The sequence below is a fragment of the Gordonia sesuvii genome, from assembly GCF_036350415.1.
GTDB classification, from domain to species: Bacteria; Actinomycetota; Actinomycetes; order Mycobacteriales; family Mycobacteriaceae; genus Gordonia; species Gordonia sesuvii.
This window is the reverse complement of record NZ_JAZDUF010000006.1, coordinates 1-57,671: the sequence shown is the minus strand read 5'-3', so window position 1 is coordinate 57,671 and position 57,671 is coordinate 1. Positions and strand designations below refer to the sequence as shown.

The window sequence follows — 57,671 nt, the reverse complement described above, 5'->3', positions numbered from 1 at the left end:
CCGGCGTTCAACACCGGGGGCCCGTGGGGGTACACGCCCAAGGGCGGCACCGGCGTCCCGGTGCGGACCATCGCACGGGTGCTCGAGGACATCGTTGCGAACGGCTGATGACCGTGCGGCGAAGTCAAGCCACACCACGTCTGTGTGACGCGATCCGGGTAGGGTGATCCGGGGACGGACGGCTCACCCGCCTCAGCCGTCTCGGTGCACCGTCGGCGCACACACCGCGGCGCGCAGACACACGACAACACCTCGAGTTCAGGAGTCAACAAAGATGGCCTTCTCCGTCGAAATGCCCGCCCTCGGTGAGAGCGTCACCGAAGGAACCGTGACCCGGTGGCTGAAGGAGGAGGGTGACACCGTCGAGGCCGACGAGCCTCTGCTCGAGGTGTCGACGGACAAGGTCGACACCGAGATCCCTGCGCCCACTTCGGGTGTGCTGACGAAGATCATCGCGCAGGAAGACGATGTGGTCGAGGTCGGCGGGGAACTCGCGCTCATCGGTGAGGAAGGCGAGCAGGCAGGCGGGGACGACTCCGATGGCGACGAGTCCGCGTCTTCCGGCGGCGACGAGCCCGCAGAGGCCGAAGGCGAGTCGGAGCCCGCGGAGTCGCCGTCGACCGACACCGACGCGCCGGCCGAGAAGCCATCGGCCGAGTCGTCCAAGGGTGGCGGGTCCGCCGAGGGCACCGACGTGGTGATGCCCGAACTGGGCGAGTCGGTCACCGAGGGCACCGTGACGAACTGGCTGAAAGAGGTGGGCGACTCCGTCGAGGCCGACGAGCCGCTGCTGGAGGTGTCCACCGACAAGGTCGACACCGAGATCCCGTCGCCGGTCGCCGGCACCCTGCTCGAGATCGTCGCGCAGGAGGACGACGTGATCGAGGTCGGCGGCAAGCTGGCCGTCATCGGTGATGCGTCGGCCGCGCCCGCGAAGAAGTCCGAGCCCGAACCCGAGCCGGAGCCCGAACCCGAGCCCGAGAAGACCGAGTCGAAGCCGGAACCCGAGCCGGAACCCGAGCCCGAGCCGAAGAAGGAGCCCGCGTCGGCTCCCGCCGCCGAGTCCGACTCAGTCACGGTGTCGAAGGGCGAACCGGACACGATGTCGTCGACGCCATATGTCACCCCGCTGGTCCGGAAGTTGGCCGCGGAGAACGACATCGACCTGAACTCCGTGAAGGGCACCGGTGTCGGTGGCCGCATCCGCAAGCAGGATGTGTTGGCCGCAGCCGACGCCGCCAAGGCACCGGCACAGCCTCCCGCCGAGCCCGCAGCCGCCACGCCGTCGACACCGGCCGCGTCGGCCGGATCGTCGCCCGAGATCAAGCCTGAGCTCGCCGAGCTGCGTGGCACCACGCAGAAGATCAACCGGATCCGGCAGATCACCGCCAAGAAGACCCGCGAGTCGCTGCAGACCAGTGCACAGCTCACGCAGGTCTTCGAGGTGGACATGACCAAGATCGTGTCGCTGCGCAAGCAGGCCAAGGAGTCCTTCAAGGCGTCCGAGGGGGTGAATCTCACCTTCCTGCCGTTCATCGCGAAGGCTGTCGTCGAGGCGCTCAAGGCGCACCCGAACGTCAACGCGTCGATCGACGAGGACAAGAAGGAGATCACCTACTACGACAAGGTGCATCTCGGCATCGCCGTCGACACCGAGCAGGGATTGCTGTCGCCGGTCATCCACAACGCCGACGACCTGTCGATCGCCGGGTTGGCACGCGCCATCGCCGACATCGCGGCCCGGGCCCGCAAGGGTGCCGGCGGCCTCAAGCCCGACGAGTTGGCCGGTGGCACGTTCACCATCACCAACATCGGCAGCCAGGGCGCTTTGTTCGACACGCCGATCCTGGTGCCGCCGCAGGCCGCGATGCTGGGCACCGGTGCCATCGTCAAGCGTCCGGTGGTCCTCACCGGCGACGACGGCTCGGAGTCGATCGCGGTGCGGTCGATGTCGTACCTGCCACTGACCTACGATCACCGGCTGATCGACGGTGCCGACGCCGGACGCTTCCTGACGACGATCAAGAAGCGTCTCGAGCAGGGCGCGTTCGCCGCCGATCTCGGCCTGTAGGACGCGATGCGGATAGCCGTCGCCGGCTCGCAGGGTCTGATCGGCTCCGCGGTGGTCTCCGCCTTACGCGAGGCGGGGCACACCGTGGTGCGACTGGTTCGCCGTGAGGCGTTGTCCGACGACGAGTTCAGTTGGGACCCCGAGACTTTCGGAGTTCCCGAGGAGAGCCTGGAAGGGGTCGACGCAGTGATCGGCCTCGGCGGGGTCGGCGTCGGCAACCAGCGGTGGACGGGCCGGTTCAAGCAGGAACTGCGCGATTCGCGGATCACCCCGACCGAGGTCCTCGCCGAGGCGGTGGCGTCCGCAGGCGTACCGGTGTTCCTCAGCGCCTCGGCCACCGGGTACTACGGCAACACCGGGTCGCACGTGGCGACCGAGTCGGACCCGGCCGGTGAGGGATTCCTCGCCGGTCTGGTGACCGACTGGGAGCACGCGGCGACTCAGAACGCCGGCAGCGGCACCCGGGTGGTACTCCTGCGCACCGCCCCGGTGCTGGCGAAAGACGGTGGTCTGCTGAGCCGCCTGCGGCCGGTCTTCTGGTTCGGTCTCGGTGGCGCGATCGGCAGTGGCGATCAGTACTTCTCGTGGATCAGCCTGCCCGACGAGGTGCGCGCGATCCTCTTCCTGCTCGACTCCCCGATCAGCGGCCCGGTGAACCTGTGTTCCCCGGGGTCGTTGCCGTTCGGCGAGTTCGTCAACGCGATGGGCCGGGCGATGCATCGCCCGACGATCCTGAAGGTGCCGGGTTTCGCGGCCAAGGCGGTCGGCGGCGAGATGGCCGAGGAAATGATTCTGTTCAGTCAGCGCGTTGCACCTGATGTGCTCACCGAACACGGTTTCTCGTTCCATCACCCGGACATCGACACCGCCCTCGGATACGTCCATGCGTGAGGCGTCGATCCGGTCGTCGCGCGAACCCATCGAGGTCCGTCGGCTCGACGGTTTCGTCGACTACCGCACGGCGTACGACCTGCAGCACCGACTGGCCACCGAGCGTGCCGACGGCACCCTCGACCACGACGTGCTGCTGCTGCTCGAGCATTCGTCGATCTACACCGCGGGCAAACGCACCGAGCCCGCCGACCGGCCCACCGACGGTTCACCGGTCATCGACGTGGACCGTGGCGGCCGCATCACCTGGCACGGTCCCGGCCAGCTGGTCGGCTATCCGATCATCCGTCTCGCCGAGCCACTCGACGTGGTCGAGTACGTCCGCCGACTCGAAGAGGCCCTCATCCGTGTGTGCGCGGACGTCGGGGTGCCCACCGGTCGTGTCGAAGGCCGTTCCGGAGTGTGGGTGGTCGACGACAGGGGCGAACGCAAACTCGGCCAGATCGGCATCCGGGTCGCTCGCGGTGTCGCCCTGCACGGGTTTGCGCTGAACGTCGACCCCGACATGTCCGCTTTCGAGGCGATCGTCCCGTGCGGCATCGCCGACGCCGGGGTCACGTCTCTCGCCCGGGAAGCCGGTACGCCACTCACCGTCGAGGGACTGATCGAACCGGTCGCCGCGGCCGTCTCCGCAGCCCTCGACCACCACCACCGCGCACCGGATGCACTGAGCACCACGGGCGTAGCATCGGAGCAGTGACTGTGTCCGCATCCTCTGACCACACGACCACCGCCCACACCCCGGGTGATCCCGCCACCGCCGCCGCCACACCTCCGGCCGGCCGCAAGCTCCTCCGCCTCGAGGTCCGCAATGCGCAGACCCCGATCGAGCGCAAGCCGAACTGGATCAAGACCCGCGCAACCATGGGGCCCGAGTACACCGAACTCAAGGGCCTGGTGAAGCGCGAAGGGCTGCACACGGTCTGCGAGGAGGCCGGCTGTCCCAACATCTACGAGTGCTGGGAAGACCGCGAGGCCACCTTCCTCATCGGCGGTGAACAGTGCACCCGTCGCTGCGACTTCTGCCAGATCGACACCGGCAAGCCGGCCGAACTCGACCGCGACGAACCCCGCCGTGTCGCCGAGAGCGTCCAGGCGATGGGCCTGCGCTACTCCACCATCACCGGTGTGGCCCGCGACGACCTGCCCGACGAGGGCGCGTGGCTCTACGCCGAGACCGTCCGCGCGATCCACCGGCTCAACCCCGGCACCGGTGTGGAGAACCTCATCCCGGACTTCCACGCCAAGCCCGACCTGCTCGCCGAGGTCTTCGAGGCCCGCCCCGAGGTCTTGGCGCACAACCTGGAAACCGTGCCGCGGATCTTCAAACGCATCCGTCCGGCGTTCCGGTACGAGCGATCCCTCGACGTGATCACCCAGGCGCGCGACTTCGGGCTGGTCACCAAGTCGAACCTGATCCTCGGTATGGGTGAGACGCCGCAAGAGGTGCAGTCGGCGATCGTGGATCTGCACGAGGCCGGGTGCGACATCCTCACGATCACGCAGTACCTGCGTCCCTCGCCGCGGCACCATCCGGTCGAGCGCTGGGTGAAGCCGGAAGAGTTCGTCGACCACTCGGAGTTCGCCACCGAGGTCGGGTTCGCCGGCGTGATGGCCGGCCCGCTGGTCCGCTCGTCCTATCGCGCGGGCCGCCTCTACGCGCAGGCGATGGCGCACCGCGGTGAGGAGATCCCACCGGCCCTCGCACATCTCGCCGACGAGGGGTCGGCCAGCCAGGAGGCCAGCAGCCTCCTGACGCGCCTGGCCCGCTGACCGACCGATCTCCAGTTCGTCCCCTGCAGTCGACCTCGCCTGCCCGAAACCTCCGCCGAAGGAACACGTGGCGGCCGGATGAACGACCGTCCGCGTCGTGCCGAACCGGCGACTCGGGCCATTGGACGGCGCCGTAAACTGGTCGCATGGCAAAGGCGCAAGACAAAGAGGCGAAAGCCGCAGCGAAGAAGGCCCGCAAGCAAGCGTCCAAGGAGCGACGCCAGCAGATGTGGCAGGCCTTCCAGATGCAGCGGAAGGAAGACAAACGGCTGATCCCGTACATGGTCGGCCTGTTCGTCCTCATCGTCGCGATCTTCGTCGGGCTCGGCCTGCTCTTCGGGTCCGTCTGGCTGCTGCTGCCGCTGGGCATCATCCTGGGTCTGCTCGCCGCGTTCATCCTGTTCGGACGTCGGGTGCAGAGCACCGTGTACAAGCGAGCCGAGGGACAGCCGGGGGCCGCCGGGTGGGCCCTGGGCAACATGCGCGGCCAGTGGCGCGTCAAGCAGGCGGTGTCGGGCAACGCCCACCTCGATGCCGTACACCGCGTCATCGGCAAGCCCGGTGTCGTCCTCGTCGGTGAGGGCTCCGCCAGCCGTGTGAAGCCGCTGCTCGCCCAGGAGAAGAAGAAGGTCGCACGCGTCGTCGGCGACACCCCGATCTACGAGATCGTCGTCGGCAACGACGACGGTCAGGTTCCGCTGAAGAAGCTGGAACGCCACGTCAACAAGCTGCCGAAGAACATCAACGGCAAACGGATCGACGCACTGGAGGGCCGCCTTGCCGCCCTCGGCGGACGCAATCAGCAGGGTCCGGGCATGCCGAAGGGTCCCATCCCCGGCAATGCAAAGGTGCGCAGCATGCAGCGGACGGCTCGTCGGAAGAGCTGACACCCACAGCCGAATTTTCCTGCGGCCGGACGACCGGCAGGCCTCACAAGAGGTGCGGTCAGCGCGACCGCACCAACGCCGTTCCGGTCGCCCGGTCATGCAGCGCACGACCGTTGTAGTCATTGATCAGTGCGGGCACGAGGAACACGATCAGCACCTGCCGGGCCAGCGCCCGCACGATGCCGACCGCGGCGACCGGCACCTCACCGGTCACCTCGGCCTCGGTCCTCGCCGGTCCATGGTCGACCCGGGCGACCCGGAGTCCGACGGCGAACTGTCCCGGGGTGAAGCCGAAGAGGCTCACTGCGACGACGCCGAGCACGAACCACACGCCGAGCACGGTGGTACCGATGTTGGGCGAACTGAAGGATACGAACAGCAGCGAGACGCCACCGGCGAGCAGCCAGTCGACCATCAGCCCGAGAACGCGGAGCCAACCGCCGGCCAGTGACCCGGGGCCCGTCTCGGGAAGTCCGAGATCCTCGCCGCGGTACGCCCCGCCCCCGCCTTCGGGCCCGATCTGCGGCCCGGAGAGCCACGACCCCGTCGCCCGGCCCATCAGCGCATCATCCCCGTGGGCGCTACGGGTGACAGGTACGACGGTGTCGGTGCGGGCATGCGTCCATCGTAGTGCGGGTGCGCCTGTGCCCTGGCCCACCCTCGACGTGCCTTCCCCACTGGTGGCCGGTGAACACCGCGGGCTATTCGGGGACTTGCGTGGTGCGCCGCGGAGCGGCATGGCATCGTTGCGATGCGGGACACCTTGTTGCCCGGACACCAGAGGTGTGTAACACAGGAGAAACATGCCCTTGACGGCCAGGCAACCTCGCGTCCATACGGTTCCAGCTGAGATCCGGCGCCGCGTCTCACGGTGCGGCGGATGAGTCGGGCCAGGTCGCTGGCCACCCGAACAAGTTAAGGAGTCACCGCACGGTGTACAGCAGCAAAGAAGAAATCCTCGAGGGCATCAAGAAAGAGGGCGTCGAGTACGTCGACATCCGCTTCTGCGACCTGCCCGGCGTGATGCAGCACTTCTCCATCCCGGCGTCGGCGTTCACCGAAGACATCTTCGAGGACGGCCTGGCCTTCGACGGATCGTCGGTGCGCGGCTTCCAGTCGATCAACGAGTCGGACATGATGCTGCTGCCCGACCCGGCCACCGCGCGGATCGACCCGTTCCGCAAGGCCAAGACGATGAACCTGAGCTTCTTCGTCCACGATCCGTTCACCCGCGAGGCCTACAGCCGCGACCCCCGCAACGTCGCCCGCAAGGCCGAGGACTACCTGGCCTCCACCGGTGTCGCCGACACCTGCTTCTTCGGCGCCGAGGCCGAGTTCTACATCTTCGACTCCGTCTCCTTCGGATCGGAGATGAACGGCACCTTCTACGAGGTCGAGTCCGAGTCGGGCTGGTGGAACACCGCATCGCCGACCGATCCCGACGGCAGCCCGAACCTCGGCTACAAGGTGCGCCCGAAGGGTGGCTACTTCCCCGTCGCCCCGTACGACCACTACGTCGACCTGCGCGACGAGATGTCGACCAACCTGCAGAACTCGGGCTTCGAGTTGGAGCGCGGCCACCACGAGGTCGGCACCGCCGGTCAGGCCGAGATCAACTACAAGTTCAACACCCTGCTGCATGCCGCCGACGATGTGCAGCTGTTCAAGTACATCATCAAGAACACCGCGTGGCAGAACGGCAAGACCGTCACCTTCATGCCGAAGCCGCTGTTCGGTGACAACGGCTCGGGCATGCACGCACACCAGTCGCTGTGGAAGGACGGCAAGCCGCTGTTCCACGACGAGGCCGGCTACGCGGGTCTGTCGGACCTGGCGCGCTACTACATCGGCGGCATCCTGCACCACGCACCGTCGCTGCTGGCGTTCACCAACCCGACGATCAACTCCTACAAGCGTTTGGTGCCCGGCTACGAGGCCCCGATCAACCTGGTCTACAGCCAGCGCAACCGCAGCGCATGTGTGCGTATCCCGATCACCGGCAACAACCCGAAGGCCAAGCGCCTCGAGTTCCGTTGCCCGGACAGCTCGGGTAACCCGTACCTCGCGTTCGCCGCGATGATGATGGCCGGGCTCGACGGCATCAAGAACAAGATCGAGCCGCACGAGCCGGTCGACAAGGACCTCTACGAGCTCCCGCCGGAGGAGGCCAAGAGCATCCCGCAGGCACCGACCTCGCTGGCCGCGGTCATCGATCGCCTCGAGACCGACCACGACTACCTCACCGCGGGTGGCGTGTTCACCGAGGACCTGATCGAGACCTGGATCGCGCTGAAGCGTGAGAACGAGATCGATCCGGTGCAGATCCGTCCGCACCCGTACGAGTTCTCGCTCTACTACGACTGCTGATCACCAGCACGGACATCGAGGGCGGCCGGGATCATCCCGGCCGCCCTTCGTCGTCTCACACACCGGCGATCAGGGAACTAGTACGCAGGTGATTGGTGTCACGTTAAGGCCCTTGTACCCTGCCGTTTCACTCGGATTCGAACTAGGTTGAGTCCATGAGCCGCACCAGATTCGTCGAAGACCTCACCCCCGGTGACCGCATCAGTGTCAACGGCATCCGCGCCGTGGTCCGCACACCCGCCACCAAGACCGACACCGATCAGCTCCTGCTGGAGCTCGTCAACAGCTCGGACGACAGCAACCAGATCCTGCTCGAGTCGGGCGCCAAGGTCGAGATCCTCTAGACACCCAAAATCGGCACCCGCGTTACCCGCTCGGGCTACTCTGCGGTCAGGAGGTGTCATGGACATCGGAAGTCTGATCGCAGCACTGGCTCTCGGATTCGTGTGCGGGGCCATCGCCCGCGCGCTCATCCCCAACGACGCGTTCAAGGACATGAGCGGGTGGAAGTCGTGGGCGACGTCAACCGCCCTCGGGCTTCTGGGCGCTCTGCTCGGCTACTGGATCTTCACCGGCCTGTTGGGGATCGGCGACGAGGACAAGTTCGACTGGGGTGGCCTGATCGGCGCCCTGATCGGGTCGATCATCGTGGTCGCCATCGGGTCGGCGGTCCTCAAGCGGATGGGCAGCGCTCGCCGCGTCTGACCGCGGTGCGCCCACGTTCTCGGCCGGTCCGCGATGACGCGTGGCCCGCGACACGGGCGCGGCGACACCGGAACCCGGCAACCGACATCTAGGATGAGCCCATGATCCGGATTCTTATCCGCACTCTCGTCTATCTGATCTCCGCGGCCATCGGGCTGTTGGTCGCGACGTGGATTCTCGACGACATGACGGTCCACTGGAGCGGTTTCATCATCGCACTCCTGATCTTCGCTGCGGCACAGACGATCTTGGGTCCGTTCATCTTCAAGTTCGTCAACCGCAATGCCGATGCGTTCATCGGGGGTGTCGGTCTGGTGTCCACCTTCGTCGCCCTGCTGATCGCGAGCCTCATCGGGAGCGACGGGATCGAGATCGACGGTGTGGAGACCTGGATCGCCGCGACGGTCATCGTCTGGCTGGTGACCGCGTTGGCCACCATGGTCGTCCCGTTCCTGCTGGTGAAGGCGGGGGTCACCCAGGCCCGGGAGAACCGCGCCGACGCCTGATCCGCCCGGTCGGGCGCCTGCTCAGCCTGCCAGTTCGGCGAACATCCGTTCGTTGTGCTCGAACGCCTCGACGGCCTCGTCGATCAGCGCCCGCATCTGCTCGGCGTCCAGCGGCAGCCGGTCGAGCGTCTCGCGGTATCCGTCCTTGTACCGCTTGAGTTTGTCGATCTCGTCGAACACGTAGAAGCTCAGCGTCTCGTCGGTGAGCCCGTAGTGCAGCTTCATCCGGCTCCGGATGACCTGCCCGCCACTGAGATCCCCCAGGTACCGCGTGTAGTGATGGGCGACGAAGCGGGCCGGATCGGTTCGGGTCGCCTCGATCGCCGCGACATATCCGGCGACCCCCGGCAACGGTGCCACACCGTCGGGATCGATCCCGAGTGCCGTCAGATCCGCGGTCAGGCGCGGCAGCCGGCGCAGCCGCTCGTCGACGACGGGTCCGGCGACGGCATCCCCGGCGAGCTCGTCGCCCACGGACTCCAGCGCGCGGTAGATGAAATACAGCTGCGCGGCCATGCGCCGGTATCCGGCCGCGTCGAGCCGCCCCGACATGAGGTCGTCCACGAAGGTGGCCCGCTCGGCCCGGTCGTGGGCCTCGGCGGTCGCCGAGCGCAGGCTCTCGGACACCGAACCCGAGGCGGCCTGATCGCGTCGCGAATCGTCAGATGTGGTCGTCATGGTGCCACCAGTGTTACCACCACGCCGCGATGGTCGGAACCCGGGAGGTCGAAGGTGTGCAGTGAGGTCGCGACGAACCCGCGGCTCATCACCCGGTCGATCGCGATCACCGGTCGGCCACCCGGCCGGTCCGTCGGGTAGGTCGGCGAGAACCCGGCCCCTGCCTGATCGGTCGCATCCACGAGCCCCTGTTCGAGGAGTCCGCGGTACCGGATGTGATCCCACGTCGCGTTGAAGTCGCCCGCGGCGATGATCGGTCCCCGCGGCACCGACGTCAGGTGACGATCGATGGCCGCCAGGTCGTCGCGCCAGATGTCGGTGCGTCCGGGCAGCGGAGCGCCCGGGTGCAACGCGAAGACCCTCGTGCCGGGCGCTCCGGGCAGATCCGTGGTGGCGCCGAGGTTGTGTAGCACCGTGCCCTCGACCTCGGCCTGCCCCGACAGTGGTGTTCGGCTGAACAAGCCGGTGCCGAGCGCGGTGTGGGCGGCGACGACGTAGTCGTACGGGAGGAGCTCGGCGACGTCACTGTCCCGGAGTCGCTCCAAGGCCTCCGGGGTCAGCTCCTGCACGGACAGCAGATCCGCGTCGACAGCGCGCACCCGGGCAGCGAGGGCGTCGACGTCGGCGCCGCCGAACAACAGGTTCGCGGTGACGACGGTGATCGGCTCGCCGGCGGGTGCGGCCTGCGCCCGGAACAGCGGAGCCTGTCCGTAGCAGAGCGCCGCGGTCACCACGACCGCCAGCGCCAACAGGATCCATCGTCGGGTGGCGGCGAAGATGACCAGTGCGGCCACCCCGGCGATCAGCGCGAACGGTACGGCACTCGTCAGGTAGACGGTGATCTCCCCGCGTGAGGGGAAACGGTGCAGCCACACCGCGACAGCGGCTGCGGCCAGCAGAACCCATCCGGTCAGCAGCAGCACGAACCGGACGATCCGCCCGATCACGCGCCGAACACTTTGCGGACCACTGTCTTCGCCCGCCGGGTCACCCGCAGATAGTGCTCGAGAAACTCTGCGGCCTGGTCCTCGGGCCACCCCGCCGCGTAGGCGACCGCTCGCAGCTGCGCGCCCGGCGCCGGCAGCTGGTCGACCGGTTTGCCGCGTACGAGAACCAACGCGTTGCGTGCCTTGGTGGCGGTGAGCCACGCCTCCTTCAGCTGTGCGACGTCGTTCTCGCCGAGCAGCTCCACCGAACCGATCGCGTCGAGCGACTGCAGGGTGGACGTGTTGTGCAGCGATTCGTACCGATGGGCGTGGCGGAGCTGGATCAACTGGACCGTCCACTCGACGTCGGCGAGTCCGCCGCGGCCGAGCTTGGTGTGGGTGGCCGGGTCGGCGCCGCGCGGCAGCCGCTCGGAGTCCACCCGAGCCTTGATCCGGCGGATCTCCTTGACCGCCTCGGGCGACACGCCACCCTCGGGGTAGCGGATGCGGTCGGCCATGTGCAGGAAGTCGATTCCGAGTTGTTCGTCACCGGCGACCTGGTGTGCACGCAGCAGCGCCTGGATCTCCCAGGGCTGGGCCCACTGCTCGTAGTAGGCGGCGTAGGCGGCCAGCGTTCGCACCACCGGCCCGTTGCGTCCCTCGGGCCGCAGTCCGGTGTCGACCTCCAGCGGCGGGTCGTCGCTCGGCGAGCCCAGCATCGACCGGACCTTCTCGGCGATCGTCTGCGACCACCGGACGGCGAGCGCCTCGTCGGCGTCGGGCTCGGGCTCGCACACGAAGAGCACGTCGGCATCCGACCCGTAGCCGAGCTCTCCCCCGCCGAGGCGGCCCATGCCGATGACCGCGATCCGCGCCGGCGCGGCCTCGCCTCGGTCGCGTTCGGACTCCGCGATCACCACTGTCAGTGCGGCATTGAGGACCGCGGCCCAGACACTCGACAACGCTGCGCAGACCGCGGGCACGTCCATCAGGCCGAGGATGTCCGCCGAGGCGATCCGCGCGAGTTCGAAGCGGCGATGCGACCGGGCGGCCGCGACCGCACGCTTCAGGTTCGGCTGGCGAACGGTCGACGCGATCAGTCCCTTCGCGACGTCCTCCGGGCGCGGTTCACAGAGCTTCGGCCCGTTGGCGCCGTCGGAGTAGAGGTGGATCACCTCGGGTGAGCGCATCAGCAGATTCGCGATGTACTCCGACGTGCCCAGCACGTGCATCAGGCGTTCGGCGACGACACCGTCGTCGCGCAGCAGCCGGATGAACCACTCGGCCTCATCCATCACATCGCACAGCCGGCGGTAGTTGAGCAGACCGGCATCCGGGTCAGGGGTGTTGCCGATCCATTCGAGCAGCGACGGCAGGATCAGCAACTGGATCTGCCCGCGGCGTCCCGCTGCCGACGCCAGCGCGCGGATATGACTCAGCGCCCGTTCGGGTTTGGCGTAGCCGAGCGCCGACAGCCGGCGCTCGGCCGACTTGTCGGTGAGGGTGAGCTCATCGGTGTTGAACCGTGTTGCCGCCTCCAGCAGCGGACGATAGAAGAGCTTCTCGTGCAGCCGCCGGATACGCGCCTTCTGCCGGGTGAGCTCTTCGCGCAGCACGGTGGTGGCGTCACGCTCGCCCTCGGGGCGGATGTGCGCCGCCCGCGCCAGCCACCGCATGTTGCCGCCGTCGTCGAACGCGGGCAGCATGTGCGTCCGCGCCAGGCGCTGCAGCTGGAGGCGATGCTCCAGCAACCGCAAGAACTGGTAGGACGCAGTGAGATTGGCGCCGTCGTCACGACCGACGTAGCCCCCGGCGGTCAACGCCGTCAACGCGTCGACCGTTGCCTTGGCGCGGATCTCCTCGTCGACGCGGCCGTGCACCATCTGCAGCAACTGGACGGCGAACTCCACGTCGCGCAGACTGCCACTGCCGAGTTTGAGATTGCGGTCGCGCAACTCCTCGGGGACCAGCGACTCGACGCGACGGCGCATCGCCTGAACCTCCGGGACGAAGTCCTCACGCTCTGCGGCCGTCCACACCATCGGACTCAGGGCGTCGACGTAGTCGCCGGCGAGTTGCATGTCGCCGGTCATCGGACGCCCCTTGAGCAGCGCCTGGAACTCCCAGGTCTTGGCCCACCGGCGGTAGTAGGCGACATGCGACTCCAGCGTCCGGGTCAGCGCCCCGGACTTGCCTTCGGGACGGAGCGCGGCGTCGACGTCGAAGAACGCCAGCGAACCGACGCGCATCATCTCCCCGGCGATGCGAGCGGCCGTGCCGTCGGCGGGTTCGCTGACGAACACGACGTCGACGTCGCTGACGTAGTTCAGTTCCCGCGCACCGCATTTGCCCATCGCGATGACCGCGAGGCGCACCGGCAGCTCCTTGTCGCCGCACACCTCGGTGATCGCGACGGCGAGCGCAGCCGTCAGTGCCGCGTCGGCGGCGTCGGCGAGGTATCCGCCGACCTCGGGGAGGTAGAGCACCGGCTCGTCCTCGACGGTGGGCGCGAGGTCGTGGGCGGCCAACTCCAGCAGCAGGTTGCGATACGCGATCCGCAGTGCGACAACGGCCTTGGGTCCGGTGGTCGCGGCACGAAAGAGTTTGTTGCCCTTCTCGATCTCACCCGGCTCGGGGGTCGCGCCGACCGCACCGAGCATCCGCTCGTTCATCTCGTCGACCGACGGCAGATCGGCCGATCGCAGCAGTTGCCACGCCTCCGGTTCGGCGACGAGGTGGTCGCCGAAGGCGTCCGAGGAACCGAGAACGGCGAACAGTCGACCGCGGAACCCGCGATCGGTGCGCACCAGCCGGTCGAGCTCGGCCCAATCAGGGGCGTCGATCTCCCCCTTCATCCGGATCAGCGACCGCAGTGCCAGGTCGGCGTCCGGAGCGCGCGAGAGCGACCACAAGACATCGACCGCGTCGTCGTTGTCCCAACCGAGATCGGCGAGATGCCCCGGGGCGGAGTTCTCGAGCAGCCCCAGCCGCCCCGCGCTGGGCACGCGGCCGCGTCCGCGAAGTGAAGTCACACACCAAAAGTAGCGGGCCGACCCCGAAGCCTCTCAACCAGGTGAGGTGTCAGAGAGGCAGGTAGCTCTTCAATTCGAACGGGGTGACGAGGCTGCGGTAGTTGGTCCATTCGGTCCACTTGTTCCGCAGGAAGTAGTCGAAGACGTGTTCGCCCAGCGCTTCGGCGACGAGTTCGGAGTTCTCCATCTCGGTCAGCGCCTCGGCCAGGCTTCCCGGGAGTTCCCGGTAGCCCATCGCTCGGCGTTCCGCCGGGGTCAACGCCCACACGTCGTCCTCGGCCTCCTCCGGCAACTCGTAGTCCTCGGCGATGCCCTTGAGACCGGCGGCGAGCAACACCGCGAACGTCAGATACGGGTTGCAGGCGGAATCCGGGCTGCGCACCTCGACGCGGCGCGACGACGCCTTGTTCGGGGTGTAGAGCGGCAGGCGGATCAACGCGGACCGATTGGCGCCGCCCCAGGTGGCCGCGGTGGGCGCCTCACCGCCGTGGATCAGTCGTTTGTACGAGTTCACCCACTGGTTGGTGACGGCGCTGATCTCGCTGGCGTGGTGCAGGATTCCCGCGATGAACTTCTTGCCGGTGGCCGACAGCTGCATCGGGTCGTCCGGGTTGTGGAACGCGTTGGCGTCCCCCTCGAACAGGCTCATGTGGGTGTGCATCGCCGAACCGGGATGCTCACTGAACGGCTTGGGCATGAACGTCGCCCATACGCCCTCCTCGATCGCGACCTCTTTGACCACGTAGCGGAACGTCATCACGTTGTCGGCCATCGACAGGGCGTCGGCGTAGCGCAGGTCGATCTCCTGCTGGCCGGGTGCGCCCTCGTGGTGGGAGAACTCGACCGAGATGCCCATCGATTCCAGCGCCTCGATCGCGTGGCGCCGGAAGTTCGGAGCGGCGTCGTGCACGGCCTGGTCGAAATAGCCGCCCGTGTCGGCCGGGGTGGGCACGCTGCCGTCGAGAGGTGCGTCCTTCAGCAGGAAGAACTCGATCTCCGGGTGGACGTAGCAGCTGAAGCCCTGATCGGCCGCCTTGTTCAGCTGGCGGCGCAGCACGTGCCGCGAGTCCGCCCAGCTCGGGGTGCCGTCGGGCATCGCGATGTCGCAGAACATGCGCGCCGAGTGGTGCCGCCCGGTGGATGTGGTCCACGGCAGGATCTGGAACGTGGACGGATCGGGCTTGGCGACGGTGTCGGCCTCCGAGACGCGGGAGAACCCCTCGATCGCCGATCCGTCGAAGCCGATACCCTCAGCGAAGGCTCCCTCGAGCTCGGCCGGCGCGATCGCCACTGACTTGAGATAGCCGAGGACGTCGGTGAACCACAGCCTCACGAATCGGATGTCGCGCTCTTCCAGGGTCCGCAGCACGAATTCCTTTTGGCGATCCATGACCCGGACATTAGAAGTACGCTGTTAAATCCGTGTTACATGCACAAGACAGGCTCAGTGTTCAGCGCTTTTGCGACATGCATCTCAGCATCTGAGATCGCCTGGTGATTCTGTGGGATCACCGAGATAGGTCGCGACGGCGTCGTCGACACACCGATCACCCGCGAACACTGCCGTGTGGTCGTGACCGCTCACCGTGATCAGATCCGCCCCTGCCTCCCGGGCGAAGTCGGCACCGGTCTCGTACGGCGTCGCCGGATCACCGGTGGTCGCCACCACCAACGGCGTCGGGGCCGCCGACAGCAACCCCGCGCCGACCACATCGCCGGACAACGGGTCGGCCGGCGTCCAATAGTCACAGAGTCCCGTCGGCCCCTGCCCGGTACCGCGACCGTCATCGCCGAACGGCGCCGCGGCCCGCGTTCGGCGGTCGAGTTCGTCCCAGCGCTCGGGATCGTCGATCCGCCGGTCGTCGGCGCAACTGATCGCGAGGAAAGCATCCTGGCGATGGTCGTAGCCGCCGTCGGCGTCGCGACCTTCATAGGCATCGGCCATTCGCATCAGACCGGACCCGTCACCTCCGGCCAGTGCCGCGAGGGCCGCACGCAGCTCGGCCCACCGGGACCGCTGATACAGGGCGTCGATCGTCGCGGTCTCCGCGTCACCGACCGAGAGCGCACGGTCACCGACGGGTAGCGGGTCGGCGATCAGCGGCGTCACCAGCTCCCGGTACTCGCCGACCGCCCGATCCGGTCGGTCGCCCAGTGGGCATTCCGATCGCGTCGCGCAATCGCGCGCGAACGCATCGAACGCCCCCTGGAATCCGGCCATCTGCTCGACGACGGCATCGACGGGATCCTCGTCCGGCTCGACGACCCCGTCGAGAACCAGCGCCCGCACACGCTCGGGATGGCGCTGCGCATACTCGATGCCCAACCGGGTGCCGTAGGAGTACCCGAGATAGGAGATCTCATCCACCTCGAGTTGTCGGCGCAACTGTTCGAGATCGGACACCGCGTATGCCGTGCCGACCCGCGCGAGGAAATCGGCACCGACCCGCTCGCGGCACCGGTCCGCCACCGTGCGCCGATGGCTCTCGATGCCGGCGATGCCCGCAGCCGATCGGAGCCCGAGGTCCATCGCCCGCTCCGCATCCCGCTCGGCGTCGGTGCGGCAGACCACCGCCGGACGAGAGGCCCCGACGCCCCGTGGATCGAACGACACGACATCGTGGTCGACACTGAACGGCTGCGAGGCCAACACCGCGGCGGAGCCCGACAGTGCACGGACACCGGATCCGCCGGGCCCACCCGGATTGATGACGAGCGTGCCGCTGCTCGATCCGGCCGCCGCCAGTCGCGCCACCGCAAGCGTGACCATGCCTGCGTCGGGATCGTCGGGGTCCAACTCCACGGTCAAGCGCCCACACGTCACCCGATGGGCGACCGATGCCGGGATCGCGGCCGGCGCGACACCGTCGCCGGGACCACAACTGTGCCAGTCGAAAGCACCGTCCGAGGGCATCGCACGGCATCCGCTGAGCACCGCGATGGCGACGAGTGCCGCGATCACGGCCGCACGCAGATTCGCGGTGCCGGTGCAGGTCATGGGTGCGATCGTACGAGGGCCGCTCGCCGGTCCGAGCACCGACGTGTGAGAAAAACCACAGGTCAGTGACGTGTGATGACGTGTGACCCGATGACAGAATGGGAATGTCCAGCCCCATCCCGGGTACCTGCACGGCAGGACTCGAGGCAGAAAAGAGACAACGATGTCCGAAACTTCGGTGTATGGCGCATCCAGCCCCGTCGCGGGCGATTCCTCGTCGGTGACCCCTCGGCGTCGCCGACCCACCCGTGTCCAGCATCTCGCGCAGATGAAGGCCGACGGCGAGAAGTGGTCGATGTTGACCTGCTACGACTACTCGACCGCGCGCATCTTCGACGCCGCGGAGATTCCCGTACTCCTCGTCGGCGACTCCGCCGCCAACGTCGTCCTCGGCTACGACACCACCATTCCGATCACCGTCGATGAACTCATTCCGCTGATCCGGGCCGTCGTCCGCGGTGCTCCGCATGCCCTCGTCGTCGCCGACCTCCCGTTCGGCAGCTACGAGGCCGGCCCCCAGCAGGCGCTCGAATCCGCCATCAAGGTGTTCAAGGAGACCGGTGCACACGCGGTCAAGCTCGAGGGCGGCGAGCGTGTCGCCGATCAGATCGCGGCCCTCACGGCGGCAGGCATCCCCGTCATGGCGCACATCGGCTTCACGCCGCAGAGTGTCAACGGTCTCGGTGGCTATCGCGTCCAGGGACGCGGCGATGCCGGCGACCAACTCGTCGCCGACGCGATCGCCGTCCAGGAGGCCGGTGCGTTCGCCGTCGTGATGGAGATGGTCCCCGCCGACCTCGCCGGCCAGATCACCCGCAAGCTCACCATCCCGACCGTCGGCATCGGCGCGGGCAACGAGACCGACGCACAGGTGCTCGTGTGGCAGGACATGGCGGGATTCACCCACGGCAAGACCGCCAAGTTCGTCAAGCGATTCGCCGACATCGGTTCGGAGTTGCGCTCGGCGGCAGAGCAGTACGCGGACGAGGTGCGCCGCGGAACGTTCCCCGCACCCGAGCACAGCTACTGACCCGTCCCCCGCTCGCTGAGGAGCGGGTGAGCCTGCGTAACCCCTGCTCGCTGAGGAGCGGGTGAGCCTGCGAACCCGCGTCACGAAGCGCCCCCCGCCCAATGAGGAGCCGGTGAGCTTGCGAACCCGCGTCACCCCTGCTCGCTGAGGAGCGGGTGAGCCTGCAAGTCCGCGTCACGAAGCGCCCCTTCGTGACGCCCTCCGCAAGCTCCGGGCTCCTCAGGGATCGTGTGGGCTCGCCCTCCGCAAGCTCCGGGCTCCTCAGGGATCGGTACGCCCTAAGGGATCGGGTGCCCGCCCTCAGGGATCGGTGAGCCGGTTCTCGACCACGCTCTAGGGTTGGCCCATGCGCGACTTCTACCCGCCGATCGAACCGTACGAGCACGGCCACATCGACGTCGGCGACGGCCAACAGATCTATTGGGAGACCTCCGGCCGCCCCGACGGCAAGCCGGTGGTGTTCGTCCACGGCGGTCCCGGCGGCGGCACGTCGCCGGATCAGCGCCGATTCTTCGACCCCGAGCGCTACCGCATCGTGCTGTTCGATCAGCGTGGTTGCGGACGGTCGCGCCCGCACATCGCCGACGGCGCCGACCTGTCGGTCAACACCACGGCGCACCTGATCGCCGACATGGAAAGTCTGCGTGAGCATCTCGGCATCGCGCGATGGCAGGTGTTCGGTGGTTCGTGGGGTTCGACCCTCGGTCTGGCGTACGCGCAAACGCATCCCGACCGGGTGACCGAACTCGTTCTGCGCGGCATCTTCCTGCTGCGGCGCAGCGAGATCGACTGGTACTACAACGGCGGTGCCGCGCACATCTTCCCCGATCTGTGGGAGTCCTACCTGGCCCCCATCCCCGAGTCCGAACGCGACGGTGACCTCGTCGCCGCCTACCACCGGCTGCTCACGTCGGCCGACCGCGACGTCGCGCACACCGCAGCGAGTGCGTGGACCGGCTGGGAACAGGCGACGAGCTACCTGCTGCCCAAGAAGCCCGACGACAACGCCGGAATGGATGCGGGGAACCCGCGTTTCGACCTCGCCTTCGCCACCATCGAGAACCACTACTTCGTCCACCACGGCTTCCTCGACGACGGCCAGCTGCTGGCCGACATCGACCGGATCGCCCACATCCCCGGGGTCATCGTCCAGGGGCGCTACGACGTCGTCTGTCCGATGCGCAGCGCATGGGACCTGCATCGGGCGTGGCCGCAGGCCACCCTGCACGTCGTCGACGACGCCGGGCACGCCTCGTTCGAGCCCGGTATCCGGCACCACCTGATCACGGCGACCGACGACTTCGCAGGTCGCTCCGCATGATCGGAGACCCGCAACACTAGACTCGGCACGACGAACGGGCGCGAAGAAGTCGACGCCGTGGCATGCAACAGGAGGACCGGTGGCCGCATCCGAACAGGTCGAGGTGGAACTGAAATTCGACGTGGATGCGGGACACACCGCGCCGGATCTCCGAGTCCTGCCCGGAGTGATCGGGGCGACGCCACCGGAGACGTTCCAGCTCGACGCCACCTACTTCGACACCGAGAACCTCGACCTCGCCGGTAACCGGATCACGATGCGTCGCCGCACCGGCGGGCATGACGCCGGCTGGCATCTGAAGCGGCCCTCCGGCGTGCCCGGGGCGCGACGCGAGCTCCAGATCGGATTCGACGAGGCGCCCGCCGAGGGCAGCGTCCCCACCGAACTGATCACCCCGGTGGTCGCGCTGACCCGAACCCGCAAGCTCATCCCGGTCGCGGCGGTGTCCACCACGCGGACCGTGACCACGCTCATGGGTGCGGACGGACGCCCCGTCGCCGAGTTCGCCGAAGACCTCGTCACCGCGCAGTCCCTGCTGCCCGGCGGCCACTTCCAGGAGTGGGCCGAGTGGGAGTTCGAGATGCTGGACGGCGGCCGGGACACCCGACTACTCAAGGCCGCCGACAAACTGCTGCGCAACACGGGTGGTCGGGAAGCATCGTCGGCGTCGAAACTGGCCCGCGCCATCGGCACCACCCCGACTGTCGTCGAACCGCATCTCGGACGCCGCCCTACGGCGCTGGACCTGGTGGTCACCGACATCGCGATCCACCGCAACGCGCTGATCGCCTACGATCCGCTCGTCCGGGTCGACGCCGAAGATGCGGTGCACCAGATGCGGGTGGCGTGCCGTCGTCTCCGCAGCATTTTCGCCGGCTTCCCCACCGTCCTCGATCCGGTCCGCACCCAACATCTCAGCAACGAGTTGAAGCTGCTGGCCAGGATCCTCGGGGACGCGCGCGATGCCGAGGTGCAGATCGCCATCGACCAGGGGCTGCTGCGCTCGGAGAACGCGTCGGCGGAGCTGATCGCCGAACTCACCGACGCGGAGACGACGATCCATGACCGCGCCATCAAGGCGGCGCACGTCGCGATGAACTCGGAGCGGTATTTCGCGTTGCTCGACGCCATCGACGAGCTCGTCGCGTCACCGCCTCCCGGACCCGACGCCGAACTCGACGCCGGCACCGCCGTCGACCGATCGATCGAGAAGAACCGTAAGAGCATCCGCAAGGCGCAGTCCACGCTGGCGTCGATGGGTGAGCGATCCCCGGAGTGGGAGGAACAGCTGCACGTGATCCGCAAGCGTGCAAAGCGATTGCGATACAGCACCGACGCCGCGGAACCGCTGGGCCGCAAGCGCTACAAGAACGTCGCCGCCGTCGCCAAGCGGGTGCAGTCGGCGCTCGGCGACTACAACGACACCCGGATCAACCGGGATCGGCTCCGTGACCTCGCCGCCTCCGGCTCTCTGTCCGGCAGGGACATGTTCGTGCTCGGTCGGATCGACGCCCGCCAAGAGGTCGACGGCGAACGCGCGCTGGGCGATTACCGCAAGGCCGCCAAGGATCTCTGACTCTTCGATCACCCGGCCCGTTGTTTGCTGGTCGAGTAGTCGGCCAACTTCCTTCGCTGGTCGAGTAGCCGGCGAACGAAGCGAGTCGGCGTATCGAGACCTGTTGCACCCCAGGCTCGCCCACTCTCACACCGCCCACTCACACCGGCGCGAACAGCACCTTCCGCGCCGCCGGATCGGCGACCTGCAACTCGACGGACACACGACGACCCTGCTCCGGGTCGCCGTCACACTGGGCGATCACCGCGAGCTCGGTCAAGAACACCTGGGCCGGCCGCCGCTGCGTCGCCGCATGCAGCACGACGGCATCGAAGGTCTCACCCTCCCGACCCGCCAGCAGCGTCGCCTCGGCCAGGTCGATGCTGGCACGGTCGGCCGCCGACGCCAACGACGCCGCCGACCGCAACACCCGCGGCAGTGTCGGGAGCGCGCGGATCACCCAGTTGGGCACCGGTTTCCCGCTGGTGACCGCCAGACATACCTCGGTTGCGAACCGGTCGCCCAGCCGTCGCAGCGGTGCGGTGACATGCGCGTACAGGCCGCCGATCGCAGCATGGGTCATCTTCTCGGCGGGCGGCACCTCGGTCTGACCGTCGAGCGCGAGGTGATCGGCGCCGCGCATCAGCCCCGCGCCGGCGGACATCAGCGCGAGCGTGGTCGGCGCATCGCGCGGCAGCCCGGCCAGGAACTGGCCCGGTGTCGCACCGTCGGGCCACGCGACCCCGAGTGCGGCCGCGGATGCGACGAGCCCGGCGACCGCGTCGCTGCCCGCCCGGGGCATCGTGCGGAGCAGTCCGATGCCGGCGTCGGCCATGATCGTGCCGGCGCACATCCCGGTCAGCAGCGACAGTTGGGAGTTCCACATGTCCGCCGGCGTGTGCGGGGCCAACCGGAGAGTCCATCCGCCGTCGGCGCGCATCACCTCCTGGTCCGGCAGGTCGAGTTCGACCGCACCCCGTTCCAGCGCACGCCTGTGCCGGAGCTCGCCGAAGGCCGGAAGCGCCTCGATCGACGGATGCATCCGCCCGGCGGCGGCGTCTCGCGACACCCCGGCATAGTCGAGTTTGGCCACCGACCGCATGAGCGCCCGGCGGACGTCGACGTCACCGACCGTCCCGTCCGTCGCGACGCGGATGGTCCACAGGACGCATGGGCGAACCTGCCCGGGCAGCAGCGAACCCGCACCTTCCGACAACGAGCGCGGATGCAGCGGAACCGAGCGGTCGGGGAAGTAGATCGTCGTACCACGCCGCCGACTCTCCTGGTCGAGCGCGCCCTCGGGTTCGACGAGCGCCGCGACGTCCGCGATCGCGTACCGGACGACGAAGCCGTCGGCGTCGCCGACGATGTGTACCGCCTGGTCGAGATCCATCGACGTCGGGGGATCGATCGTCACGAAGGGCAGATCGGTGCGATCCTCGCGGTCGGCGGCGAAGCGGTCGACCGCATCGTCGGCCTCGGCCTGCGCCGCCGCCCCGTAGTCCTCGCTCACTCCGAGTTCGGTTCGAACCGCATCGAAGTCGAGGTCGGGAGCCGACAGTACGCGCTGCACGTCACCGACTGTAGGCGACATCGCCGGGTGCGCGGACCGGCGAAGGGCGAACGAGCCGGCGTGTAAGCCGGATCCTGTACCCGATCAGAAGAGACCGGGTGGCGACCATCCATCTGGGCACACCGTCGCCGGGTACCTCGAGCGGCCCACCCGCGGACTCGGGCGAGCAGCCCTCGATCATCCGCGCACCCGCACGCACGGTTTCCCGTGGTGCGAGCTTCGGCCTTGCTCCGGGTGGGGTTTACCGAGCCGACGCGGTCACCCGCGCCGCTGGTGCGCTCTTACCGCACCGTTTCACCCTTACCGTCGGTCGGCCCCGAAGGACCGGTCGACGGCGGTCTGTTCTCTGTGGCACTGTCCCGCGGGTCACCCCGGGTTGCCGTTGACAACCACCCTGCTCTGTGGAGTCCGGACTTTCCTCGGTGTCGGCGTACCCGTCAGCGGGCCGTTCCGCGCACCGCGGCCGCCCGGCCGACTCGTTCGCCCATCCAGGATAGCCGTGGTGGTCGACGGGTCAGGTGAGGTGGCTGGTGTCGTTGACCAGTTTCACGACCGACCCGCCATCCGGGAAGAACTCGGCGATCGACAGCGACGCGAGATCGAGGTGAAGGCGGAAGAGCAGTTCGGGTCCACTTCCCAGCGCGTCCCGCAGCAGTGACTTGATCGGTGTGACATGTGAGACGACCAGCACCGTCTGTCCCGGATAGCGCTGCAGCAGAGCATCTTTGGCCGCGTTCACCCGCTCGGCGACCTCACCGAAGCTCTCGCCTCCGGGCGCGGGCACCGTCGTGTCGCCGAGCCACCGACCGTGCAGGTCGGGGTCGCGTTGGGAGGCTTCGACGAACGTCAGACCTTCCCAGGCACCGAAATCGGTCTCGATGAAACCGTCGTCGATCTCCACGTCGACTCCGAGCCGGTCGGCAGCGGCACGCGCCGTGGTCAGCGCACGACTCAGCGGCGACGACACCACGGCGGTGATGTCCGTGTCGGCCCCCAGGCGTTCGGCCGATGCAGCCGCCTGCCGACGCCCGAGGTCGGTGAGTTCCGGATTCCCGCGGCCGGAGTACCTGCGCTCGACCGACAGGGCTGTCTGGCCGTGGCGCAGGAGCAGGAATCGGGTCGGCCGAACGCGTTGGCCCTGCCATGTCGGCGCCCGGTCGCCGGTTGCCGTCGCCCCCGACGACTTCTCTCCCGACATCTACAGACCCGACTCGGCCGTCCGCACGAGGATCGCTCCGCATTCCTCGCATCGGATCACCTCGTCGGGCGCGGCTGCCGCGATCGATGCGATGGTGCCGCGGTCGAGTTCCATCCGGCAGGCGCCGCAGCGGCGGGCGCGCAACAGCCCGGCGCCGACGCGGCCGGACGAACGTTGCCGGTCATAGATGGTGAGAAGTTCGGGCGCGATGTCGGCGACGAGTCCGGCGCGGCGCGACGTCGCGGCCTCGAGGTCGGCGTCGAGATCGGCCATCGCGGTGTCGCGGCGTTCGCGCACACTCGCGGTCTCCGTGGCCAGGTGCTCCAGGGTCGCCGACGCGCGTTGCTGCTCGGCGGCGATCGCCTCCTGCTGTTCCATCACACCGAGCATGTCGTCTTCGATGATCGTGCGACGACGCGCCAGCCCGGTCAGTTCGTGTTGCAGTTCCGACAGCGCCTTGGGGGCGAGTCCGCCCGCGGTGAGTTGCTGGGAGTCCTTGGCCTCGCGCGCGGTCATGCCGTTGACCTCGGTCTCCATCCGCCGGTACTCGCGGGTGAGGTCCTCCGCGGAGATCTCCGCGCGGACCTGGTCGTCGCGGGCCGCGTCGGCGCGAGTGGCGAGGTCGGCGAGTTCGGCGTCTTCGGGCAGCGACGTCCGACGATGGTCGATCCGGGCGAGCTCGGCGTCGACGTCGGCGAGATCGAGGAGTAGTCGTTGCGCTCCGGCATCCACCTTCACCGTGGCCACCTCCGTTGTTCGCGGTCGTACTGTGCTGTCGTCACCCGTGCCTCATCCCCTGCCCACGTCTTCTCCGTGCGCCCGGTTCCCCTGTGCTGTTCTCGCCCACGGTGCCGCGGGTGCCACATACCGTACGCGCCTGCCCGACCGCCCCGGCGGAGTAGTCAGGTTTGGGGTAGGCAGGTTCGGGGTGGTCAGGGTCGGGCGACCAACGCGAACGGGTCGGTCGGTTCGCGGTGCACCGCGACGGTGACGTGCAGGTGCGCGGCGAGCAGTCGCGACGCCTGGCCGCACCACGGGAACTCGGTGGCCCAGTGCCCCGCATCGATCAGCGCCGGCCCACCCCGCCGCAGGCTCTCGTCGGCGGGATGATGACGCAGGTCGGCGGTGACGTACACATCGGCGCCCGCCGCGGCGACGGCGTCGAGGAGCGAATCACCCGCCCCGCCGCACACGGCGACCGTTTCGACCGGCGCGTCGGCGGTGCCGGCGACGCGCACGCCGGACGGCACGTGCAGGCGATCGGCCACCTTGCGGGCGAACTCCGCGACGGTTGTCTGGGCGTCGAGCCGACCAATCCGACCCAGCCCGACGTCCATCGCGGTGTCGGCGACCTCGAGGATGTCGAACGCGGGCTCCTCGTAAGGATGAGCCCCGCGCAGTGCCGTCAGCACCGCGCGCCGCAGCCGACGGTCGGCCACCATCTCCACCCGCTCCTCATCGACGCGGGTGCGTTCCCCGATGGACCCGATGGCAGGGTTGGCGGCTTCCTGCGCCTCGAACTGACCGGTGCCGACCACCGTCCAACAGCAGTCGCGGTACTCGCCGACAGCGCCTGCGCCAGCCGCGAACATCGCCTCGCTGACCTGTTCGGCGTTGCCCTCCGGCACCATCACCACCCACTTGTCGACCGGCGCCGACGATCTCGCGTCGATCGGGACGGTGTCGAGTACGTCGAGCGATTCCGCGAGGGCATCGGACACCCCGGGGCGCGCGCTGTCGGCGTTGGTGTGGGCAGTGAACAAGGCGATGCCCGAACGGATCAGCCGGTGCACGATCCGTCCCTTCGCGGTGTCGGCGGCCACCGAATCCACTCCCCGCAACAGCAGCGGATGGTGGGCGACGATCATCTGTGCGCCCATCCCGATGGCTGCGGCCACCACGTCGTCGGTGACGTCCACGCACACCAGGATCGAATCCACCGGTTCGGCCGGGTCACCGCAGACGAGACCCACCGAGTCCCACGGCTCGGCCAGATTCTGCGGGTAGGCGCGGTCGAGTACCCCGATCACCTCGGCGACGGTTGTCGGCATGCTGCCATCTCCTCTCGTAGGGCCGTGATGGTGTCGACGAGCGTCCGAGTGGTGGCGGGATCTCGGACCGCCAAGCGCACGTACTCGTCGTCGAGCCCGACGAAGTTCGCCGCGCTGCGGATCGCGAATCCGTTGTGCCGCAACCGGTCTTTCAGCGCCAACGCATCCGGCACGCGGATCAGGACGAACGACGCGCGTGGCGGTGCGCAGACCTCGATGCCGGCGGTCTCGAGCATGGCGACCATCGCCGCGCGGTCCTCGGCGATGCGGTGGGCCACGGTACGTGCGTAGTCCTGCCCCACCGGTCCGACACACTGCGCCACCGCGGTGAGCGCCAGCGTGCCCAGCGGCCACGGCCGCCGGCCGACGGTGAGGCGGCCGATCACATCGGGGTGGGCCAGCAGATATCCCGCTCTCAGCCCGGCGAGACCGAATGTCTTTGTCACGCTGCGGATGACGATCACATCGTCGGACGCTTCGGCGGCAATGGAGCAGGGTTCGTGTCGCCCGCTCGGTGGGTCCGTGGTGACGTCGGCAAAGGCCTCGTCGACCACCACGATTCGTCCCGGTCGACGCAGCCCTTCGATCTCGGTGCGCGGATGCAGGACGGAGGTGGGATTGGTGGGGTTGCCGAGCACCACCAGGTCGGCCTCGTCGGGGACCGACGTCGCGTCCAGTTCCCATGGCGGGGGCAGGATCACGTCGGTGATCGGGATGCCCGCCGCACGCAATGCGAGTTCCGGTTCGGTGAACGACGGCTGGATCAGCGCCGCCAGCCGCGGGGCGAGGCGCGGCAGCAGTTCGAATCCCTCGGCGGCGCCGGCCAGCAGCAACACCTCGTCCGGGCGTCGTCCGTGGGCCGCCGCGACCGTTTCGACGGCCCGCTGTTCGTCGCGGGGCGACGGATAGGCGGCCAGGTCGCCGATCCGCGCGGCCAGGGCGTCGGCGACGAACCGCGGCGGCCCGGAACGGACATTCACCGCGAAGTCGACGAGTCCCGGTTCGGCGTCGGCGTCACCGTGTCGGTCCCGTGCGAACAGCCCCGATGTCATAAATCCCCAGCCTACGTGCACGATGGAACGGTGACCGACACACCTGGAACTCCCGAGATCGCCGCCCACCGCGCCGACCCCGCAGATCCGTCCACCGTGCTGCTGGTGGACCTCGACGGCACGATCACCGACAGTTTCGCCGGTATCGCCAACAGTTTCCGGTACGCCTTGTCGACCGTCGGTGCCCCCGACCCCTCCCCCGACCTCGTCGCCGGTATCGCCGGCCCGCCCATGATCGACACCCTCACCGGGATGGGACTCGACCAGGCCACCGCGGACGCCGCGATGCGCGCGTACCGCGAGCGTTACACCGACACCGGTTGGCTGGAGAACGCCGTGTACGACGGCATGGCCGATGTCCTCGCCGATCTGCGCTCGGCGGGCCGCACCCTCGCGGTGGCGACGTCGAAGAACGAGAAGACGGCGGTGGCGATCCTCGAACACTTCGGTCTCGCCGAGCACTTCGCCGTGATCGCGGGAGCGAGCGACGACGGCACCCGCCGCGCGAAATCCGACGTCATCGCCCACGCGCTGGCACGGCTGGGGGTGCGGGCCGATGCCGGCGAGCATGTGACCGACGGCCCGGTGGTGATGATCGGTGACCGCGCTCACGACGTCGAAGGTGCCGCGCTGTACGGGATCCCAGCAGTCATCGTGGGTTGGGGTTACGCTCTGGACGGGGAGGACGGCTCGGCGGCCTGGGCGGTCGGGTCCATCGCAGATCTGCGCGAGGTACTGGGTGTCTGATCAATTGCATGTGTGTTTCGTGTGCACCGGCAACATCTGCCGGTCGCCCATGGCACAGAACATCTTCCGGGCGGCCCTCGACGATTCGGGCCTGTCCGGGCAGGTACATGTGGACAGCTGTGGGACGAGCGGCTTTCACACCGGGGAGCCCGCCGACAATCGGGCGCGCACCGAACTGTTGGCCCACGGCTATCCGGACAACCACGTCGCCGCGCAACTCTCACCCGAACACTTCGACGCCGATCTGCTCGTCGCCATGGACGCCGGTCACGTCCGCGAGCTGGAACGCAAGCGGCTCGGCGACAAGGTGCGGCTTCTGCGCAGCTTCGACCCCACGGCAGATCCCGCCGACCTGGATCTCAACGACCCGTACTACGGCACCGGCGAAGACTTCGAGATCACCCGCCGACAGATCGAGGCATCGGTCCCCGGCCTGCTCGACTGGGTGCGGGCCAACGTTCGGGCCGGCTGAACCCACCGCCACCCCGTGCCGAACGGCGGGTCAGCCCGGCAACACCAGGTTGTGCACGAACCGGATCTTGTCGAGCACCCGTTCCGGGAGCACGAACGGGTACAGGTCCGGGTGACCCATCGAGCGGTTGATCTGGTTGAGCGCCCAGGTGAGCGGGAGCCACCACTCGACGAGACGCTCGAATCCGACGTCGCCGGGCAACACGCTGTCGAGCGTCGACCCGGCCGGTGCCATCGCGAACGCCGCCGCCGTGTCGAGGGTGTCGCGAATGTGCAGGTAGTGGGCGAAGGTCTCGGCGAAGTCCTCCGCCGGATGCATGGTCGCGTACGACGACACGTAGTCGCGCGCCCACCCCTCGGGCGCCCCCTGCGAGTAGTGACGATCCAGGGCCGCCTGGTAGTCCTCGTCGGGATCGCCGAAGAGGTCGTCGAACTGCGCCCGGTTGGATTCGTCGATCAGGACGAGCTGGTAGTAGTGGCCGATCTCGTGACGGAAGTGTCCGAGCACCGTGCGATACGGCTCCTCCAACTCCACGCGCATCTGCTCGCGGTGCACGTCGTCGCCCTCCGCGAGGTCGAGGGTGATGACGCCGCTGGCGTGGCCGGTCACCACCGACGACTGTGAACTCGACAACAGGTCGAAGGCCAGCCCGGTCTCGGGGTCTTCATCGCGGCCGCGGATCGGCAGGCCCAGTTCGTCGAGTTCGAGGACGAGGCGGCGTTTGGCCGTCTCGGCGCGCCCGAATTCCGCGAGCGCATCCACCTCGTCGTCGGACGGGCGGGTCCGGGTGAGCGCGCACGATGCGCACATCGTCGGCACACCGGACCACGTCACAAGCCAGTTGCATTGCGCTACAAGATTGTTGGCGCAGCGCTCGAGGAGGAGACCATCGACCTCGGTGCGCCCGGAGTCGTCGAGCACGTAGATGGAACGGGTGGGCAGCCAGAATCCCAGTGCACTCTTGCAGTTCAGACACAGACTGTTCTCGAACGACAATCGCTGACCGCAGGTCCGGCACAGGAAATCTCGCATTTCGTCAACGCTACCCTGGCCCGTCACCGCCGAGTGCACGGCACGACGGCGCCCCACTTCCGCCGCTCGGTACCGTTGAGGGGTGCATGTGGTGCGGACGTTCCTGCGCCCGGGGTGGCTCGCCCTGGGCGTGGTGGTCGTCGCGTTCGCGGCGATGTGCTTCACCCTGCTGGCTCCATGGCAGTTGGGCAAGAGCAGCGACACCGAGGAACGCAACGATCTGATCGAGGCGGCGATGACCCAGGCGCCGGTTCCGATCGATGACGTCGCCGCGCCGGGTGCCCCCTTCGACCCGTCGACGGAATGGCGAGAGGTCACGCTGACCGGCCGCTATCTGACCGACCGAGAGGTGGCCGTCCGACTGCGTTCGGTCGAGGAACGGCCGGCCGTGGAGGTGCTGACCCCCTTCGCCGTCGAGGACGGCTCGCGTGTCGTCCTGGTGGACCGCGGCTATGTCCGCCCAGAGCAGGACGCGTTGCCACCGATCCCGGCCGCCCCCTCGGAGGTCACCACGATCGAGGCGCGCATACGCGAAGGCGAGGGCACGTCGCCCGGCCGCGGCGCACACAGCGAAGCGGACACGGTGGCCGTCTACACCATCGATCCGGCCGAGGTGGGCCGCGCCGTCGACACCGATCTCGACCCGTTCTACCTGCAACTCTCACCCGACCAGCCCGGATCGCTGGGCGAGATCCCGCTGCCCCAACTGGACTCCGGACCCTATCTCTCCTACGGGCTGCAGTGGCTGGCCTTCGGCATCATGGCGCCGTTGGGGGCGGGTTACTTCATCTATGCGGAGATCCGCCAGCGGCGTCGCGCCGGGCAGACGGCCACCGACACGGCGACGAGCGGCGACGACCGGGGCGACGGCAGCAGGACGCCCGCCCGTCCGGACGCCTCACCCGCGTCGCGCGGGCGGCGTGGTCGTGTCCGCGCTGATCTTCGGGACGCGGGCGCCGCGTCGGGCTCGCGTCAACGTCACCAGGTAGGCAGCGGCCCGGATGCCGAGACCGCCGACGACGATGTCCGCGCGAAGCTCACACACCGCTACGGCGGCTGACACCCACCGCCAGACCCGCCGCGACGAGGGCTGCACCCACCTGCACGCGACGCGACAGTCGCGCCGCCGCCCGCAGGTCGGCGGTGGTCGGCGCCGGACCCGTACCCAACTCGGGTCGCTGCTCGACGCCGTGCGGATACTCGGTGCGGCCGCCCAGCCGCACCCCGAGCGCCCCGGCGAACGCCGCCTCGACGACACCCGCGTTCGGGCTGGGATGGGCCCGCGCATCTCGACGCCAGGCGCCGATACTGCGCCTCGGCGCACCCCCCAGGGCCGCCACGAGCAGCCCGGACAGTCGGGCGGGCACCAGATTGACCAGATCGTCGAGCCGCGCCGACGCCCACCCGAATCGTTCGTGACGTGGCGAGCGATAGCCGACCATCGAGTCGAGAGTGTTGACGGTCCGGTACGCGACCAGGCCGGGCAGGCCCGCCACCCCACCCCAGAACAGTGGGGCCACCGCAGCGTCGGAGGTGTTCTCGGCGATCGATTCCACTGCTGCCCGGACCATCCCGGCCGCGTCGAGTGACTCCGGGTCCCGTCCGCAGAGACTGGGCACCAGCGCTCTCGCCCCGTCGATGTCGCCGTCATCGAGCAGATCGGCCACGTCCTCCCCCACCCGGCACAGCGTCGTGCCGCCGAGCACCGACCAGGTGGTCGCAGCCGTCACGAGCACGCGGGTCCGCCCGCGGGTGCGCGCGCCGACGAGCGCGGCGGCGGTCCACGCGGTGCCGACACAGAGGCCGGCCAACAGCACCCCGTGACGACGTGTGTCGTGATACAGCCACGTCTCCGCCAGGCCGATCGCCCGGCCCAGGCCGGCCACCGGATGCAGGCGCCGCGGGTCCCCCACGGCGCGGTCGGCGACGAGGCCCATCAGCAGCCCGGCCGCGATGTCGGCCCGAGGGGGAATGCGAACCGCTCTACAGGAATCCGGCACGTCGGCGATCGTATCGACGCCCGTGGCGGCGCACGCGCACGGGCGACCTGGTTTCCGACGCTAGACTCACCGCGATGGCCAGATCCCGCGCCGAACCGGTCGCCGGTACCCACCCGATCGACACCGGCGTCGCCGAACTGATGCCCGACACCGTCGCGGGTGGCTGGCTGCTGACCGTGAACGGCGCTCAGAGTTCACATATCCATCCCGATCCCGGCGTGCTGGACTTCGAGTACATGCGGCAGATGGCCGCCATGATCGCCGAGGCGTACTCCGACGACGCCGCCTTGCGGGTCCTGCATCTCGGTGCGGCGGCGTGCGCGCTGCCCCGGTTCATCGCCGACCGCTACGCGGAGTCGCGGCAGGTGGCGGTCGAGATCGACGGTGCTCTGGCCCGGTTGGCACGTGAGTGGTTCGACCTGCCGCGCGCCCCGCGCCTGCGCATCCGCGTCGGCGATGCCCGGGAGGTCCTCGAATCACTCCGCGAGGACACACGGGACGTGGTCGTCCGGGATGCGTTCGCGGAGGCACGCACGCCGAGGCATCTCACCACTCACGAGTTCGTCGTCGAGGTGCGGCGCGTCCTCACGCCCGGCGGCTTGTACCTCGCGAATTGCGGCGACAACCGGGACCTGACCCTCGCCCGCGCCGAGGTGACCACGGCCGCATCGGTATTCGAGCACGTCGCCGTCGTCGCGGACGCGGCGATGCTGAAAGGCCGCCGCACCGGCAACCTGGTGCTGGTCGCCTCGGATCGAGCGATCGAGGCCGGCCCCGGCCTGGTCCGCACGCTGCTCGCCGATCCGCAGCCCGCCAAGATCCTCGCCGGCCGACAGGCACGGGAGTTCGGGTCCGGTTCGGTGATCACCGATCCCCCGATTGAGTAGGTTGTCCCCACCGCCGATTGAGTAGGCGTCGAGCGGCAGCGAGCCGTTCTCCCGCTGATTGAGTAGGTGACGAGCGGCAACGAGCCTTTCTCCCGCTGATTGAGTAGGTGACGAGCGGCAGCGAGGAGCCGTATCGAAATCCCCCCCACCACCACTCATCCGATCAGATGACGCGAACTTTCCTGCCGTGAATCGCACCATCCATACAACAAAACCCAAGCGAACACCCGTTCGAAGAACTCACATGACCCCGTTCGGAGAACTCACATGACATAGTCGAGCTTGGCGACGATGGCCTCCCCGATCGCCCGGTCGCCGGCGATCGCGACCCGCGCCGGGTTCGCGGTCTTCCGCCCGCCGACCAACCGCCCGAGGTCGATCGAGTCGAGGGTCAGCGTGACGTCGGCGGAGTCGTCGCCGTCCGGGAAGGCGTCGACGGTAGCCGCACGGTCATCGACGTAGATCCGGATCTGACGCGCCCCGAGACCCTCGATCGCGAACAGCACCGATGTCCCCTTCGGCGTCCTGGCACGCTTGCCGACGACGTACGGCAACGAGGTGGCGATCTCGTCGAGCGCTACCGCCGCCGGTATGTCATCCGACGGCGCCGAACCGTCGGTGCTGTCACGGATGTCGATCTCGTGAATCCAGCAGTCGAAGACGCGGATGCGCATGAATCGGCCGTACGTGTCCGGGCCGGCCGGGGTCAACGCGTCGCCGTCGAAGTCGTTCTGAGTCATGGCGCATAGCGCCTCGGTGCGCACACCCACGATCTCCGCGTAGGCGGCCATCACGTCGGCGCGGGTCACCGGACGATAGTGATCGAGCCACCGTTCGTTGAGTTCGCCGATCGGATTGCGGACATGCTCGAGCGCGGTGACGTCGCGCGTCGTGGGGACGTCTCGTCCCTCGAGCAGGCTCTCCGTTCCGACCACGTGCGCGATGACGTCGGCCACCGACCACCCGGGCAGGATCGACGGAGCCGCCCACTCGTCGTCGGACAGCGGCGTCACCACGCGCTCGAGAGTCGCCCACTGCGCGACGAGGGCGTCGACGGTCGGGGCGATGGGCAGCACGGTCTTGGCCATGGGCGGGCTCCTTCGATGTCAGCGAACGGGCTCGGTGCAGCTCGACGGCGCCGCGACCAGCGAACAGAACTCGGCGGGGCGAGTCGGCCGGTAGTTTGCCGGCACCCCATTGTCCGCGGTGATCCGCCGATAGGCTGCGACCGCGTCGGTGGGCCGACGGGTCAGGGTCGGATCGGTCGCGACGTCCACCGTGTAGAGCCCGAATCTCGGTGTGTAGCTTCCCCACTCGTAGTTGTCGGTGAGACTCCAGTAGTTGTACCCGATGACGTCGATGCCGTCGCCTCTGGCCCGCTGCACCCAGTAGACGAGATCACGGAGATGATCCCCGCGCCGGTAGCCGTCCGGGCGCCCCGCACCGTCTCGGGTGGGCATGCCCGACTCCACCACGTACAGCGGCTTGGACGGGTAGCGCCGCGCCATGTCGCGGAGTGCGTAGTACAGGCCGTCGGCCGCGACGGGCGCGTTCCACTGCTGCTCGATCGCGGCGTTCCAGGCGTTGGTGTCGGCCGGTGAGATCGAGTAGTAGTAATCGACCCCGATGAAGTCGAGGGTGTCGGCGACGCGGTCGACGAACTGGGTGTCGAGCAGTGGTTCGACGGTCGGGATGTAGGCGACGTTCGACGACACCATCGCATCCGGATCGCGGCGATGGATGTGGTGGTAGATCCTCCGATGGACGTCGACGAGGCGGTCGAGCATCGTGGGGACCGCGGTGGGCGCGATGGAGCCGGTCCGGATCTCGTTGGTGACGTAGGTGAACGGTTCGTTGATGGTGATCCAGTACGGGTCGTAGCGTGCGTACCGGTCGACGACGCGGCGGGCGTTACGCAGCCAGGACGCCGCGGTGGACGGGTCAGCCCATCCACCGCGATCGGCGATCCAGCCGGGATAGACCCAGTGGTCGAGGGTGATCATCGGGCGCATCCCGGCCTCGACGATCGCGGCGATCATGTCGTCGTAGTAGGCCAGTTCGGCGCGGTCCACCACTCCCGGCCGCGGTTCGATCCGGGCCCACTCGACCCCGACGCGGTACACGCCGACGCCGAGGTCGGCGGCCCGGGCGATGTCCTCGCGGTAGCGGTGCCGGAAGTCGACCGACGATCCGATCCGGTCGTGGGTTCTCCCCGAGGCCGCGTACCGCGCCCAATTGCTGTCCGGTGAGGAGCCTTCGCTCTGGAATCCGGACGACGAGACACCCCACGCGAAGTCGCGAGGGAGTGCCTGCGGCTCCGCATGCACATCGGCCGAGACGGTGAAGGAGGTGACCGTCACCGCGACGACAGACGCCAACGCCATCACCACGGTGCGGCCACGCCGCAGCGGGACACTTCGGGACACCGGCCAAGAATGTCAGATCGTCTCGGACTCGGTGCGGATTACGCGGACCGCGCGAACCCGCCCCGATCGGCGGGTGTGCCGCCATATCCTGTTGCGGTGTCCGCCACCCGACGTCGCACAGTGCGACGCCTCGCCGTCGCGACGTGGTGCATCGTCATCGCGCTGACCCTGCTCATCGAGGGTATGACGACCGGCCGTGCGGCCCCCGAGCCCGATCGCCGAGCGCCCGCACCGACGACGCCTGCTGTCGCCGCCCACCCGGTCGCCGGATGCGGCACCGCGTCGATCATGAGAGCAGGCTCGACGACGGCCCGCTCGGTGCGGGTGGGTGGCGTGACCCGGCGCTATCAGGTGCACGTTCCCTCGATCTACACCGGCCACATTCCGGTGCCCCTGATCATCGCGTATCACGGCCGAGCCGAACGCGCCGCGACGTTCGCGAACTACAGCGGCCTGTCGGGTCTGCCGGCGATCGTCGTCTATCCGCTGGGCCTGGCCGGCCGCAAAGGTCAATCGGCGTGGCAGGGCGCCCCGTATGCCTCGCCCCGCGCCGACGACGTCGCCTTCACCCGCGAGATCCTGCGTGATCTGCGCACCGCGGCGTGCGTGGACCGCTCCCGCACCTTTGCCGTCGGCCGCTCGAACGGTGGCGGGTTCGTCGCGTTGCTGGCCTGCCGGATGCCCTGGGAGTTCGCCGGCTTCGCCACGGTGTCCGCAGCCGTGTACGCGCGCTCGGTGGCCCGGTGCCAATCTGGTCCGGCGATCTCGTTGATCGACTTCCACGGCACCGCCGACCGCACCATCTCGTATCAGGGCGGCACCCGGTTCGGCGAGCGGTATCTGTCCTCGGCGAGCTGGCTCCGACGTTGGACGCAGCGGGCGGGCTGTGTCGACGCACCCCTGACCATGCCGCTCACGCACTCGGTCGACCGCCTCTCCTGGCCGCTGTGCGGTGGCCTCGGTTCGTCGGTCGTGCACTACCGCCTGCGTGGCGGTGGTCACCGGTGGCCCGCCGCGGTGGGCGGCCACGGCACCGGCAGCGTCGGTGGGGCGATGTCGGCGACCCAACTGATCTGGCAGTTCTTCCTGACCCGGCCGGCTCTCGGCTCGTCGTGAACCCACGGCCGACCGATGGCCTGGATCGATAGCCTGGAGAGATGAGCACCGATCTCCCGACCATCGAGTTGTCCACCGGCGCGCTGATCCCCCAGCTCGGGCTCGGCGTGTGGCAGGCCGACGACTCCGACACCGAGAAAGCCGTCGAATACGCCATCGGCACTGCGGGGTATCGCCACATCGACACGGCGGCCGCCTACGGCAACGAAGCCGCGGTGGGTCGTGGCATCACCGCCTCTGGGGTCGATCGTGGCGACGTTTTCGTCACCACGAAACTGTGGAACGCCGACCACGGTCGCGACCGGGCGCACCGCGCAATCGACGCGAGCCTCGAGCGGCTCGGCCTCGACCACGTCGACCTCTACCTCATCCACTGGCCATTGCAGAACCGCGACCGGATGATCGAGACGTGGCAGGCCCTGGTCGAGATCCGGGATGCCGGCAAGGCCTCCGCGATCGGCGTGTCCAACTTCGAGCCACACCATCTCGACGCGATCATCGACGCAACCGGGGAAGTCCCGGCCGTCGATCAGGTCGAACTGCATCCGCGGCTGGCACAGCGGGACCTGCGTTCGTACTGCGCGACGAAGGGCATCGCAGTCGAGGCGTGGAGTCCGTTGGGCGGCAGCGGCTCCGGCTGGGGCGCCGACTCCTCACCGAACACCCTGCTCACCGATCCGGCACTCACCGGCATCGGCGAGCGCCATGGCCGGTCGGCCGCGCAGGTGATGATCCGCTGGCACCTTCAGAACGGGGTGATCGTCATCCCGAAGTCGGTCCACGAGGAGCGCATCGCCCAGAACATCGACGTCCTCGACTTCGAACTCGACGACGCGGACATGGCCGCGATCGCCGCACTCGACACCGGAGCAAGGGTGGGTGCGCATCCCGACGAGCTTGCTCTCGGCGCCCGCGACTGACGCCGGCACCGCCGACGGATTGGTCGATTGCGGTCAGCATCTGTCCGCAAAAGGGAGCAGGATGACGACATGTTGGAAACCTCGGCGAGACTGCTCTCCCTGTTGACGTTGCTGCAGACGCGACGCGAATGGTCGGGCTCCGAACTCGCCGAGCGCCTGAGCATCACCACCCGCACGGTGCGGCGTGACGTCGACAAGCTCCGCGAACTCGGCTATCCGGTCGACGCGACCGTCGGCGTCGGCGGCGGATACCGGCTGGGTGCGGGTGCGGAGATGCCTCCCCTGCTACTCGACGATCAGGAGGTGCTCGCGGTGGCCCTCGGTCTCAACGAGATCACCACGGGCTCAGTCAGCGACATGGCCGAGGCGTCGGCGGGTGCACTGACCAAGCTGCGGCAGGTGATGCCCTCCCGACTGCGACACCGCCTCGACGCGCTGACCATGGAGGCCGTGCCGCGTGAGGAGCGCCATCCGGTGTCGGGTGCGGTGCTGACGGAGATCGCCACCGCGTGCCACCGCGGTGAGCGGTTGCGGTTCGACTACCGCCGCGGCGACGGCGTGGAGAGCCGACGCGAGATCGAGCCGTATCGCCTGGTCCGCAGTGGGCTGCGCTGGTATCTGATCGGATGGGATCTCGGGCGCGAGGATTGGCGGTCGTTCCGGGTCGATCGGATGGAGCCGAAGACGCCCACCGGTCCGCGGTTCACGCCCCGGGAGTTGCCGGAGGGCGGCGCCACGGGATTCCTGACCCGCAGTCTCGGGGCGGTGTACCGGCGCGCATCGGCGCGGGTCCGTGTACACGCGCCGATGGAGACGGTGGCCGCGATGGTCTACGACGACTGGGGAACGATCGAAGCCGGCGACGAGCACGGCTGCGAGCTCGTGCTGTTCAGCACATCGCTGGTGAGCATCGCCCGATGGCTGCGCGCGTTCGAGGCCGACTTCACCGTGCTCGATCCGCCCGAACTGGTCGACGAGTGCCGTGCGGTGGCGCGCTATCACGACGAGGTCGCCGCCCGGTATCGGCGGGCGGTCGACAGCGTGGGCACCAGATGAGCCTCCACCCGGACCTGCAGTTGCTGGCCCGGACGACGGACCGGCTCCGGGCGGCCGGATGTGTGTTCGCCGAGGAGGAGGCGGAGCTGCTGCTGGCCAAGGCCGCGGACCCCTCCGACCTGGAGGCCATGCTGACCCGCCGGATCGCGGGCGAACCGCTCGAGGTGGTCATCGGCCGGATGACGTTCTGCGGGCAGACCGTCCTCGTCGACGCCGGCGTGTTCGTTCCCCGACGTCGCACGGAATGGCTTGTCCGACAGGCTGTTGCGGTGTGTCCGCCTGGTTCTGTCGTGGTGGATCTGTGCTGCGGGACCGGCGCGATCGGGCTCGTCGTCGCCCATGAGGTCCCCGATGTGCGGCTCTACGCCGCCGACATCGACCCGGCCGCCGCGCGGTGCGCGGCCCGCAACATCGAGCACATCGGCGGCCAGGTGTTTTGCGGGGACATGTTCGAACCACTGCCGGCCGAGCTCAAGGGTGGGGTCGACGTGGTGGTCGTGAACGCGCCGTACGTACCGACCGGCGAACTCGGCCACATGCCGTCCGAGGCGCGGGACCACGAACCGCGACACACCCACGACGGCGGGCTCGAAGGCGTCGATCACCACCGCCGGATCGGGGCGGAGGCCGGCGCCTGGCTACGCCCGGGCGGACACGTGCTGATCGAGACCGGGGCGGCCCAGGCGACCCTGACGGCCGAGGCGTTGTCGGACCACGGCCTGCTCGCGTCGGTGGTGTCGTCGGAGGAACTCTCGGCCACGGTCGTCGTCGGACATCACCGAGGAAACATCGGCCGGTGAGCACACAGCACCCCGACCGCGGGTGAGCAGTCGGAGCGCTGTGAGTGTCGGCACCACCCCCGGAGTCCCCGTGCTGCGGGGTGATCGACAAAGGTGGTGCGTCCTCGGGACCGCCCGGGGGAAGGGCAACAATCAATCCCTCGGCGCCCTCGACGCTACCGATGGATCTGCGCGGCACGGCTTCGCGGCGGGTGAACAGTCGATGAAGGATTCGTCGATGCGCGAGAACGTGTTTCGGGGTGGGGGTAGCAGCGGCCGACCGGCTGGATGCACCGAAGGTACGACGGTGCGCGCAAAGGGATTCGAACCCCTGACCGCTGGTGTGTAAGACCAGAGCTCTACCGCTGAGCTATACGCGCGGAGGCGATCCCGGCGAAGCGACACCGGAACACCAATTCATGAATGTAATGGGTCTCGCGCCGCAGCCCAAAACCAACCTCCGCATCAGCGCGCGACGCCGAGAGCGTCGGCGCACCGATCCAGGAGGGACCGCAGGTCGTCCACACCGTCGGCGCCGATCTGTCCGCCGAGTTCCTCCTCGACCTCGCGGACCCGCGCCGCGTACCGTGCCACCGCGTCGCGGCCACGAGGTGTCAGCACGACCAGCCGAGCCCGCCGATCGGCAGCATCCGCGACCACGTCGACGAACCCCAGCTCGCGCATCTTGCCGACGAGCTCCCCCATCGCCTGGCCGGTCATGCCCGCCGACGTCGCCAGGTCACCGATCCGGCTGCCGCCCGGATGCAGATAGCGAAAGACGCCCAGATGGGCAGGACGCACGCCGTCGATGTCCAATCCGGACAACACGCGGTCCTCGAACGCCCGGGTGACCTCCACGAAGGATCTCAACAGCAGCCGCGACGACGCTTCCCCGTCCATATTTATCAAGGTAGCCTTGGTAAATATGGACGGCAAGACGCTGACCTTCCGAGACGGTCACAGTGTGCAGATTCTCGGCACCCTCATCGACGACGACGGCACGCAGCATCTGCACCTGCGGCATGAGATCCCGCGGCCCGGACGACTGGCCGGCCCGCACTGGCATCCCGAGCTGGCCGAGACATTCACCGTGACATCCGGGCGACTGCGGTTTCGGGTCGACCGCCGCACCGTCGTCGTCGGGCCGGGCGAGACCGTCACGGTCCACCCTCGACAGGTCCACGAGTTCTGGTGCGTCGATCCGGACAGCGCGATCGACCACGTCATCACCCCGCCCGGTCGGCACCGCGAGATGTTCGAGACGTGGCACCACCTCGACGCCGCGGGACGCACGAACCGACACGGGGTGCCGCGCAATCCGCTGGACCTCGCGTTGCTGTGGGACCTACAGGACGGCTACCTCGCGGGCGTGCCCGTGCCGCTGCAGAGGGCGATACTGCCGCGCCTGGCCCGCCTCGCCCGGCGGCGCCGGGTGACGGCCGCTAGTTGACCGCGAGGAGCGCCTTCTCCCAGAGATCCGAATCGCGCGCCTCACCGGGCCCGAGCATGTCGGCGAAGGTGATGACGCCGTCCCTGTCCACCAGGAAGGTCGCCCGGTTGGCGTAACCGGAACCCTCGTTGAACACCCCGTACGTCGAGGCGACCTCACCGTGCGGCCAGAAGTCCGACAGGATCGGGAACAGGAAACCCTGCGCCGACGACCACACCTTGTGCGTCGGCGGCGGGCCCACCGAGATGGCGACCGTTCGCAGACCATCGTGGACGAACCGGGGCTCGTTGTCCCGGATGTAGCCGAGCTCGCCCTGACAGGTGCCGGTGAACGCCAGCGGGAAGAACACCAGCAGCACCTCACCGTCGGCGCGCAGGGCGCTCAGCGACACCCGCTGGTTGTTCTGGTCCCGGAGTTCGAAGTCCGGCGCCGTCTCGCCGACTGCCAGCGGTTGCGCCGGACCCGAGGGGGCGTCGTCGCTCATGGACGCTTCCGGGATTTCGGCTGCACCAGCCGAGATCCCGACCATCGCCCGAGGCTGACGACGTTCGTCTGGGTCAGACCCGCCGTCGGCGCGGACTCGGCGATCTCACTGGGATCGACATGTCCGTCGGTGCCGGTCTTCGGCGAGAACACCCAGACGTACCCGTCGTCGGCGAGGGGGGCGATGGCATCCATCAAGGCGTCGACGAGATCACCATCGCCGTCGCGCCACCAGAGGATGACCACGTCGATGACATCGTCGGCGTCATCGTCGAGCATCTCCTCACCGATGACGTCCTCGATATCGGCACGCAGGTCGTCGTCGGTGTCCTCATCCCAACCGAGCTCCTGCACCACCATGCCGGACGTGAATCCGAGCTTGTGGGCGCTACTGCCCCCAGCGCTGCTGGACTCTGTGGCGGCTACCACCGCGTGCGACCTCCCTGCCAATGCGAATTCGACTGTCAGCTTAGGGAACAGCCTAAATGCTCGAGGTGCAACCCGAACAGGGGTATTGCGGACAGCCGACCGACACCGACGCGGCGATGTTCATCGGGACCCGTTCAGGAGGTGGGCGGTGCCGGGTCGTCGGACTCGGTCGGCGGCGCGTCGTCGGCCGGTGCATCCCCTGGCTCCGGGGCCGGCGACGCATCCGACACCGGCGGGATCGGCAAATAGCGTTCACACGTATCGAGAACTGCCCTCTTGTCCCGAGTCCACTGCACGGCAACGGGATTGAGGCCGGTGAGCCGCCTGTCCCCGATGGCGTCACCGAGCCGGGCGGTGGAGTCGAGGAACCGCGTTGTCGGCTCCCGAACGTCCTCGGGCGTCTTCTCGGTGAGCTTGCCCCGGATCTGATCGGAGCCGGCGATGAGGCTGGCGCGCGCTTTCTCGTCGAGGTCGCCGACCTCGCCGTAGGCGTGGACCTCACTGAGGCGTTCGACGAACACGTTGTATCCGCGCACCATGACCACCATCGACGACATCGCCTCGCGACACAGGTCCACACCGTCCTGCCGGATCGACGAGGCGATCGATGCCGACCGCTGGGCCTCGTAGGCCGAGACCTCACCCGGGGCGGCCGTTCCGGAACCGTCGATCGGCGCCGCGCACCCGACCGCGATCAGGGCCAGGACCGCCAGCCCGCAGGCGCGCCGCACCGATGACATCGTCACGTCGCCGACGACGCCCGCCACGATCCGATCACCCCGTCCGCGCCGCATCCTTCTCCTGACCCATGAGTAACAAACACCGAAACGCTACCGCAGGTGAGAGCGTGTGGCAGCAAGCTCGCCCACCCGGTGCCAACCGCGGTGACATGGGGCACGATGTGAAGTGGGACGTCGCGGTCCCGACATCATCGGAGCGACGCCCGAGTCATCGCACGCCGGACACCACCGTGCACCGGCCGACCGAGGGAGTAGGCATCACAGTGACCGAACAGGCAGAGCACACGACGACCACCGGCGGCAACGGATCGCGGCCGGCCGGTACCGATGGCAACGACGAGAACCGGGTCCGCGTCATCAGGGAGGGCGTGGCGTCCTATCTGCCCGACACCGACCCCGAAGAGACCACCGAGTGGCTCGAATCGATGGATCAGCTCATCGCTCACGCGGGCCCGTCCCGCGCCCGGTACCTGATGCTGCGCATGCTGGAGCGCGCCGGTGAGAAGCAGGTATCCATCCCCTCGCTGACCTCCACCGACTACGTCAACACCATCACCACCGAGGTCGAACCCGAGTTCCCCGGCGACGAGGCGCTCGAGCGTCGGTTCCGTCGCATCCTCCGCTGGAACGCCGCGATCATGGTGCACCGCGCCCAGCGTCCCGGTGTCGGGGTCGGCGGCCACATCTCCACCTACGCGTCCTCGGCCACCCTGTACGAGGTCGGGTTCAATCACTTCTTCCGCGGACTCGATCACCCGGGCGGCGGCGACCACATCTTCATCCAGGGTCACGCGGCGCCCGGCATCTACGCCCGCGCATTCCTCGAAGGCCGCATCGACGAATCCCGCATGGACGGCTTCCGGCAGGAACACAGCCACGCAGGGATGGGCGGCGGACTGCCCTCATATCCGCATCCGCGGCTCATGCCGGACTTCTGGCAGTTCCCGACGGTGTCGATGGGTATCGGCCCGATGAACGCGATCTATCAGGCGCGCTTCAACCACTATCTGCACGACCGCGGCATCAAGGACACCTCCGACCAGCACGTGTGGGCGTTCCTCGGCGACGGTGAGATGGACGAACCGGAGTCGCGCGGCTTCGCGAGCTTCGCGGCGACCGAGGGCCTCGACAACCTGACCTTCGTCATCAACTGCAACCTGCAGCGCCTCGACGGCCCGGTCCGCGGCAACGGCAAGATCATCCAGGAACTCGAGTCGTTCTTCCGCGGCGCCGGCTGGAACGTGATCAAGGTGATCTGGGGCCGTGAGTGGGACAAGCTGTTCTACGGCGACCACGAGGGCGCCCTGGTCAACCTGATGAACTCGACGCCGGACGGCGACTTCCAGACCTACCGGGCCAACGACGGCGCCTTCATCCGCGAACACTTCTTCAACCGTGACCCGCGGACGAAGGAACTCGTCAAGGACTTGACCGATGCGCAGATCTGGGAGATGAAGCGCGGCGGTCACGACTACCGCAAGGTGCACGCCGCCTACGCCGCGGCGGTCGCCCACAAGGGCCAGCCGACCGTGATCCTGGCGCACACCATCAAGGGCTACCTGCTGGGCACGCACTTCGAGGGCCGCAACGCCACCCACCAGATGAAGAAGCTGACCCTCGACGACCTCAAGGCGTTCCGGGACAATAACCGCATCCCGATCAGCGACGAACAGCTCGACAAGGATCCGTACCTTCCGCCGTACTACAACCCCGGCCTCGATTCCGAAGAGGTCCAGTACATGCTGGAGCGCCGCAAGGAGCTCGGTGGCTCGCTGCCTGCGCGGCGCACCAAGTCGAAGGTCCTGCGTCCCGATGTCAGCAGGGCGCTCAAGACGTCGGGCAAGGGTTCGGGCAAGCAGCAGGTCGCGACCACCATGGCGCTGGTCCGCATCTTCAAGGACCTGTTGCGCGACAAGGAGATCGGCCATCGCATCGTCCCGATCATCCCCGACGAGGCCCGCACCTTCGGCATGGACTCGTGGTTCCCGAGCCTCAAGATCTACAACCGCAACGGGCAGCTCTACACGTCGGTCGACGCCGAACTGATGCTGGCCTACAAGGAGAGCTCCGAGGGCCAGATCCTCCACGAGGGCATCAACGAGGCCGGTTCGGCCGGTTCGTTCGCCGCTGTCGGCTCGTCCTACTCCACCCACGACGAGCCGATGATCCCGCTCTACATCTTCTACTCGATGTTCGGCTTCCAGCGCACCGGCGACAGCTTCTGGGCGGCGTCGGATCAGATGGCCCGTGGGTTCGCCATCGGCGCGACGGCCGGTCGCACCACGCTGACCGGTGAAGGCCTGCAGCACGCCGACGGCCACTCGTTGCTGCTCGCGGCGACCAATCCCGCGGTGGTGTCCTACGATCCGGCATTCGCGTTCGAACTGGGGCACATCATCGCCGACGGGCTCGAGCGGATGTACGGCGAGAACCCGGAGAACATCTACTACTACCTGACGGTGTACAACGAGCCGATCAGCCAGCCGGCCGAACCCGAGAACCTCGATGTCACCGGCCTCCTCAAGGGCATCTATCGGTTCCAGCAGGCACCGGACGGCAAGCAGTTCTACGCCAACATCCTGGTCTCCGGGGTGACGATGCCCGACGCGTTGCGCGCCGCGGAGATGCTGGCCGACGAGTGGAACGTGGGTGCCAACGTGTTCTCGGTGACCTCGTGGAGCGAGCTGGCCCGGGACGGGATCGAGTCCGATCGGCTGGCGCTGCGTGAGCCGAACACCGCGAATCCGCGGCCGTACCTGACCGACGTGCTCGCACAGACGGTCGGGCCCTCGATCGGGGTGAGCGACTTCATGCGGGGTGTTCAGGAGCAGATCCGCGCCTACGTCCCGGGTACCTATCTGACCCTGGGCACCGACGGGTTCGGTTTCTCCGACACCCGGCCGGCCGCGCGGCGCTTCTTCAACGTCGATGCCGAGTCGATCGTCGTCGGCGTACTCGTGGGCCTGGCCCGCGACGGGAACATCCCGTTCACGGTCGCGCAGGAAGCGGCCGACAAGTACCAGATCACCGACGTCTCGGCTGCTCCCGAGCAGACCAGCGACCCCGGCGTCGCCTGACGTGCTCCGTTCCGCGTGACCATCGGTGGATGGTCACGCGGGACCGGAGGCATAGATTGAAAAGGTGACCGACGCCCCGCTGAACCCAGAGCCACCACCCGCCGATGTGTTCGGCGAGCGGGGAGCGCATGTCCCCGCGCCGGCGACCGTCCACGACGCGCTCCCCGACACGTTGCTGCGCCGCGTGAAGCAGTACAGCGGCCGGTTGGCCACCGAGGCCGTGCACTCCATGCAGGACCAGCTGCCGTACTTCGGCGACCTCGATGCCGCCCAGCGCGCGAGCGTGCAGCTGGTGGTCCAGACGGCGGTGGTCAACTTCGTCGAGTGGATTCAGGACCCCGAGGGCAACGTCAAGTTCACGGTGCAGGCGTTTCAGGTGGTGCCGCAGGACCTGGCCCGACGCATCACCCTGCTGCAGACCGTCGAGATGGTCCGCGTCGCGATGGAGTTCTTCGAGAAATGGCTGCCGCTGCTCGCCCGCAACGACGCGCAGCTACGGGCATTGACCGAGTCGGTGCTGCGCTACGGCCGTGAGATCGGGTTCGCCGCCGCGTCCATCTACGCATCGGCGGCCGAGTCACGTGGTGCATGGGATTCGCGCCTGGAGGCGCTCGTCGTCGACGCGGTGGTCCGCGGCGACACCGGCCCGCAGCTCCTGTCCCGCGCCGCGGCACTCAACTGGGATTCCGACGCACCCGCGACGGTCATCGTCGGCGCTCCCCCACCGGAACAGAACGTCTCGGTGCCGTTGGCCATCCACAACACCGCCAAGCAGCATGACCGCTCCGCGCTGTCGGTGGTGCAGGGCAAGTTCCTCGTCGCGATCGTCAGCGGGGCCATCCGACCCACCGAGCGCTTCGTGACCGACCTGCTCAAGCACTTCGCCGACGGTGCTGTGGTGATCGGGCCGACCATGCCGAACCTCGGCAGCGCCTACTCGAGCGCCAACGAGGCGATGTCGGGGATCTCGGCGGTGGCGGGCTGGCCGAACGCCCCGCGACCCGTACACAGCCTGGAGTTGTTGCCGGAGCGGGCACTGAACGGCGACCAGACGGCGATGACGACATTGCACGAGCTGTTGGTGCGTCCATTGGCCAAGGGCGGCAGCACGCTGAATGCAACGCTCGAGGCCTACCTGGATTCCGGTGGCTCAGTCGAGAGTTGTGCTCGTCTTCTGTATATACATCCAAATACCGTCCGTTACAGACTGAAGAAAGTTGCGGAAATCACAGGTCGCGATCCGACAAACCCTCGCGACGCTTATGTCCTGAGAGTCGCGGGCACTGTGGGTCGATTGACACACTTCCAAAACGAATCGCACTCATGAGTCACACCAACCACATCAGCCACAGACCGTTTTAGACGTTTCCGCAGATCAACCCATTCAGAGCACAGTTTGGTAACGCATCTCGGAGTGATGACGAACCAGGTACCCCTTCGGTGAACTTTGTGGAAACCCCACAAATCCACACCACAAGGTTCATGGGCCTCAACACCCACAAAACCCGTCCGGACGGTGTTCTCTGGTCACGTGCTCACGATGCTTGCGCCCGGCCAGGGCTCTCAGACACCAGGGATGCTGACCACATGGTTGGAACTCGCGGGTGCGCGTGACCAACTCGCCACGTGGTCCAAGCTGACCCGCCTCGACCTCGAGCGGCTCGGCACCACCGCGACCGCGGAGGAGATCACCGATACCGCGGTGACCCAACCGCTCGTCGTCGCCTCCGCGCTGCTCGCCTTCGACGAGTTGCACAAGCGGTCCGAACTCCCCTCCGACGCGATCGTCGCCGGCCACTCCGTCGGCGAGCTCGCGGCCGCCGCGATCACCGGGGTCATCAGCGCCGACGAGGCCGTCTCGCTGGCCGCGATCCGCGGCGCCGAGATGGCCAAGGCCTGTGCGCTCGAGCCCACCACCATGGCTGCCGTCCTCGGGGGCGACGAGGCCGAGGTCCTCGCCCGCCTCGACGAGCTCGATCTCGTCCCGGCCAACCGCAATGCCGCAGGCCAGATCGTGGCCGCCGGCAAGGTGGCGGCGATCGAGGAGCTCATCGCGAATCCGCCGGCCAAGGCCCGGATCCGCAAGCTCGCCGTCGCCGGCGCGTTCCACACCCGTTTCATGGCCCCGGCCCAGGACGCCGTCGCCGAGGCCGCAGCCAACATCGTGCCCGCCGAACCTGCGCGCACACTGCTGTCCAACTCCGACGGCCGACCGGTGGCCAGCGGCGCCGACGCCCTGGACAAGCTCGTCGCCCAGGTGACGCAGCCGGTCCGCTGGGACCTGTGCTCGGCGTACATGCGCGAGCAGGCCACCACCGCCATCGTCGAACTGCCCCCGGCCGGGACCCTGGCGGGCATCGCGAAACGCGAGCTGAAGGGCACGCCCACGCTCGCACTCAAGGATCCCGACGGCCTCGACGCCATCACCGAACTTGGATAGCGGTCACGGCGCCAGACCGTGACCCCCGGAAAACCGGTTCGCCGGTTGTCCAAGCCCTCGTGGGCGGGGTGCTCACGAGTGCTCCGGAGTCGAATAGAGCACTGCCCCAAGCAGAAGCAATGCACTACACAGAAGGGAACCACACAGTGGCTGCCACCCAGGAACAACTCATTGCCGGCATCGCCGAGATCATCGAGGAAGTCACCGGCATCGAGCCGTCCGAGGTGACCATGGAGAAGTCGTTCGTCGACGACCTGGACATCGACTCGCTGTCGATGGTCGAGATCGCTGTCCAGACCGAGGACAAGTACGGCGTGAAGATCCCGGACGAGGATCTCGCCGGCCTGCGGACCGTGGGTGACGCTGTCGCCTACATCCAGAAGCTCGAGGCCGAGAACCCCGAGGCCGCGGCCGCCATCCAGGCCCAGGTCGAGGCAGACAAGAACTCGTGAGCTCCCCGTCCCTCCGCGAATACTCCACGCTGGGCGGGAACTTCCCGAGCGTGGTGGTCACCTCGATGGTCGCCACCACGTCTCTGGGTGAGGACCTCGACAGCACGTGGAAGAATCTGCTTGCGGGTGGGTCGGGCATCCGGGAACTCACCGATCCCTTCGTCACCCAGTACGGCGAACTGCCGTGCCGGGTCGGCGGACGCCTTCTGGCGGACCCAGCCGAAGAGGTCACCCGCGTCGAAGCACGCCGTATGGCCTACGTCGAGCGCATCGCCCATGTGATGAGCAAGCGCCTGTGGGCCCACGCCGGCGAGCCCGAGGTCGACCCGGACCGCCTCGCGGTCGTGTTGGGTACCGGCCAGGGTGGCGGCGACGCAATGGTCGACGCCGTGAAGGCGATCGAGGAGTCCGGCAACTACCGCAAGGTCTCCCCGCTGGCCGTCTCGATGGCGATGCCGAACGGACCCGCCGCGGTCGTCGGACTCAACGTCGGCGCGCGTGCCGGTGTGATCACCCCTGTCTCGGCGTGTTCGTCGGGTGCCGAGGCGATCGCACACGCGTGGCGGCACATCGTCATGGGCGACGCGGACATGGTGGTGACCGGCGGTGTGGAAGGACACATCGACGCGATCCCGATTGCTGCGTTCTCGATGATGCGGGCGATGAGCACGCGCAACGACGATCCGGCCGGCGCGTCGCGTCCCTTCGACAAGGATCGCGACGGGTTCGTGTTCGGCGAGGCCGCCGCGATGCTCGTGCTGGAACGTGAGGAGCATGCCCGTGCCCGCGGCGCGCACATCCATGCGCGTGTGCTCGGTGCCGGCATCACGTCCGACGGCTTCCATCTGGTCGCCCCGGACCCCAGTGGCCAGGGCAACGCACGGGCGATGACCCGCGCGATCCAGACGGCCGGGCTCACCAAGGCCGACATCACCCATGTCAACGCGCACGCCACGGCGACACCGATCGGTGACACCGCCGAGGCGGTGGGCATCAACATGGCGGTCGGTCAGCACGCAGCGGTCTATGCGCCGAAGTCGGCGCTGGGTCACTCCATCGGCGCAGTCGGGGCGCTGGAGTCGGTCCTGACCATCAAGAGCGTGGAAGAGGGCGTCATCCCTGCGACGCTCAACCTGGAGAACCAGGACCCCGAATGTGATGTCGACGTCGTGCACGGTGAACCCCGCTACGGGCAGATCGACTACGCGTTGAGCAACTCGTTCGGGTTCGGTGGGCACAACGTGGCGCTCACCTTCGGTCGCTACTGACGCACCCGACACCACAGGAGACCCCGTTGACCACATTGGCTCCCATCACCGGCCGTGAGGAGGCAGCGGATCCCCGGGATCCGATGCTGCGGTTGACCAACTTCTTCGACGAAGGGACCGTCTCGCTGCTGCACGCCCGCGACAAGTCGGGCGTGCAGGCGGCGATCGGTCTGGTCGACGGCGTACGGACGGTCTCCTATTGCACCGATGGCACCGTGATGGGCGGTGCCATGGGTGTGGTCGGGTGCGCGCACATCGTGAACGCGATCGACACCGCCATCACCGAGCAGGCACCCGTCGTCGGGATCTGGCATTCCGGTGGCGCCCGCCTGGCCGAGGGCGTCGAAGCCCTGCACGCGGTCGGCGGCGTGTTCGAGGCGATGGTGCGGGCCTCCGGCTACGTACCGCAGATCTCGGTGGTCGTCGGCTTCGCGGCCGGCGGTGCCGCCTACGGCCCGGCGCTGACCGACGTCGTGATCATGGCCCCCGCCGGTCGCGTGTTCGTCACCGGGCCGGACGTGGTCAAGAGCGTCACCGGCGAATCGGTGGACATGGAGACGCTCGGCGGCCCCCACACCCACGGCAAGAAGTCGGGCGTCAGCCACATCACCGCCGACTCCGAACCGGACGCCTACTGGCGCGCCCGCCGCCTGGTGTCGACATTCAGCAGACAGGGCCACTTCAACCGGGAGCAGGCCGAGGCGGGCGACACCGACCTCAAGGCGCTGCTGCCGGAATCGAATCGGCGCGCCTACGACGTGCACCCCGTCGTCGAAAACCTCCTCGACACCCAGCTCGCCGCCGACCACGAGACCGAGATCTCCAGTTTCGAAGAGCTGCAGGCGAAGTGGGCGCCGAACATCGTCGTCGGCTTTGGCCGGCTGGCCGGCCGCAGCGTCGGCGTGATCGCCAACAATCCCCTTCGCATGGGCGGGTGCCTCAACTCCGAGAGCGCCGAGAAGGCCTCCCGATTCGTCCGCCTGTGCGACGCGTTCGGTATCCCGCTGATCGTCATCACCGACGTGCCCGGCTATCTGCCGGGCGTCGGACAGGAATGGAACGGCGTGGTGCGGCGCGGGGCGAAACTACTGCACGCCTTCGCCGAGTGCACCGTCCCGCGGGTCACCCTGGTGACCCGAAAAATCTACGGCGGCGCCTACATCGCGATGAACTCCCGTGCACTCGGTGCGACGGCGGTGTTCGCCTGGCCGGGCTCCGAGGTCGCCGTCATGGGCGCCAAGGCCGCGGTCGGCATCCTCCACAAGAAGGCTCTGGCCGCAGCACCGGACGATGAGCGCGAGGCCCTGCACGACCGTCTGGCCGCCGAACACGAGGCGATCGCCGGTGGTGTCGGACGGGCACAATCCATCGGTGTGGTCGACGACGTCATCGACCCGGCCACCACGCGCAGCCGGATCGCCGAGGCGCTCGCCGCCGCTCCCGCGCGCCGCGGACGGCACAAGAACATTCCGCTCTGACCGAGCCCTACCCGATCCCTGAGGAACCCCGGAGCGCCCCACCGCCGATCGAGTAGCCCGGAGCGCTAGCGGAGGGCGTATCGAGATCAGGCTGAGGACGCTATCTCGATACGTCTCCTCGCTGCCGCTCGTCACCTACTCGATCAGCGAGATGTCGTCGTGCCCACGCGATCAGCAGAGCTGTCCTACCCCACCCGCTGCTGCAACCAGGTGACCTCGGCCCCCGCACCGCCCATCCGGTAGGGCTCGAGCGCATCGTCCCACGCCGTCCCGAGGGCGGCTTCCAGATCTCCGGCGAGACCGATGCTGTCGGGCTGACGGTCGATCAGTGCGCGCAACTGCAGTTCGCCGATCACGACGTCACCGTTGGCGCTCGTCGAACCACGCCACAGTCCGAGACCGGGCACGTAGGAGAAGCGTTCGCCGTCGACTCCGTCGCTGGCGTTCTCGGTCACCTCGAACCGGAGACCGGACCATTCACGCAATGCGGTCACCAGGCGCGCGGCAGTGCCGACCGGGCCCGTCCAGTCAACGGTGGCACGTTGCATCCCGGGGTCGGCCTCTTGCGCCGACCACTTCAGGTTGGCCCGCGCATTCAGGGTCGACGACAGAGCCCACTCCACATGTGGACACAGCGCCACCGGCGCCGAGTGGATGTACACCACTCCAGTCGTCATGTCCGCAAACTGATTCAGATTGCGCACCTTGTTCACCTCCGGTCTCGACGAGGAACGTCTTCCCCAACACACCTCGCGAACCGGATATCACACTTGTGAGTCCGATTGTGCCCCATGTGGCCCGTGTTGCGCCAGTTTCTGGAGTGGTTTCTCAGGAATTCCCGGAGCGCAGCTCGTCGACGACACGGTCATTGAAGTCGCTCCACAGCGGCTTCGCCCACGCGCCGAAGGCCCGGTCGGTCAGAACGACACAGGCCGCTCCCAGCGTGGGATCGACCCACAGAAAGGTGCCGGTCTGTCCGAAGTGGCCGAAAGTGGACGGAGAGTTGGTGGTTCCGGTCCAGTGCGGCCGCTTGTCCGACCGGATCTCGAATCCGAAGCCCCAGTCGTTGGGTCGGTGCTTGCCGTAGCCCGGGACGAAGCCGTCGAGACCGGGGAACTGCACAGAGGTGGCGGCAGCGAACAGTTGCGGCGACACCAGCGTCGGTGACAACAGTTCGGCGGCGAATCGCGCGAGATCGGCCACCGAGGACCGCGCGCCGTGGCCGGCAGGTCCGGCCAACGTCGTCGACGCCAGCCCGAGCGGTTCCGCGACGGCCTGGTGCAGGTAGTCGGCGAACCCGATGTCGGTGGCGGCCTCGACGGTGTCGGCCACCACCTCGAAACCGGCACTCGAGTAAATCCGCTCGGTCCCCACGTCGGCCGCGACGTCGCGGCTGTCGAACGCCAACCCCGAGGCATGGGCGAGCAGATGCCCGACGGTCGCGCCCGGCGGGCCGGCCGTGTCGTCGAGGTCGACGGCGCCCTCCTCCACCGCGACGAGAACGGCCTCGGCCACCAGCAATTTGGTGACCGAGGCCAGTTCGAAGACCTGCTCGGTGTCGCCGTGGTCGGCCACGACGCCGTTCGAGGTGATGAGGGCGGCCGATGCGTGATCGACCGGCCACGTCGCTAGGGCATCCAGTGCAGACACATGGCAACCCTACCGATGCCGTTCCTCAGCGGTCGGCGTCGGTGTAGCGGATCACGCCGCGGATGTTCTTGCCGTCGAGCATGTCCTGGTACCCCTCGTTGATCTGGTCCAGGCGGTACCGGCGCGTGATCATGTCCTCGATGTTGAGCTTGCCCATGCGGTACATCGACAGCAACTGCGGGATGTCGAGCTTCGGGTTCGCGCCGCCGAAGATGGTGCCCTGCAGGTTCTTCTGCAGCAGGGTCAGCATCGCGAGGTTCAGGGTCACCTCGTTCTCCATCATGTTGCCCATGCCGGTCAGCACGCAGGTGCCCGCCTTGGCGGTGATGCCCATCCAGGTGTCGACGTCCTTGCCGTGCACCTCGCCGACGGTGACGATCACCTTGTGGCACATGTGCCCGTTGGTCAGTTCGGCGATGCTCATCGCCGCCTCCTCCACCGAGGCGAAGGCATGGGTGGCACCGAACTTCATCGCCTGCTCGCGCTTCCACTCCACCGGGTCGATCGCGATGACGTTGCGCGCGCCGGAGATGACCGCACCCTGCAGCGCAGCGGTCCCCACGCCGCCGACACCGACGATGGCCACGTCCTCGCCGGGTCGCACGTCGCCACTGCGCGTCGACGACCCGTAGCCGGTCGGGATTCCGCAACCACACAGGGCGGCGACCTCGAACGGGATGTCCTTGTCGATCTTCACCGCCGATGCCTCGTGCACGACCATGTACGGCGAGAAGGTGCCGAGCAGCGTCATCGGGTAGACGGGCTCACCGGTGGCGGTGTGGATGCGGAAGGTGTTGTCGGACACCGCCTCACCCTGTAGCAGCATGGCCCCGAAGTCACACAGGTTGGCCAGTCCGCCCTTGCATGACGGGCACTTGCCGCAGGAGGGGATGAACGAGAGCACGACGTGATCGCCCACCTCGAAGTCGGTGACGCCCTCACCGACCTCTTCGACCACACCGGCACCTTCGTGGCCGCCGAGGATCGGGAACCCGGCCATCGGGATGCCACCGGTCATCAGATGGTGATCGGAGTGGCACATGCCGGCCGCTTCCATCCTGATCTTGATCTCGCTCCGCTGCGGATCGCCGATCTCGATCTCTTCGATCTCCCACGGCTTGTTGTTCTCCCGCAGCAGTGCGCCTTTGGTCTTCACTTCGCATCCTCCACTTCTGACGGCGTTCGGCCCGACGGTAGTCGCCCCCCGGTGTCACGCCGACGACCTAGGAGAGACCCTAGTCACTTTTCGGCAAAAATGGAACGTGTTCTAGTTCGGTGTGTGGATTCGGGTGGAGACGACGAACGGACCGTGTGCACAGCCCCGAGTGCACACGGTCCGTTCCCACGTTCCGGGTCGGCGCCACGACCCGGCGAGGCGATCAGTTGGCCAGGCCGGCGTCCTTGCTGCCGTAGGACGAACGCAGCGTCGGCTTGACGACCTTGCCGCCGGCGTTGCGCGGCAGTTCGTCGACGATGACGAGATCCTTCGGGTGCTTGAAGCGCGCCAGGTTCTCGTTCAGGTATGGCTCCATCTCCTCGAGCGTCAGGTCCTCGACGCCCGCGGCGAGCACGACGACGGCCACGGGCACCTCGCCCCACTTCTCATGTGCGCGACCGATGATCGCCGCCTCGGCGATCTTCTCGTGCCCGAAGAGGGCATTCTCGACCTCGGCGCAGTAGATGTTCTCGCCGCCCGAGATGATCATGTCCTTGGCCCGGTCCACGACGTAGAGGAAGCCCTCGTCGTCCTCGCGGACCAGGTCGCCGGAGTGGAACCATCCGCCGTGGAATGCGTCGGCGGTCCCCTGCGGGTTCTGCCAGTAGCCCTTCATCATGTTCGGGCCGCGGTACACGATCTCGCCGACCTCGCCGCGCTTGACGTCGTTCATCTCCGGGTCCACCACGCGCGCGGTCACCGCGGGCACGACCTTGCCGATGGAACCGATCTTGCGCAGTGCGTCCTTGCCCTCGAGCACACACGTGATCGGCGACATCTCGGTCTGACCGAACACGGCGACGTTGATGGCGTCCGGGAAGGTCTCGCTCATCGCGCGCAGCACCGTGTCCGAGGCCGGGGCGGCACCCCAGCTGATGACACGGAGGTTCAGCTTGCGCGGCTTGGCCTGTTGGGCGGCGCACACCGCCTGCCACTGCGCGGGCACCAGGAAGATCGAGGTGGTGCCCTCGCGCTCGAGGGTATCGAGCATGTCGTTCGGATCGAATGCACCGAGCGGGTGGATCACCGACAACGCACCCATGTAGAACAGCGGCGTCATCGCACCGAGTCCGGCGATGTGGAACATCGGTGCGACGCAGGCACCGATGTCGTCGGGACGGGTCTGCAGCGCCTGCAGACAGGTCACGGCCTGCGCCTGCAGATTCTGGTGGGTCAGCATGGCGCCCTTGGGCTTACCGGTGGTGCCCGAGGTGTACATGATGAGGGCGACGGTCTCCTCCGGGATGTCGATATCCGGCAGGTCCGATGAGTCCTCGGCCATCAGGGCCTCGTACTTCAGGTGTGCCTCGTTGTCGGTGTCCCCCACCACGATCGTCGAGTCGATCGCCCCGGTGGAAGCACTCACCGCGTCGGCGAGCGGCGCCAGCAGGGACTCGGTGATGATCACCTTCGCGCCGCTGTCGGCGACCAGGAACGCGATCTCGGCCGGGCTCATCCGAACGTTCACCGGCACCGGGATGGCCCCGATCAGGTTGGCGCCCAGGGTCGCCTCGACGTACTCCGTGCGGTTGAGCATGACCAGCAGGATCCGGTCGCCGAAGCCGACACCACGTCGGGTCAATGCCGCGGCGAACGCCCGTGTGCGCTCATCCAGCTGACGCCAGGTGGTCACCTGACCGAGGAACTTCAGCGCGGGACCGTCGGGCGTCATGAATGCGTGACGTCGCACCTGGTTGTTCCAGTGGTTGCGGCGCGAGCGCATCGGCTCGGTGGTGAGGTCGCTGGCCGAATCGATGGTGGCGGTCATGTGGGTCTTCCTCCGTTCGTGCGACTGCTGAACCGGTCGCGTTTCATGTTGAGTACGTGGAGATCTCAGGATGGAGAGGTCAGGACTTGCTACTGCCGGCGAATGCGGCCATCGCGGCCTGGAACTCGGCGGACTGCAGCAACTCGGTCTGCCCGTCCAGTTCGCGGTCGAGGGCCGCCTCGAAGTCGCCCATGGTGTGGGCGTCGAGCGCGGCCTTGGTCAGCCGCAGTGCACTCGCCGAGGTTCCGACGAGCTTGCCGACGGCCTTGTCCACCTTCGCGTCGAGAGCCGCCCGGTCGGCAACCAGCCCGCTGAGCAGTCCGGCGCCGAATGCCTCTGCCGCGGGTAGCTTCTCGCCGAGCAACGCCATGGCGTTGGCGCGGGCACGCCCGACCGAGGCCGCAACCGACATCGACGCACCACCGTCGGGCATGAGTCCGATGTTGATGAAGGCCAGCAAGAAGTAGGACCGCTCGGTCGCGAAGACGAGGTCCGACGCGAACGCCAGGGATGCGCCGATGCCGACAGCCGGACCGTCGACCGCGGCGATGACCGGGGCCCGCACCGACCGAACCGCCCGCGCGAGGTCGGACCCCGACGAGATCACCCCGCGCGCCTGGGTGGCGTCGAGCCCCCCGGTCGGATTCCCCCCGGCCGCCTGGGCGATGTCGATCACGTCGGCACCGGTACTGAAACTGCCTCCGACACCATCGATGACCACGACCCGAACGTCATCGCGCTGCGACCACTCGCCGAGCGCATCCATGATCGTGGCCGACGCCTTACCGTTCAGCGCATTCATCCGATGCTGTCGATCGATCTCGATTCGGGCCACCCCTCGGGCATCCACCTCGACCCGAACCTCGTCGACGACGGCTTCGTTGTCACTCACTGCTCGCCTCACCCCTCCGGCTCTGTCGTGCCCACCTGTCACAGGTGGGTCGACGCCAACATTACTATCACAGTGCGACCTAGATCACGAGAATACTGATTAACTTTTTCCGTCACGAGTGGACATCTTGCTGGGCTTTTGACCCACAGATTCAATTCGACCATGGAGAAGATCGACTCCGGCTAAGCTCGCATCCCATGGCTTCTCGTTCGTCGACCCCGACCGCGTCGGAGGGCCGCGCGCCCCGCCGTCGTCCGGCCGACCGGCGCGAGCTCATCCTGCGCGCGGCCGCCAAGGCGTTCAGTGACAGCGGCTATCACGCCGTGCGACTCGACGAGATCGCCGACGCCGCGGGGATCTCCGCGCCCGCGCTGTATCGGCACTTCCCGAACAAGTACGCCCTGTTCGCCGAGACCGCACGCTCCTTGGCGGACGCACTGGCCACCGCCACCGTCGCCGTACCAGTCACCCCCGACGATCCGGCCGGCGAGTTGCGCGCGCTGCTCGCCGCCTTGACCGCGGCCGCCGTGGCGAACCGCCGGACCGGCGGGATCTACCACTGGGAAGCCGACTATCTCGAGAACGACGACGCGCAGTACGTCCGGGCGATCGTGGTCGCCCAGCACCGGCGGATGCGCGGGGCGTTGCGCGGGTGCCGCCCAGACCTCGACCACGCCTCGGCAGATCTGATCACCGCCGCAATGACCAGCGTGGTGGCCAGCCCCGCGACCCACCGGACGGTGATGTCGGCGCGACAGATCGTCGAACTGATCACGGATGCGGCGACACGTTTGGCGGACGTCGACGTGCCGCCCGACTCGGCACCCCCCACCGAGGCGACGCGCGGCCTGTCCCCGACCTCGAAACGCGAAGTGTTGCTGGCCGAATCGATCCGCCTGTTCGCGGCACGCGGGTTCCACGATGTGACGATCGATGACATCGCACGTGCCGCCGACCTGCCACCGTCGGGGGTGTATCGGCACTTCGAGAGCAAGGCCGCGATCCTGCAGGCAGCGTTCTGGCGTGCCTCCGATCGCGTCACCACCCTGATCGCGGACGCGTTGTCGCGGGCCGGCACGCCTCGCGAAGCGATCGTCTCCCTCGTGACCGCCTACAGCGACATGTGCTGCACCGACAACGACATCCTCGCCGTCTACTCGCGCGAGATCGGCAACGTCGAGGCCCGGCAGCGAACCGAGCTGCGTAGTCAGCAGCGCATCAACGTCGAGGAGTGGGCGGCGTGGTTGACCCGCGACCGTCCGGAGTTGTCTCCGGCGCAGGCGAGGTTCCTGGTGCAGGCGGCGCTCAACGTCATCATGGATCTGACCCGTTCGCAGCGCGATCCCACCCCGGACCGCATCTCGGCCCTGGGGCTGCGCATCTTGCTCGGCGAGGCCGTGCCGTCGAAATCAGACAGTGTCCAGGCCGGCGAGTAGCCATCGGCCGTCCTGGCGCTCCAGCGTCACCTTGACCCGGGATTGATACGGAATGCCTTCGGGCAGTTCCGCATTCACCTCCGGCGACGTGACCGTCTGGTCCAAGGTGACCAGCACCACCGCCTCGTCGTCCGAAAGTGACTGCACCCCGGCGTCATTCGACACCGCCCGGGAAACTCCACGGACGGATGCGTTGCCGCGGCGAGCGTCCTGCGAGGACGTGATGTACGTGTTGGCGAACTCGGATGTGGAGATCTCCCGGATCCGTCGATCCAGGTCGTCGTAGCGGGCCGGGTCGTAGGTGGCGATGACTGCGGCGTACTCGCGGGCGACATCCATGACCTCCGACCGCTCGGCCTGCGAGGGTCCGGCCTCCTCGGCACGATCCTCCGCCTGCATCCACTTTGTCGCGAAGAACGCCGTGGACGCGGCGAGCAGGACAACCAGCACGCCCAAGGCGAGAACGAGGACACGTGGCCGGCGCCGGCCGCCCCGATCCGGCGCGTCATCGCGCGACTCATCGTCGTCGACGATGGACGGACGCCGCCCACGACGCCGCCGGAGCCACCCTGGGCGATCGGCCTCCGCGCGCAGGCGGTCCCGCGTCGACCGATTCACCTCGAGAAACCGCTCACCGTCCAGGGACGTGACCTCGTCCGGTGCGGGGACATCCCGCGCCGGCCGTTCGTCGGGCGGCGCAGACCGTTGGGACTTGGGCATTGGTAGTCAGGGGCGCGGTGCTCGCAACGCGAGTCCGTTTCCCCATCCCCCTTTCAATCCGTGCATGCGGTTTTCCCGCACACGGCTTACCGATGATCTTCTGTGCATGGTTACGCTGCCTTC

At 68.1% G+C, this 57,671-nt stretch carries 54 protein-coding genes, 1 tRNA gene and 1 other RNA gene (1 of these 56 running past the window's edge); 29 read left to right on the top strand and 27 right to left on the bottom strand.

The features are described from left to right. The 6 genes from VZC37_RS18780 to VZC37_RS18755 form a co-directional block, all read left to right on the top strand. Positions 1-108, top strand: partial view of a leucyl aminopeptidase gene (locus VZC37_RS18780; RefSeq protein WP_330434570.1) — the end only. 1,419 nt of this gene lie to the left of the window's left edge; the window shows 108 of its 1,527 coding nt (coding positions 1,420-1,527); the start codon falls outside the window, past its left edge; the stop codon is at positions 106-108. Positions 109-274: 166 nt separating this feature from the next. Next, complete coding sequence (sucB, locus tag VZC37_RS18775; protein WP_330434568.1) at positions 275-2,071, top strand: 2-oxoglutarate dehydrogenase, E2 component, dihydrolipoamide succinyltransferase; 1,797 nt, start codon at positions 275-277, stop codon at positions 2,069-2,071. Positions 2,072-2,077: 6 nt separating this feature from the next. Continuing rightward, entirely contained in the window at positions 2,078-2,962 is an 885-nt protein-coding gene (locus VZC37_RS18770; protein WP_330434565.1) for a TIGR01777 family oxidoreductase, read from the top strand. Continuing rightward, entirely contained in the window at positions 2,955-3,662 is a 708-nt protein-coding gene (gene lipB, locus VZC37_RS18765; RefSeq protein ID WP_330434563.1) for a lipoyl(octanoyl) transferase LipB, read from the top strand. The genes VZC37_RS18770 and lipB overlap by 8 nt, the downstream gene beginning before the upstream one ends. Positions 3,663-3,664: 2 nt before the next feature. Beyond that, entirely contained in the window at positions 3,665-4,735 is a 1,071-nt protein-coding gene (gene lipA, locus VZC37_RS18760) for a lipoyl synthase (protein ID WP_431309456.1), read from the top strand. A 146-nt stretch (positions 4,736-4,881) separates the two neighbouring features. After that, positions 4,882-5,622 carry a DUF4191 domain-containing protein gene (locus tag VZC37_RS18755; RefSeq protein ID WP_330434559.1) on the top strand — a complete coding sequence of 247 codons (741 nt, stop codon included), beginning with the start codon at positions 4,882-4,884 and terminating at the stop codon, positions 5,620-5,622. A gap of 58 nt (positions 5,623-5,680) precedes the next feature. On the opposite strand, the gene VZC37_RS18750 is transcribed toward VZC37_RS18755, so the two are convergent. After that, positions 5,681-6,181 (bottom strand): RDD family protein, encoded by a 501-nt coding sequence (locus VZC37_RS18750; protein WP_330434557.1) that lies wholly within the window; start codon positions 6,179-6,181, stop codon positions 5,681-5,683. Positions 6,182-6,555: 374 nt separating this feature from the next. On the opposite strand from VZC37_RS18750, the gene glnA (VZC37_RS18745) reads away from it, so the two are divergent. The 4 genes from glnA (VZC37_RS18745) to VZC37_RS18730 all read left to right on the top strand — a co-directional run bounded on the left by glnA (VZC37_RS18745) (position 6,556) and on the right by VZC37_RS18730 (position 9,200). Further along, positions 6,556-7,989 (top strand): type I glutamate--ammonia ligase, encoded by a 1,434-nt coding sequence (glnA, locus tag VZC37_RS18745; RefSeq protein ID WP_330434555.1) that lies wholly within the window; start codon positions 6,556-6,558, stop codon positions 7,987-7,989. Positions 7,990-8,144: 155 nt separating this feature from the next. Next, entirely contained in the window at positions 8,145-8,333 is a 189-nt protein-coding gene (locus tag VZC37_RS18740; RefSeq protein ID WP_330434553.1) for a hypothetical protein, read from the top strand. Between the two features lie 58 nt (positions 8,334-8,391). Further along, positions 8,392-8,694, top strand: coding sequence for a GlsB/YeaQ/YmgE family stress response membrane protein (locus VZC37_RS18735; RefSeq protein ID WP_330434551.1), 303 nt, complete (start codon positions 8,392-8,394; stop codon positions 8,692-8,694). A gap of 101 nt (positions 8,695-8,795) precedes the next feature. Further along, a complete protein-coding gene (locus VZC37_RS18730; protein WP_330434549.1) occupies positions 8,796-9,200 on the top strand; it encodes a hypothetical protein in 405 nt (134 codons plus the stop codon). Positions 9,201-9,221: 21 nt separating this feature from the next. Here VZC37_RS18730 and VZC37_RS18725 read toward each other — a convergent pair whose 3' ends face one another. From VZC37_RS18725 to VZC37_RS18705, 5 genes are all read right to left on the bottom strand, one after another. Continuing rightward, complete coding sequence (locus tag VZC37_RS18725) at positions 9,222-9,878, bottom strand: biliverdin-producing heme oxygenase (protein WP_330434547.1); 657 nt, start codon at positions 9,876-9,878, stop codon at positions 9,222-9,224. Further along, positions 9,875-10,822, bottom strand: a complete 948-nt coding sequence (locus VZC37_RS18720) for an endonuclease/exonuclease/phosphatase family protein (RefSeq protein WP_431309455.1) — start codon at positions 10,820-10,822, stop codon at positions 9,875-9,877. Before VZC37_RS18720 ends, VZC37_RS18725 begins: the two co-directional genes overlap by 4 nt. After that, positions 10,822-13,836, bottom strand: coding sequence for a bifunctional [glutamine synthetase] adenylyltransferase/[glutamine synthetase]-adenylyl-L-tyrosine phosphorylase (locus VZC37_RS18715; protein WP_330434543.1), 3,015 nt, complete (start codon positions 13,834-13,836; stop codon positions 10,822-10,824). Before VZC37_RS18715 ends, VZC37_RS18720 begins: the two co-directional genes overlap by 1 nt. A 49-nt stretch (positions 13,837-13,885) precedes the next feature. Beyond that, positions 13,886-15,226 (bottom strand): type I glutamate--ammonia ligase, encoded by a 1,341-nt coding sequence (gene glnA / locus VZC37_RS18710; protein WP_330434541.1) that lies wholly within the window; start codon positions 15,224-15,226, stop codon positions 13,886-13,888. 84 nt (positions 15,227-15,310) lie between these two features. Beyond that, a complete protein-coding gene (locus tag VZC37_RS18705; protein WP_330434539.1) occupies positions 15,311-16,834 on the bottom strand; it encodes an alpha/beta fold hydrolase in 1,524 nt (507 codons plus the stop codon). Between the two features lie 163 nt (positions 16,835-16,997). On the opposite strand from VZC37_RS18705, the gene panB reads away from it, so the two are divergent. The 3 genes from panB to VZC37_RS18690 all read left to right on the top strand — a co-directional run bounded on the left by panB (position 16,998) and on the right by VZC37_RS18690 (position 20,761). Beyond that, positions 16,998-17,864, top strand: coding sequence for a 3-methyl-2-oxobutanoate hydroxymethyltransferase (panB, locus tag VZC37_RS18700; protein ID WP_330434536.1), 867 nt, complete (start codon positions 16,998-17,000; stop codon positions 17,862-17,864). 346 nt (positions 17,865-18,210) lie between these two features. Next, entirely contained in the window at positions 18,211-19,185 is a 975-nt protein-coding gene (pip, locus tag VZC37_RS18695) for a prolyl aminopeptidase (RefSeq protein WP_330434534.1), read from the top strand. A gap of 79 nt (positions 19,186-19,264) precedes the next feature. Further along, entirely contained in the window at positions 19,265-20,761 is a 1,497-nt protein-coding gene (locus tag VZC37_RS18690) for a CYTH and CHAD domain-containing protein (protein ID WP_330434532.1), read from the top strand. A gap of 139 nt (positions 20,762-20,900) precedes the next feature. Here VZC37_RS18690 and VZC37_RS18685 read toward each other — a convergent pair whose 3' ends face one another. From VZC37_RS18685 to cobC, 6 genes are all read right to left on the bottom strand, one after another. Further along, positions 20,901-22,313, bottom strand: a complete 1,413-nt coding sequence (locus tag VZC37_RS18685; RefSeq protein ID WP_330434530.1) for an RNB domain-containing ribonuclease — start codon at positions 22,311-22,313, stop codon at positions 20,901-20,903. A 47-nt stretch (positions 22,314-22,360) separates the two neighbouring features. Beyond that, positions 22,361-22,792: RNase P RNA component class A (rnpB, locus tag VZC37_RS18680), an RNA gene on the bottom strand. A gap of 35 nt (positions 22,793-22,827) precedes the next feature. Next, positions 22,828-23,511 (bottom strand): histidine phosphatase family protein, encoded by a 684-nt coding sequence (locus VZC37_RS18675; RefSeq protein WP_330434528.1) that lies wholly within the window; start codon positions 23,509-23,511, stop codon positions 22,828-22,830. Then, complete coding sequence (locus VZC37_RS18670; protein WP_330434526.1) at positions 23,512-24,249, bottom strand: zinc ribbon domain-containing protein; 738 nt, start codon at positions 24,247-24,249, stop codon at positions 23,512-23,514. It abuts the gene before it with no gap. Positions 24,250-24,443: 194 nt separating this feature from the next. Beyond that, a complete protein-coding gene (locus VZC37_RS18665; RefSeq protein ID WP_330434524.1) occupies positions 24,444-25,562 on the bottom strand; it encodes a Nif3-like dinuclear metal center hexameric protein in 1,119 nt (372 codons plus the stop codon). After that, positions 25,538-26,614, bottom strand: coding sequence for an Rv2231c family histidinol phosphate aminotransferase CobC (gene cobC, locus VZC37_RS18660; RefSeq protein ID WP_330434521.1), 1,077 nt, complete (start codon positions 26,612-26,614; stop codon positions 25,538-25,540). Before cobC ends, VZC37_RS18665 begins: the two co-directional genes overlap by 25 nt. 30 nt (positions 26,615-26,644) lie before the next feature. On the opposite strand from cobC, the gene VZC37_RS18655 reads away from it, so the two are divergent. Together VZC37_RS18655 and VZC37_RS18650 are read left to right on the top strand one after the other, a co-directional pair. Next, positions 26,645-27,361, top strand: a complete 717-nt coding sequence (locus VZC37_RS18655) for an HAD hydrolase-like protein (protein ID WP_431309447.1) — start codon at positions 26,645-26,647, stop codon at positions 27,359-27,361. After that, positions 27,354-27,833, top strand: a complete 480-nt coding sequence (locus tag VZC37_RS18650; RefSeq protein ID WP_330434519.1) for a low molecular weight protein-tyrosine-phosphatase — start codon at positions 27,354-27,356, stop codon at positions 27,831-27,833. Before VZC37_RS18655 ends, VZC37_RS18650 begins: the two co-directional genes overlap by 8 nt. Positions 27,834-27,863: 30 nt before the next feature. Here VZC37_RS18650 and VZC37_RS18645 read toward each other — a convergent pair whose 3' ends face one another. After that, the gene (locus VZC37_RS18645) at positions 27,864-28,865 is read right to left on the bottom strand and encodes a zinc-binding metallopeptidase family protein (protein ID WP_330434517.1); all 1,002 of its coding nucleotides are present in this window, start codon (positions 28,863-28,865) and stop codon (positions 27,864-27,866) included. Between the two features lie 82 nt (positions 28,866-28,947). Here VZC37_RS18645 and VZC37_RS18640 point away from each other — a divergent pair, with 82 nt between their 5' ends. Beyond that, the gene (locus tag VZC37_RS18640) at positions 28,948-29,925 is read left to right on the top strand and encodes an SURF1 family cytochrome oxidase biogenesis protein (RefSeq protein WP_330434515.1); all 978 of its coding nucleotides are present in this window, start codon (positions 28,948-28,950) and stop codon (positions 29,923-29,925) included. Here the strand turns inward: VZC37_RS18640 and VZC37_RS18635 are convergent. Then, positions 29,903-30,802, bottom strand: a complete 900-nt coding sequence (locus tag VZC37_RS18635; protein ID WP_330434950.1) for a cobalamin biosynthesis protein — start codon at positions 30,800-30,802, stop codon at positions 29,903-29,905. The two genes, VZC37_RS18640 and VZC37_RS18635, sit on opposite strands and share 23 nt — an antisense overlap. Before the next feature lie 137 nt (positions 30,803-30,939). On the opposite strand from VZC37_RS18635, the gene VZC37_RS18630 reads away from it, so the two are divergent. Then, positions 30,940-31,752, top strand: a complete 813-nt coding sequence (locus VZC37_RS18630) for a spermidine synthase (RefSeq protein WP_330434512.1) — start codon at positions 30,940-30,942, stop codon at positions 31,750-31,752. A 263-nt stretch (positions 31,753-32,015) separates the two neighbouring features. Here VZC37_RS18630 and VZC37_RS18625 read toward each other — a convergent pair whose 3' ends face one another. Both VZC37_RS18625 and VZC37_RS18620 read right to left on the bottom strand, forming a co-directional pair. Continuing rightward, positions 32,016-32,840, bottom strand: a complete 825-nt coding sequence (locus tag VZC37_RS18625; protein WP_330434511.1) for a maleylpyruvate isomerase family mycothiol-dependent enzyme — start codon at positions 32,838-32,840, stop codon at positions 32,016-32,018. Positions 32,841-32,858: 18 nt separating this feature from the next. Next, on the bottom strand, positions 32,859-34,136 hold the full coding sequence (locus VZC37_RS18620) for a glycoside hydrolase family 1 protein (protein ID WP_330434948.1): 1,278 nt from the start codon (positions 34,134-34,136) through the stop codon (positions 32,859-32,861). 138 nt (positions 34,137-34,274) lie between these two features. On the opposite strand from VZC37_RS18620, the gene VZC37_RS18615 reads away from it, so the two are divergent. From VZC37_RS18615 to VZC37_RS18600, 4 genes are all read left to right on the top strand, one after another. Next, positions 34,275-35,294, top strand: coding sequence for a CE1 family esterase (locus VZC37_RS18615; RefSeq protein ID WP_330434509.1), 1,020 nt, complete (start codon positions 34,275-34,277; stop codon positions 35,292-35,294). A 41-nt stretch (positions 35,295-35,335) separates the two neighbouring features. Then, positions 35,336-36,214 (top strand): aldo/keto reductase, encoded by an 879-nt coding sequence (locus VZC37_RS18610; RefSeq protein ID WP_330434508.1) that lies wholly within the window; start codon positions 35,336-35,338, stop codon positions 36,212-36,214. Between the two features lie 69 nt (positions 36,215-36,283). Continuing rightward, entirely contained in the window at positions 36,284-37,270 is a 987-nt protein-coding gene (locus VZC37_RS18605) for a helix-turn-helix transcriptional regulator (protein WP_330434506.1), read from the top strand. Then, positions 37,267-38,070, top strand: coding sequence for a putative protein N(5)-glutamine methyltransferase (locus VZC37_RS18600; RefSeq protein WP_330434503.1), 804 nt, complete (start codon positions 37,267-37,269; stop codon positions 38,068-38,070). The genes VZC37_RS18605 and VZC37_RS18600 overlap by 4 nt, the downstream gene beginning before the upstream one ends. 287 nt (positions 38,071-38,357) lie before the next feature. Here VZC37_RS18600 and VZC37_RS18595 read toward each other — a convergent pair. Both VZC37_RS18595 and VZC37_RS18590 read right to left on the bottom strand, forming a co-directional pair. Further along, a tRNA-Val gene (locus tag VZC37_RS18595) sits at positions 38,358-38,429 on the bottom strand. An 85-nt stretch (positions 38,430-38,514) separates the two neighbouring features. Further along, the gene (locus tag VZC37_RS18590; protein ID WP_330434500.1) at positions 38,515-38,949 is read right to left on the bottom strand and encodes a MarR family winged helix-turn-helix transcriptional regulator; all 435 of its coding nucleotides are present in this window, start codon (positions 38,947-38,949) and stop codon (positions 38,515-38,517) included. A 25-nt stretch (positions 38,950-38,974) separates the two neighbouring features. On the opposite strand from VZC37_RS18590, the gene VZC37_RS18585 reads away from it, so the two are divergent. Next, complete coding sequence (locus tag VZC37_RS18585) at positions 38,975-39,499, top strand: cupin domain-containing protein (protein ID WP_330434498.1); 525 nt, start codon at positions 38,975-38,977, stop codon at positions 39,497-39,499. On the opposite strand, the gene VZC37_RS18580 is transcribed toward VZC37_RS18585, so the two are convergent. The 3 genes from VZC37_RS18580 to VZC37_RS18570 form a co-directional block, all read right to left on the bottom strand. After that, on the bottom strand, positions 39,492-39,983 hold the full coding sequence (locus VZC37_RS18580; protein WP_330434496.1) for a peroxiredoxin: 492 nt from the start codon (positions 39,981-39,983) through the stop codon (positions 39,492-39,494). The genes VZC37_RS18585 and VZC37_RS18580 overlap by 8 nt on opposite strands. Then, a complete protein-coding gene (locus tag VZC37_RS18575) occupies positions 39,980-40,411 on the bottom strand; it encodes a DUF3052 domain-containing protein (RefSeq protein WP_330434494.1) in 432 nt (143 codons plus the stop codon). The genes VZC37_RS18580 and VZC37_RS18575 overlap by 4 nt, the downstream gene beginning before the upstream one ends. A gap of 134 nt (positions 40,412-40,545) precedes the next feature. Further along, the gene (locus tag VZC37_RS18570) at positions 40,546-41,205 is read right to left on the bottom strand and encodes a hypothetical protein (RefSeq protein WP_330434492.1); all 660 of its coding nucleotides are present in this window, start codon (positions 41,203-41,205) and stop codon (positions 40,546-40,548) included. A gap of 209 nt (positions 41,206-41,414) precedes the next feature. Here VZC37_RS18570 and aceE point away from each other — a divergent pair, with 209 nt between their 5' ends. From aceE to VZC37_RS18540, 6 genes are all read left to right on the top strand, one after another. Next, positions 41,415-44,228: a pyruvate dehydrogenase (acetyl-transferring), homodimeric type gene (gene aceE, locus VZC37_RS18565; protein ID WP_431309446.1), complete on the top strand. Its 2,814-nt coding sequence runs from the start codon at positions 41,415-41,417 to the stop codon at positions 44,226-44,228. 64 nt (positions 44,229-44,292) lie between these two features. Further along, a complete protein-coding gene (locus tag VZC37_RS18560; protein WP_330434488.1) occupies positions 44,293-45,555 on the top strand; it encodes a PucR family transcriptional regulator in 1,263 nt (420 codons plus the stop codon). Positions 45,556-45,759: 204 nt separating this feature from the next. Continuing rightward, a complete protein-coding gene (locus VZC37_RS18555; protein ID WP_330434486.1) occupies positions 45,760-46,668 on the top strand; it encodes an ACP S-malonyltransferase in 909 nt (302 codons plus the stop codon). Positions 46,669-46,814: 146 nt separating this feature from the next. Next, positions 46,815-47,120 carry a meromycolate extension acyl carrier protein AcpM gene (acpM, locus tag VZC37_RS18550; RefSeq protein ID WP_330434484.1) on the top strand — a complete coding sequence of 102 codons (306 nt, stop codon included), beginning with the start codon at positions 46,815-46,817 and terminating at the stop codon, positions 47,118-47,120. Beyond that, positions 47,117-48,388 (top strand): KasA/KasB family beta-ketoacyl-ACP synthase, encoded by a 1,272-nt coding sequence (locus VZC37_RS18545; protein ID WP_330434482.1) that lies wholly within the window; start codon positions 47,117-47,119, stop codon positions 48,386-48,388. Before acpM ends, VZC37_RS18545 begins: the two co-directional genes overlap by 4 nt. A gap of 83 nt (positions 48,389-48,471) precedes the next feature. Continuing rightward, entirely contained in the window at positions 48,472-49,866 is a 1,395-nt protein-coding gene (locus tag VZC37_RS18540; RefSeq protein ID WP_330434947.1) for an acyl-CoA carboxylase subunit beta, read from the top strand. 185 nt (positions 49,867-50,051) lie between these two features. On the opposite strand, the gene VZC37_RS18535 is transcribed toward VZC37_RS18540, so the two are convergent. From VZC37_RS18535 to VZC37_RS18515, 5 genes are all read right to left on the bottom strand, one after another. Continuing rightward, positions 50,052-50,570, bottom strand: coding sequence for a DUF3145 domain-containing protein (locus VZC37_RS18535; RefSeq protein WP_330434481.1), 519 nt, complete (start codon positions 50,568-50,570; stop codon positions 50,052-50,054). Positions 50,571-50,694: 124 nt separating this feature from the next. Further along, complete coding sequence (locus VZC37_RS18530; protein ID WP_330434479.1) at positions 50,695-51,516, bottom strand: serine hydrolase domain-containing protein; 822 nt, start codon at positions 51,514-51,516, stop codon at positions 50,695-50,697. Positions 51,517-51,541: 25 nt separating this feature from the next. Next, positions 51,542-52,672 (bottom strand): NDMA-dependent alcohol dehydrogenase, encoded by a 1,131-nt coding sequence (locus tag VZC37_RS18525; RefSeq protein WP_330434478.1) that lies wholly within the window; start codon positions 52,670-52,672, stop codon positions 51,542-51,544. A gap of 223 nt (positions 52,673-52,895) precedes the next feature. Further along, positions 52,896-54,500 carry a fatty-acid--CoA ligase FadD5 gene (fadD5, locus tag VZC37_RS18520; protein ID WP_330434476.1) on the bottom strand — a complete coding sequence of 535 codons (1,605 nt, stop codon included), beginning with the start codon at positions 54,498-54,500 and terminating at the stop codon, positions 52,896-52,898. 79 nt (positions 54,501-54,579) lie between these two features. Then, entirely contained in the window at positions 54,580-55,392 is an 813-nt protein-coding gene (locus VZC37_RS18515) for an enoyl-CoA hydratase-related protein (RefSeq protein WP_330434474.1), read from the bottom strand. Positions 55,393-55,589: 197 nt separating this feature from the next. Here VZC37_RS18515 and VZC37_RS18510 point away from each other — a divergent pair, with 197 nt between their 5' ends. Beyond that, positions 55,590-56,828 carry a TetR/AcrR family transcriptional regulator gene (locus tag VZC37_RS18510; RefSeq protein ID WP_330434472.1) on the top strand — a complete coding sequence of 413 codons (1,239 nt, stop codon included), beginning with the start codon at positions 55,590-55,592 and terminating at the stop codon, positions 56,826-56,828. Here VZC37_RS18510 and VZC37_RS18505 read toward each other — a convergent pair. After that, positions 56,802-57,548 carry a hypothetical protein gene (locus VZC37_RS18505; RefSeq protein WP_330434471.1) on the bottom strand — a complete coding sequence of 249 codons (747 nt, stop codon included), beginning with the start codon at positions 57,546-57,548 and terminating at the stop codon, positions 56,802-56,804. The genes VZC37_RS18510 and VZC37_RS18505 overlap by 27 nt on opposite strands. Positions 57,549-57,671 lie beyond the last annotated feature (123 nt).

Excerpts from the sequence above, each read along its gene's own strand:
- VZC37_RS18610 (WP_330434508.1), top strand. The coding sequence starts at position 35,336 with ATGAGCACCGATCTCCCGACCATCGAGTTGTCCACCGGCGCGCTGATC.
- VZC37_RS18590 (WP_330434500.1), bottom strand. The coding sequence starts at position 38,949 with ATGGACGGGGAAGCGTCGTCGCGGCTGCTGTTGAGATCCTTCGTGGAG.
- VZC37_RS18630 (WP_330434512.1), top strand. The coding sequence starts at position 30,940 with ATGGCCAGATCCCGCGCCGAACCGGTCGCCGGTACCCACCCGATCGAC.
- VZC37_RS18750 (WP_330434557.1), bottom strand. The coding sequence starts at position 6,181 with ATGGGCCGGGCGACGGGGTCGTGGCTCTCCGGGCCGCAGATCGGGCCC.
- VZC37_RS18635 (WP_330434950.1), bottom strand. The coding sequence starts at position 30,802 with ATGGGCCTCGTCGCCGACCGCGCCGTGGGGGACCCGCGGCGCCTGCAT.
- VZC37_RS18620 (WP_330434948.1), bottom strand. The coding sequence starts at position 34,136 with ATGGCGTTGGCGTCTGTCGTCGCGGTGACGGTCACCTCCTTCACCGTC.
- pip (WP_330434534.1), top strand. The coding sequence starts at position 18,211 with ATGCGCGACTTCTACCCGCCGATCGAACCGTACGAGCACGGCCACATC.
- VZC37_RS18540 (WP_330434947.1), top strand. The coding sequence starts at position 48,472 with ATGCTGCGGTTGACCAACTTCTTCGACGAAGGGACCGTCTCGCTGCTG.
- VZC37_RS18740 (WP_330434553.1), top strand. The coding sequence starts at position 8,145 with ATGAGCCGCACCAGATTCGTCGAAGACCTCACCCCCGGTGACCGCATC.
- VZC37_RS18625 (WP_330434511.1), bottom strand. The coding sequence starts at position 32,840 with ATGGCCAAGACCGTGCTGCCCATCGCCCCGACCGTCGACGCCCTCGTC.
- cobC (WP_330434521.1), bottom strand. The coding sequence starts at position 26,614 with ATGACATCGGGGCTGTTCGCACGGGACCGACACGGTGACGCCGACGCC.
- VZC37_RS18585 (WP_330434498.1), top strand. The coding sequence starts at position 38,975 with ATGGACGGCAAGACGCTGACCTTCCGAGACGGTCACAGTGTGCAGATT.
- VZC37_RS18505 (WP_330434471.1), bottom strand. The coding sequence starts at position 57,548 with ATGCCCAAGTCCCAACGGTCTGCGCCGCCCGACGAACGGCCGGCGCGG.
- VZC37_RS18735 (WP_330434551.1), top strand. The coding sequence starts at position 8,392 with ATGGACATCGGAAGTCTGATCGCAGCACTGGCTCTCGGATTCGTGTGC.
- fadD5 (WP_330434476.1), bottom strand. The coding sequence starts at position 54,500 with ATGACCGCCACCATCGATTCGGCCAGCGACCTCACCACCGAGCCGATG.
- lipB (WP_330434563.1), top strand. The coding sequence starts at position 2,955 with ATGCGTGAGGCGTCGATCCGGTCGTCGCGCGAACCCATCGAGGTCCGT.
- sucB (WP_330434568.1), top strand. The coding sequence starts at position 275 with ATGGCCTTCTCCGTCGAAATGCCCGCCCTCGGTGAGAGCGTCACCGAA.
- VZC37_RS18770 (WP_330434565.1), top strand. The coding sequence starts at position 2,078 with ATGCGGATAGCCGTCGCCGGCTCGCAGGGTCTGATCGGCTCCGCGGTG.
- panB (WP_330434536.1), top strand. The coding sequence starts at position 16,998 with ATGTCCGAAACTTCGGTGTATGGCGCATCCAGCCCCGTCGCGGGCGAT.
- VZC37_RS18600 (WP_330434503.1), top strand. The coding sequence starts at position 37,267 with ATGAGCCTCCACCCGGACCTGCAGTTGCTGGCCCGGACGACGGACCGG.
- VZC37_RS18580 (WP_330434496.1), bottom strand. The coding sequence starts at position 39,983 with ATGAGCGACGACGCCCCCTCGGGTCCGGCGCAACCGCTGGCAGTCGGC.
- VZC37_RS18730 (WP_330434549.1), top strand. The coding sequence starts at position 8,796 with ATGATCCGGATTCTTATCCGCACTCTCGTCTATCTGATCTCCGCGGCC.
- VZC37_RS18705 (WP_330434539.1), bottom strand. The coding sequence starts at position 16,834 with ATGACCTGCACCGGCACCGCGAATCTGCGTGCGGCCGTGATCGCGGCA.
- VZC37_RS18675 (WP_330434528.1), bottom strand. The coding sequence starts at position 23,511 with ATGTCGGGAGAGAAGTCGTCGGGGGCGACGGCAACCGGCGACCGGGCG.
- VZC37_RS18725 (WP_330434547.1), bottom strand. The coding sequence starts at position 9,878 with ATGACGACCACATCTGACGATTCGCGACGCGATCAGGCCGCCTCGGGT.
- VZC37_RS18605 (WP_330434506.1), top strand. The coding sequence starts at position 36,284 with ATGTTGGAAACCTCGGCGAGACTGCTCTCCCTGTTGACGTTGCTGCAG.
- VZC37_RS18645 (WP_330434517.1), bottom strand. The coding sequence starts at position 28,865 with ATGCGAGATTTCCTGTGCCGGACCTGCGGTCAGCGATTGTCGTTCGAG.
- VZC37_RS18510 (WP_330434472.1), top strand. The coding sequence starts at position 55,590 with ATGGCTTCTCGTTCGTCGACCCCGACCGCGTCGGAGGGCCGCGCGCCC.
- VZC37_RS18665 (WP_330434524.1), bottom strand. The coding sequence starts at position 25,562 with ATGCCGACAACCGTCGCCGAGGTGATCGGGGTACTCGACCGCGCCTAC.
- glnA (WP_330434541.1), bottom strand. The coding sequence starts at position 15,226 with ATGGATCGCCAAAAGGAATTCGTGCTGCGGACCCTGGAAGAGCGCGAC.
- VZC37_RS18570 (WP_330434492.1), bottom strand. The coding sequence starts at position 41,205 with ATGCGGCGCGGACGGGGTGATCGGATCGTGGCGGGCGTCGTCGGCGAC.
- VZC37_RS18755 (WP_330434559.1), top strand. The coding sequence starts at position 4,882 with ATGGCAAAGGCGCAAGACAAAGAGGCGAAAGCCGCAGCGAAGAAGGCC.